This window comes from Rhodovulum sp. FJ3, from assembly GCF_032918305.1.
In the GTDB taxonomy this organism is placed as follows: domain Bacteria; phylum Pseudomonadota; class Alphaproteobacteria; order Rhodobacterales; family Rhodobacteraceae; genus SAT37.
Map to the genome: position 1 here is coordinate 1 of NZ_JAWJUU010000010.1, position 56,193 is coordinate 56,193.

Genomic DNA, 56,193 nt, shown 5'->3' on the forward strand with positions numbered 1-56,193 from the left:
CCCTGTGGCGCGCCCTATGGTATCGAAATGTACTACCTCAACGTCATGGCGGGGCCGCGCAGAAACTGGCGGTTCGTGCCAGCACCAGAGCTCGAACACCTATTGTAAAGGGGGCGCGTTAGCCCGCAAAGTTCCACGTTTGCAAAACCCGCATAGCGTTGGCGCGGTTGATTTGATCCGTCGTGGTGTTCGGGTTTTGAAAATCGAACCCGAATGCCTCAACCAAGTGACAGGTGCGGCAGCCGATTTCGGTGCTGCTGTAGTACACATCGGCCGAGCCGCATTCGGGACACAGGGCGGTGACATCGTCGTTGAACATAGCGACCTCGTGGGTTTCCTATGTTGCGATATAGGGCGAGCAGGGGCGGTGCCCACTAGCCCTTGCTTTCGACCCGAACCACGACGCGGACGGTTTGACCGGACGGGGTGGGCTTGAACGGACCCGCGCGGCGCACCTGATCGACGGCGACTTGATCGATCCCGCTGTGCCCTGATCCCTTGACGATCTTGACCGCGTTGATCTGGCCCGAAGGAGCGATCGCCAGTCCGACCAAGGCCGTGCCCCGCGCCCCCGCCGACCGTTTCGGGGTTCTTGCGATCCGGCGCAGGACATAGGTCTGGTATGACTTGATCGCGCCGTCCCCGGCTTGTGTCGCGTTGGACGCGGTGTCGGCCTTCTTTGTGACCTCGGCCTTGGTCGCGGTCTTGGTCCCGTCCTGTTGACCCTTGGTCTGGTTCACTTCGCCATTGCCTGCCGATTGTGGCTTCGGCGCGGGCGGTTTGGGCGGTGTTGGGGTCGCATCTATTGCGGTCAGGGTTTTCAGGGGAACCGTTTTAGGCGGGGTGATTTCGGGGTGCAATGCAGGGGATTCAGACGGGGATGACGCGGCCGTTGCAGTGGTGGCAGGGGTGAGCGTTTGCGCGGGACGCTGTGCCGTGATCGGCTGAACGGGCGCGGACGGGGTAATCGGTGCCGGTTCGACGGGTTGCGTCATGTCCACGGGCGGGGTGTTGGTGCCCGCGACCAGATCGGCAAACCCCATGCCCAACGCGACCTCGCCCGCGACCGAACCGCCATCCATGGCGGGCGGCGTGGGTTCTGACATCAACCCCATCGCCCCCATATGCAGGCCTAGTGAGACGCCCGTCGCGATGAAAAACCCTCTCATGGCAGGGCCCTTTCGGTAATCAGAACCACATCCTTAACGCCGCCGGACCGCAGCGCCCGCGCGGTGTCCAGAACGGCAATTGCCGGTGCTGCGCGGTCGGGCAACAGGCGTCCGATGTCGGGGGGCAGGGTGTCCAAGGTGACCTCATTCCCTTGCCACACCAATCGGCCATCAGCATGCAAAACCAACGCATCGGCGGGCGGCACGATCTCGGGGTCGTCCGTGCGCACAAGGGACAGGTCCCCAATCGGACGGGTCAATTGCGCGGCGGCCAGAAAAAACACCAGCATCAGAAACACGATGTTGATCAGGGGCAGGGTGGGTTCACCGCGTGTACGCTTTGGCATGTGTCACTCCAACACGGTCAGGGTGGCGTCGGGCAGGGCGCGTAGGATCACCACGGCGTCGACCAGACCTTGGGCTAACGCGGTGTCGTCCACCGACAGCAACACCCGCACCGGCCCATCGGGGCGCAACGCAGCAAGGGTCGTTTCGTCGGTGATTTCCCGCCCGTTCACCGACAGGCCGGTTCCGGTCAAACGCGCAAACAGAACAGGTTGATCCGACGCGCCACCCGCGCCGGATGCGGCACTGTTCAACGGGATTTCGCCAAAACGCGAAAAGGTAGAGGACAGCATAAAGAACAGCAGCAGCAAAAAGATCACGTCGATCAGAGACGTCATCGACAGCCGCCCGCGCGCCTTACGCATGTTGGACCACCGTCGCGGGATGGGCGGTTCGCTCGGCCATCAGATCGGGGGCCAGAATGTCCTCAAGCGCGTCTTTCAGGGCGATCTCATGCGCCTCAAGGCGCGCGTCGAACCAGTTCAACGCCAAGGACGCAGGCATCGCTACGATCAGACCTGCTGCCGTGGTGACGAGCGCGACCCAAATACCACCGGCCAGAACCGTGGGATCGGCGGCGCCACCGGCCTCTTGCAGCGTGCGAAAGGCGTCGATCATGCCCAGAACCGTGCCGAACAGACCCAGCAACGGTGCGGTCTGCGCGATCACGTCCAACAGACGCAAACCCGCCCCGATCCGTGCCAAACTCGCCTGCAAACGGGCGTTTAGGCGGTCACGGATGTCACCGTTCGTGGCCCCGCGTGCCGCCGCACGTTGCGCGGCAATCAGGACGTCTTGTCCAAACCCACGGGTGATGGTCGGGCCGATACCATGGGTCACGAACACGGCGCCCTTCCACAGGATACAGGCCAACCCGATGATCGACGCACCCATCAAAATCGCAACGACAGGCCCGCCCAGATCGACCAGACCCATGAGAGAGTTCAGAGCGTTCGCGATCATTGGCTGACCTCCACGGTGTCTAGGCGTGAGGCAAAGATGGGCGCCTCAACACAGTCGCCACCACCGGCGACCTGACAGGCGTGCAGACCGTTGATCAACACCATCCCCAGATCGTCGCAGGCCATGTCGGGCACGTCGAACTGACGTACGCGCAGGCCACCCTCAGGGGTCGCGCCGAAATCAAACAGGGTGAACAACCGCACCGCACCTTCACGGTCAAACAGGACGGTTTCGCTTACCAGCTGATCAAGGCCCCCTTGGGCGGTAAAGGTCAGGCGGCACGCCGCGCCCTCTTGGGACGTGGTGTTCAGAGTTATGGTTGCGGGCGGTTCGGCCTTGGCGCTTTCGGCGACAAATCCGCCGATAATCAGGGTCGAGAGCAACAGGGTACGGTGGGCAAAACTCATATCATGCTCCTACATGGGTGCGGTTTGCGATGGCTTGGGGCAGGATCCACTTCCCGCCAAAGGGCGGCGGCGTGTTCGTGCGCAGGGCACAGCCGTAACAGGCCGACAGATCGCCGTCGGTCAGAACCTCATCCGGCCGCCCCGTGGCGCGCACGTGACCGGCGTTCAACAGGGTGATGCGGTCGGCAAACATCGCGGTCAGGTTCAGGTCATGCATGACGGCCACGACGCCGCCACCGGCCTCGGCATAGTCGCGGGCAAGCTGCATCACGATCAGTTGGTGCCCGATATCAAGGGCCGAAACCGGCTCATCCAGAAACAGCCAGCGCGGCGCGCCGTTCAAAACGGGCTCCCATATCTGGACCAGAACGCGGGCCAATTGGACGCGTTGCCGTTCGCCACCGGACAGGTCTTGGACAAACCGGCCCTCAAACCCTGCCAGACCGACACGGGTCAATGCCTTTTGCGGCAGGTTAGGGTCGAATCCAGCGCGCGAGGGCATCCCCGCATGCAGGCCCAGCCGGACCAGCTCCAGAACCGTGAACGGAAAGGCGACATTGCCAGATTGGGGCAGAACCGCGCGCCGTTGCGCCAGTTCGGCAGGGTTCAGATCGGTGATGTCGGTGCCGTTGATCAGGGTTTGGCCCGTCGCGGTCAAATCACCGGTCATCGCCCGCAACAGGGTGGTCTTTCCAGACCCGTTCGGTCCGACGATCGCATGCAGTTCCCCCGCATTTGCGGTGAAACAGACACTGTTTAATACCGGACGCTTGCCAAAGCTGACGGAAATATCGGTGGCAGAAAGCATCGCAATTACCCCTCAAGCATGGTGCGGTTTTTCAGAAGGATCCACAGGAAGAACGGCCCGCCGATCATGGCGGTGACGATCCCGATGGGCAGTTCGGCGGGGGCGACGACGGTGCGGCTAACCATATCGGCCAATAACAGGACAATCGCCCCAAGCAACGCGCAGTTCGGCAACAACGACCGGTGCTCGGGGCCCTGCACAAGGCGCAACAGATGCGGCACCACGATGCCGACAAACCCGATCCCGCCCGTGATCGCCACGGCGGCCCCGACCGAGGCGGCAACGGACATGATCGACAGACGCTTCATCCGTTGGACGTTGATGCCCATGTGGGCCGCGACCGCTTCGCCAAGGGCGAGGGCATCCAAACCGCGGGACAAAAACGGTGCACAGAACAGGGCGATGGCGATGACCGGCCCCGCGGTGATCAGTTTCGCCCATGTGGCCCCCGCGACCGATCCCATGCCCCAAAACGTCAGGTCGCGCAGTTGATCGTCGGTGGACCAATAGACAATCAACCCCGTCACCGCGCCCGTGATCGCGGCAAGGGCAATGCCCGCCAGCAACATAGTTGCGACCGTTGTGCGTCCACGCCGTGTGGCGACTTGGTACAGGATCAGGGTCGTGGCCCATCCTCCGATGAAGGCCGCGCCGACGATCAGGTACGGCCCCGCGAATTCGCGAATGGCAAGTGGCAGGAACCCCCCCAATACGATCGCGGCCACCGCGCCAAAGCCCGCGCCCGCACTGACCCCGACCAGACCGGGATCGGCGAGAGGGTTGCGAAACAGACCCTGCAACACCGCGCCTGACACGGCCAAGGCCGCCCCAACCAAGGCGCCGGTCGCCACGCGCGGCATGCGGATGTCCCAGACGATGGTCATGTCCCGCGCGCTGACATCACCCACGCCAAGACCGGCCAACAGCGCGCCGATCACGTCGGTGTCGCCCGCCGCCCCCCACCCAAGCGCCAGCAGCATCGCCACAATCAACACCCCGATCAGGCCCACGCGGATGGCGCGGGCCTTGTTCCGGCGATCGCCGGCTATGGGGGTGAAATCAGGCTCGGACAGTACGGTCATGATCAGTGCTCGTGCGGAGTGACGTTGGCGATGGCGTCGGCCAATTCATGGGCGAACGCCGCCGTACGCGGCCCGAACCCAAGCGCCGCCCCGTCAATTGTCACGAACGCCCCGTTTTGCGCAGCGGGGGTTTGGGACATCGCGGGCAGGGCAAAGATTTCCTCGGCCCGTGCTTCGTGGTCCTCTTGGCCGGTCATCATCAGGACGACGTCAGGCGCGGCGGCGATCAGGGCCTCGTCGTTCAGAATGCGATAGCCCGAAAATTCCGATGCCATTACGTTTTGCGCACCGGCCAGCGTGATGATCCCGTCCGCGCCGGTGCCCGCACCGGCGACGTTCAGACGGCCCGCTTGGTTTGACAGGACGAACAGAACCCGCGCGGGGTGCTCGGGCGCTTGGGGCAGGGTGTCGAACGCGGCGGTCAGGTCACCGGCCAGTGTTTCGGCGCGATCCGGCACGCCCAAGGCAGCACCAATTTGGCGCACGGTGGCGATGACGCCTTGGGGGGTGAAATCATCCGTGACCTCGATAATCGGGATCGATGCAGCGCGCAGTTGATCCATCGCCTCAGGCGGACCGGCGGTGCCACGGGTCAGGATCAAATCGGGGCTGACGGAGAGAACACCCTCGGCCGATAGGCGACGCATATAACCCACATCGGGCAGGGATAGAGCCGCATTAGGATAGGTCGATGTGGTGTCACGGGCGACCACGCGATCCCCCTGACCAAGGGCGAAAACGGTTTCTGTCACGGGGCCACCGACCGATACGATGGCCGTGGCGTCGGGATAGGTCTGGGCCGTCGCCGTAACGGGCAGGATTAGGGAGAGGGCAAAGGCGAGGCGGTTCATGCGGTCACCTCGGCGTTCGGCAGGGCGGCCAGAATGCCGTGCCATTGGGCCAGATCATCACCTTCGCCGTCACGTTCGCCAAAGCATTGGAAGATCAGGCCACCATCGGCCGAGAACGCCTCAATCGATACGGCGGGGCCGCGTTTGGTGGGTTTTTCGACCACATAGACCTCGGCCACGTGGTCATCGCGCAGGTGCAGGTTGAACCGCGGATCCAGCACGTTCAGCCACGGCCCCATGACCTTGATGTTCTCCATCTCGCCCCAATGGATCTGGATGTTGGCGCGGTTGCCGACGAACAGGATGACTTTTTGCTTGGCTTCGGACACGGCGGTAAAGAACGACAACAGGCAGGTCGGTTCGACACGGCGCACCCATTTCGTATCGGCGACAAGGCGATACGCCCCAAGGCGGTTCATGCCCAACTTGGACGTCAGGCGGTTGAACTGGTGCGTGTCGGTCATGCGCGCCCATTCATCCAGCAGGATGTCACGCTTGTCCGGGTTGCCTTTGGCGCCCTCAACCGGTGCACGCGGTTCGGTGGTCAGGTCGCCGGATTGATCCGCGTGTTTCAGTTCGGTGATCAGTGGCTCCCATGCAGCGATGTTGGACGTGTCGCGCAGGTGGATTTTCTGGATCGCGTCACCGGCGGCATCAAAGAATTGCAGGCTGCGGCGCAGGCCCTTGGGCGTGTCTTTTTCCACGGCAAAGGCAAAGGTCCAGTATTTCGGGAAAATCCGCGTGTCGATTTCACGGCCCAGAACCATCGACGCATGCGGGCCCGAGCGATAGTCAAGGAAGGTGCCCACCCGTTCATGCACACAGGACACGTTGCGGGTCAGGGCCATCACCTCACCCAAGGCGGTCATCAGGGGCATCGCGCGGTCGGGATGCGCATCGATCCGCGTCACGCCGTTGCCGATGTCGGCGGCCAGCAGTTCGGCCTCGGAAATGCCAAGGCTCTCGGCCAGATCTCGGTCACGTTTGTCGGTGTTCTGTGCTTTGGCGGCTTGGATGTCAGCACGGCTCAGGGGTTTATTCATCGTCTCTATCCTTGCGTAAAACGGGGGAGGGTGGCCCGATCAGGCCGCCCGAGGGATCAGAACACTTTGCTGATCGAGAGTTTCAGGTTCCGGCCCGGCGCATTGCGGGTCGACAGGTACGGGCGATAGGTTTCGTCCGTCAGGTTTTCGACCGCCGCGCGGAATTCCACGCCTTTGGCCCAACCGCTGTCGGGGGTGTAGGACGCCGACAGGTCATAGGTTGTGAACGACGCGCTGGGTGCCGTTGCGCCCGACGTGCCCGAGGTCCGGTTCTGGGCAAAGCCGTGGGTGGTTTCGAGGCTGATATCCAGCTGATCACCCATGAACCGTTTGCCGAGGGTCAGCTGCACGCTATCGGCGGGGGCCCAGTTGAAATCGGCGGAGGTGTCGTTGATCGTCCCGCGGATCACGGCGGCGTTGAAGTCCGCGTAGAACGCCGGATGCGCGTAGGACAGTTCGAATTCGACGCCATCCAGATCGACCTGATCGACGCCGCTATAGGTGGTGCCGTCCCAGATGTTGGTGGTGAACGCGGTTACCTTGGTTTTGAGGGCATCCGCGTCGGCAAACACGTCGAACGCATCAAAGCTGAGGCCGGCCTCATAGGTCACGCCTTTTTCCGACTGAACGATAAAGCCGGGGTTGGTCAGATCGTCGAGGATCGGCAGGTTCTCGTTATAGGCAACCGACCCGAACACGGCCCAATTGTCGTTAAACGCATAACGCGCGGACAGGGCGCCAACGACCGCGTCATCTTTGAACGTGGTCCCATCGGCGATGCCGACAGAGGTGTTACCTTGGGACGTCAGGGTCTGGGTTTCATAGCGCAGTTGCGGCGTCAGGGTTAGCGCGCCGTATTGAATACGGTCGGTGATATAGGCGGCCACGTATTCATCCGTCCCACCGGGCGCAGAGGTCGAGTTCTCGCCGGTGTCCGAGATGCTGGTCCGGGTGCGACGTCCGATTTCCACGCCGGTGGTCACAAGGTGGTTCAGGGCACCGGTGTCAAACACGCTCTCGTTTTCCAGAGAGAACGACAGGCGCTCGGTGCGGTGATCGGCGTTGAAGATGTCCGAACTTGTGTCCAGCGAGGTCAGATAGATCGCCTCATCCGAATAGGTCAGTTTGCCGGTGATGTTGATCAGGGCGTTGTCGATCGGATTGTAATTCGCCGACACAAAGGCCGTGGTGTCCTTGGTGTAACGGTCAACGAGGGGCCAAAACACTTCGGACGAATAGGCGTCATAGGACACGTCCTGTTCGTCGTTCTCGGTATAGGACACCGATGCGGTGACGCTAAGCTCTTCGCTAAACCGGTAGGTGCCTTTCAACAGGGTCGAGGGCAGCGCAAAGGCGGTATCGGCTTGAACAGCGCCGGACCCGTCGGTGCGGTCACCCACGTCGCGATAGCCCGCAAAGGCGATGAAATCGAATTTCTCGGTCGGGCGGAAGGCAAGGATCGTCGTGGTCAGGACCCCGTCGCCGTTGCTCTCGTAACCGAATTTTTGGCGCAGGGCGAATGTATCGTCGCCCTCAAGGAAATCGGCGGCGTCTTTGGTCTGGGCCTCAATCGTGCCGCCGATCGCGCCCGACGAATAGCGAAAGCTCTCGGCGGGGCCGCGGGTCACGCTGACCTCTTTGAACAGCTCGGGTTCCATGGTCAGCAGACCGCCCGCGCGATAGATTTCCTCTTGGCCTTTTTGGACGCCGTCGATCACCACGGCGACCTTGCCGTCCGCGCCATAGGTGCCCGCTTGGGACCCCAGACCACGGATGTTGACGGCCGACCCTTGGGGCGTGGATCCGTTCACAAGTGTGACGCCCGGAATGGTGTCCAGAACCTCGGCCAGGGTCGAGGCCTGACGTTGTTCCAGTTCTTCGGCCGAAATGATGGTTTCCGGTGTCGCCGTGTCGGTTTGGACGCCGCGGCGGCTTTCGCCAATCAGGATCGTGCCGATGAATTCCCCAAATTCATTGGTCTCGACCGGTGCGGTGTCGGTGGATGTGGATTGTGCCAACGCCGGAAGCGTCGCCAGCGGGTAGGCGGCCAGTGCGGTCGCAAGCGCCCGAATGCTTGTGAGTGCGGTCATGTTGTCCCCTTGAAGAAGTCTTGCCTTGGCTGGCTTCCAAAGGGGGAGCTTGCGATCTTGGGGCTGCCTCTAACAAAAGGTGATTATTTTAGTCAAGTATATTCGAGCAGTGAAAACACCCAACCGTGCGTTTTCACCGCAGGGTTGAAAATAAGGGCGATTAAGGGGTCCGTGGGTCCGGTTAAGTGACGGTTTGCCAATAGTCGGGGTCGTCATAGGTCGTGGGATCGTCCACGCCCGCGATGGCAAAGGCCTCGCGCCGCTCAACACAGGTGCCGCAGCGCCCGCAATGGTTTTCGCCGCCCTTATAGCAGGACCACGTCTCCCCAAAGGGCACGTTATGGCGCGCGCCGATGGTGACGATGTCGGCCTTGGGGATGTCGACAAAGGGCGTGAACAGAGACACATTTGCGTACCCGTCCAGCGCGTGGTTCTGCATCACCTCAAACGCGCGGGTGAATTCGGGGCGGCAGTCGGGATAGATGAAATGATCACCGCCGTGCACCGCTGTTGCGACCGCGTTGTCCCCATGTGCCGCCGCGATTCCATAGGCCACGGTCAACATGATCGCATTGCGGTTTGGCACCACGGTGATGCGCATGGTCTCTTCGGCGTAATGGCCGTCGGGCACGTCGACGTCATCCTGTGTCAGGGCCGAGCCGGTCAGAACCGCCCCAATCCCGCGCATGTCGATCACATCATGGGGCACGCCCAAACGGGTGGCGGCGCGCGCCGCGAACTCCAATTCCTTGGCGTGGCGTTGCCCGTAATCAAAGGACACCAACCGCGTCAAATCCCGCGTGTCCGCCACCACATGGGCAAGCGTCACGGAATCCAATCCCCCCGAACAGACCACAACCGTTTTCATCGCGCGCGTCCTTTTGCCGATACCCGCCCCTTATACGCGCGAAAATCCGCGGGCCAAGGGGGTGGGTGCGGGGTGTTTCACACCCTCGTTACCACTTGTGTGGTGTCGTGTGTTGTATCGTAGACGCCCACGTCAAACCTTAGGTCAAACACCGCGAGGATCCTGATGAACGCCCCAACCACGCCGCACTCCGTGACCGAGGCCGATCTGCCTATTGCCGACCTGTTCCGCCAGACCCGCGCGCGAACGGATCACTTGATTGCCCCCCTGTCCGCCGAAGACATGATGTTGCAATCCATGACAGATGCCAGCCCCGCGAAATGGCACATCGCCCATACCACGTGGTTTTTCGAACAGTTTATCTTGCGCGAATACGTGCCCAGATACACCTCGCCCGATGACCGGTTTTCGACCCTATTCAATTCATACTACGTGCAGGCGGGTCCGCGGCATGCGCGCGATAAACGCGGTCTGATCTCGCACCCGCCGCTGGCCGACGTCCAAAGCTATCGCGCGGTAATCGAGGACGCGATCCTGACCCTGCTGGATCGCACCGACGATCCGGCGGTGGCCGATCTGGTCGAACTGGGCTGTCATCATGAGATGCAGCATCAGGAATTGCTGGTGACGGATTTGCTCCATGCGCTGTCCCACAACATCTTGCTGCCCGCCTATAACCGCGACAGCCCGCTGCCCGATGCGCCCGCGATGGCCGACGGGTTTACGCGCCACAGCGGCGGGGTGGTCGAGATCGGCCATGATGGTAACGGGTTCGCCTATGATTGCGAGGGCCCGCGCCACAAGATTTACCTGAACGATTATGCCCTGTCCGATCGTCTTGTGACCAATGGAGACTGGATCGAATTCATGCAGGACGGCGGATACACCAACCCCGTTCTGTGGCTGATGGACGGGTTTGCGCGCGCCACGCGCGAGGCGTGGGATGCGCCCCTCTATTGGTGGCAACAGGATGATCAGTGGTGGACCTTTACCCTGCGCGGTGCGCGGCCTGTGGACCTGAACGCGCCCGTCACCCATGTCAGCTATTATGAGGCGGACGCCTTTGCGCGCTGGGCCGGTGCGCGCCTGCCGACCGAGGGCGAATGGGAACACGCCGCCGCCGGAACGCCGATTGACGGCAATTTTCTGGAAAGCGGCGCGTTGGAGCCCCGTGGCGCGCGGAGTTTGTGGGGGGATGTCTGGCAATGGACCGTTAGTGGGTTCCTGCCCTATCCGGGGTTCCGCCCGCCCGAAGGCGCGATTGGCGAATACAACGGCAAATTTATGGTGAACCAGCACGTGTTGCGCGGTGGGTCCTGTGCCACGCCGAAACAGCAGATGCGCGCCAGTTACCGCACATTTTTTTACCCGCATCAGCGTTGGCAAATGTTGGGCCTGCGCTTGGCAAAGGATATTTGATATGGATGGCGCCACTCTGCCGAACTGTGATTTTCTGTCCGAAGCATTGGCCGGTTTGGGGACCGCGCCCAAGTCGATGTCGCCCAAATGGTTCTACGACGAACAGGGCAGCCACCTGTTCGAACAGATCACCAAACTGCCGGAGTACTACCCGACGCGCACCGAAACCGCGATCCTGCGCGATCAGATCGACACGCTGGCGGGGTACGTCCCCGAGGGCGCGGCGTTGATCGAGCTGGGCAGCGGGGCAAGCGTCAAGACACGCCTGTTGTTAGACGGGATTGGGGGGATTTCGACCTATCGTCCGCTCGACATCTCGGCGCAGTTTCTACAGGACACGGCAGAGGCGCTGCAGACCGATTATCCGGACATCGAGATGCGCCCGATGGTGGCTGATTTCATGACCGACATCGCGCCCGCGCCGACCTTGTCCGACCGCCCGAACGTGGTGTTTTTCCCCGGCTCGACCATCGGGAATCTGACGCCGGATCAGGCGATCACGCTGCTGTCGCGGGTGCGCGACTGGCCCGGGGTGACGGCGTTTATTCTGGGCGCGGATCTGGTCAAACCGGCGGATGTTCTGGTGCCTGCCTATGATGATGCAGCGGGCGTGACGGGGGCATTTAACCTGAACATGCTGGCGCGTATGAACCGCGAACTGAACGCCGATTTTGACCTTGGCGCGTTTGAACATGTCGCCCTTTGGAACATGGGCTGTAGCCGGATCGAAATGCACCTGCGCAGCACGTGCGATCAGACCGTCACCATCGGCGGGCGGGCGATCACATTCAAGGCGGGTGAAACCATCCACACGGAAAATAGCCGCAAGTTCACCCCCCTTACCCTGCGCGATATGGCGCGACAGGCGGGGTGGCGCATTGCGGAACTGGTAACCGACCCCGACAATCTGTTTGCCGAGGCCGTTCTGATCCCCGCAAAATAGCGGACTATTCCTCGACGAAGTCTGCGACAGGGAATGTGATCTGAACACAATGGGTTGTGCCGTCGCTTTCGGTGGCGCAATCGCCTTCGACCTGAGTTGCGAACGCATGGACAAGCTTTTGGCCAAGGCCGCTGCCCCGCAGTTCGGGATCGGGTTCAGCATTCGGATCGACCGTGTTGAACACCTCGATCACGGCCTCGCCTTGACCGGTCGCCTTGAGGGTCACGCGCAATTCGGCACCTTTCGACATGCCCTTGTTGCCCATGTATTTCAGGGCATTGGTGACCAGTTCAGAAACCGCCAAACTGATCGGGACGGCCTGATCGGGATAGAGGATCACAGGATCCAGATCTTGGGTCAGTTTAAGCCGCTTGCGATCGGGCACCATCGAGCCAACGATTTGCTGGATCAATGCGCCAAGCAATTCGTCCGCGCGCACGCGTTCCTCGGTGCTGGTCTCATAGAGTTTCTGGTGCACCCGCGCGATGCTCATGACGCGGCCTTGGACCTCGGACAGGGCTTGGCGTTGTTCGGGGGTGCGGGCCTTGCGCATCTTCATGTTGATGATGGACGAGATCAGCTGCAGGTTATTTTTGACGCGGTGGTGCACCTCTTTGAGCAACACGTTCTTTTCGTGCAGCGAGTTATGCAACTCGGCCTCGTCATGCAGAATGCTTTCCGCCATGCGTTGCCACGTTTCATCAATCTCGGCGATTTCGCGGGGGATGGCCTTGGGGTTGGGCGGGCCGAGAATACGGCGCGTGCGCACAAACATCAGCATCCGCGCCCGCAGGTTCCGCGTCGGTTTGATCACCAATTGCTGCACGGCGACAAAGGCCACGACCAGACCGGCGAACCACATGGCGGCGGGGAACAGGATGGAGGACGAGACCTCTTGGACCTGCGAGGTGAAATTCTCGTCCCGATAGGGCCAACTGCCCAAGGCATAGACCGATCCATCGATGATCGGCACGCTGGCAAAGACGCGGCGATCCCCCATGTTATTCGTGCCGATGAACGTTGTTTTCCCGATCCGCGCCAGGGACTTAAGCTCGGCATTCACGGGTAGGACGTCACTGCCGTCGCCTTCGGATTCCTCGACCTCAACACCGGTCAGAATTTCACCGGCCGCGTTAAAGGTGACAAGGTCCACGGGGCGTTGGGGGTCGAATGTGCTGCGCGGGGTGAAAAGGCGGCTGTGGTACATCGACACCGATGCAAAGCCTTGGAAAACGTCGTTCACAACCACCGGAACCGACACGGCCACGACCGATGTGCCACTAATCGGGGCGGCGGCGACCAGATCGACGCGGGGCTCGGCCTTTTCCAACATCGCCAGATAGACCGCGTTGTCCGACACGTCCCGACCACTGCCACCACTGGCACAGCGCACGGTGCCGGTTTCATCGACAAAGCCGATAAAGGAAAACACCGAGGACGCCGCCAAAAACGTTTGTAGGGCGATCTCGCATTGTTCGGTGTCCGACAGGATCACCTCATGCAGGGCGGCAACCGCTTGGGCCGCGCCAAATGCGCTGCGGATATAGGCAGCTTCGCGGTCGGCGGCCTCAACCGTCAGGGCCAGCAAACTGGCCTCTTCGCGTTCGCGCGTTTCCTCGATCAGGACATAGGTCTGGGCCACCGACAGTACGCCGATCGGCAAGAGGGCAACCGCGAGGAGTGCGGCGATCTTAAACGTCAGCGATTGGCTGGCGTGTCTTAGGCGGTCAATCAAATGGCGGTCTTTCGTGGCATCATGCTGCTGGCGACAACGGCGGCGGTGGGCGCGTCCGTCATTTCCAACGCTTCGTCCTGATCAATATCCATCAGTTCAATCAATTTTGCACGCGCGCGGTTCACACGGCTTTTCATCGTCCCCGTGGCGACCCCACAGGTTTCGGCGGCCTCTTCATAGGTCATCCCCGAGGCGCCGACCAGAACCAGCGCCTCGCGCTGTTCATCGTTGAGTTTGGCAAAGGCTTTTTCGAAATCCGCCATTTGCAGGCGGCCGTCGTGTGCAGGTTTTTCCGACAGGCTATTGGCCATCACCCCGTCCACATCCGCGACCTCGCGTTTGCTTTTGCGGCGGGCAGAATAGAACGTGTTGCGCAGAATGGTGAACAGCCACGCCCGCAGGTTCGTGCCCTGCTTGTAGCTGCCGAAATTTTTCCACGCCTTGATAATCGTGTCTTGGACCAGATCATCGGCGGACGAGCTATTGCGCGTCAAACTGACGGCAAAGGCGCGTAAACTGGGCAGATGTTCCAGAATTTCGTCACGAGGATCGGCCGTAGCAGTGTTACTGCTCATGCTGGGCTTCCTGTTCTTTCAGCTGGTTAAGCAATTGTGTGAACCGGTCAGGGATTTCCTTTTCGGTTTCTTTCTGGAAAACTCTGCGCAAGTTTTCGTCGATTTGCTGTTCCAAGAGGGATTTGTCTTTCCTTGCCATGGTAGGGCCATACACTCCGGGGTCGAATTTTTTACGTGATCACGGGAACCAAACGCGCCACGATGCGTTTGGTTCCCAGAAAAAATGCATAGAGGTCAATAAATGTCGCCAGATACCGACACCGCCTTCCTTTCTGTCAAAGTTGCTGAACTGCTGCCATACCTGCGCCGCTATGCTCGGGCACTGACCGGTAACCAGACAACCGGTGACAATTACGCCGCCGCGACACTAGAGGCGATGCTGACGGACCGGTCGGTTTTCGATCAGGGATTTTCGCATAAGGTCGCCCTGTTCCGCGCGTTCCATTCGATCTGGAGCAGCGCCGGCGCACCGGTGGCCGAGGCCGACGATATGCTGGCCGCGCGGGCCCAGTCGCACATGGCCCGCCTGACGCCGAATACGCGTGAGGCCCTGTTGCTGCACACGATCGAAAGCATGCCGATCACCGACGTCGCCAATGTCATGGCGATTGATGAGGATGAGGCGCAGACGCTGATCGAGACCGCCCGCCGCGAAATGGAAGACAGCATCACCGGTCGTGTTCTGATCATCGAGGATGAGGCGATTATCGCCATGGACCTGCAGGATATCGTGGCCGACATGGGCCATTCGATCACGGGTGTCGGCCGCACAGCCGATGGCGCGGTCAAGCTGGCCCAATCCGAACGCCCCGACCTGATCCTGTCGGATATCCAACTGGCCGACGGATCGTCGGGCATTGATGCGGTGAACGATATTCTAAAAGATGCGGGCGATATTCCGGTGATCTTTATCACCGCCTTCCCCGAACGTCTGTTGACCGGCGAACGTCCCGAACCGGCGTTTGTCATCACCAAGCCTTACACCGAGGCGCAGGTGACGTCGGCCGTCAGTCAGGCGATGTTCTTTAGCAGTACGGAAACCCTGCTCGGGTAATTAAATGCGGCGGGTCCGGCTCCTCTTCCGGGCCCGCCGAGCCAGGCTATCGAGCGCCCAGCAAATCGTCAGCAAAGTAGAACGCACTCGTGCGATCTGTGAAATATGCCGATTTTACGCCGCCAGGTAGGGGATGATCCCCGCGGACGCACCAGCTGTCTTTTGCTGCGATGATGTGGATTGGAGAGGTCTTTGTCGTCGGTTGTTTCGCAATGGGCTGAACGCGCCACGTGGTGTCGGACACACGCACAAGTTCAGAGTTGTCGCCGTAGACTAAACACATATTTTTGCCATATATTTTTGCGGTACAGGGTCGATTGTCAGTTAATCGATCTACCTTGACTTTAATGTGTCATACCCAGTTTCACGTAGGTCAAACCAGTACAAAAGTCGCAGTTTTTGGCATGGTTGCGCAACCAATCGTCCTTTTGCATAAAAATGAACCGCGTACAGGTTTCACAACCGCTGCGGGCATATATGCTTAAGTATGTATTCTTAAACTTGCGATATTTCTCAGCCTGCACTTTCAGACAGTTTTTGGGATTTGGACCGAATCGTTCACATTGAACATCGTTTTCCATTCACACGGCGATGTGATGGGTGTTGGCCTATCTATAAATAAGCGACCGGTCTATTAATGGATGGGTAAGGAGATTCCCATGGCCCGACCCAAGAACGAAGCCGCCTATGCACAAAGCCGGACCAAGCTGTTGGAAACCGGTCAGCACCTGTTCCGCACCAAAAGCTATGCCGACACAGGTATCGCCGAGGTTCTCAGCACCGCCAACGTGCCCAAGGGGTCGTTCTATCACTACTTCCCCACCAAAGAGGATTTCGGCATCGCCGTGGCCCAACATTACCACGAAGACCAAATGGCCACTGCGCGGCGGATGTTGGGGGATACGGACTATGTCCCGCTTGAACGGCTGCGGCGCTTTTTCGACAAGGCCGCGTCGGAGATGGCGGGGTTCGGGTATGCCCAAGGGTGTCTGATGTGCAACCTGACCACTGAATTGGCCGATGAACGCCCCGCCTTTCAGGCCGAGTTGGACCGCCAATGGCGGGAACTGGTCGGGGAATTGGCCATCTGCCTTACAGATGCTGATCTGAATGCGATCGGCCTTGGCCATCTGACCGCACAGGACGCGGCGGATTGGCTGATGAATTGTTGGAGCGGCGCCCTCACACGGATGAAGGCCACCCGCGATCGTACCCCGTTAGATCTGTTTCTAAACACCGTCTTTAAACACAGGACTTAATCCCAAATGACCAAAACTATTCTTATCACCGGTGCCAGCCGTGGCATCGGGTGGCTCACTGCGCGCGTTTTGACCGAGGCAGGCCACACCGTTTACGCCGGTATGCGTGACCTGACAGGCCGCAACGCCCAGCCCGCCCGCGACCTGATGGAGGCCACCGCCGCCGCCCCCGGTCAATTGCGCCCCATCTCCCTCGACGTGACGGATGAGGCCCAGATCGCCAGCGCCGTCGCCGAGATTGAGGCCGCCGGTCCCTTGGATGTGCTGATCAACAATGCCGGTGTCATGCCCGTCGGTTTGACCGAGGCCTTTACCGTCGATCAGGCCAAAGACCTGTTTGACGTGAACGTCTATGGCATCATGCGCATGACCCGCGCCGTTTTGCCCGCGATGCGCGCCCGCAAGTCCGGCCAGATCATCAGCCTAAGTTCCTCTGCCGGTCGGTTCGGCATGCCGTTCTTTGGCCTGTACTGTGCGTCCAAATGGGCGATGGAGGCATGGTGCGAGGCGCTGCACTATGAACTGGAACAGTTCGGTATCGAGAGCCTCTTGGTCGAACCCTCGGGCCATGGCACCGATCTGGTGAACACGGCCCCTGCGCCCAACGATCAGGACCGCGTCGACAGCTATGGCGATATCGCCACCGGTCGCGACCGTCTGTTGGGCATGTTTATCGGCATGTTCGAACAAGGCATGGCCGAAAACGACGCCACCAACGTGGCCACCGCGATCCAAGGTCTGATCGAGGGTCCCGCGCCCCGTCCCGTCCGCACCCAGGTCGGTCAGGACATGGGCGTCACGGCGGTGAATGAGGCCACGGCGCCCATTCAGGCACAACTGATCGACATGTTGCGTCCGATTTACACGGGGGCCATGTGATGTCGAAACTGTTCCTGTTTGCCACGATCCGTATCAAACCCGAGTATTTCGAACAGGCCCGCGCGGCGCTGGACGGGTTGATGCCCCCCACCTTGGCCGAGTCGGGATGCCACCTGTTTTCCGCGTTCCAATCGCAGGATCAGGACAACACCCTGCATCTGTTCGAATGCTTTGACGATATGGATGCGCTGAACGCCCATTACGCGGCGGACTACACCAAAGAGGTCTTCACCGCATATGAGGAATGGCTGGCCGCGCCGGTTGAAGTGACGAAACTGTCGGCGATTTCGCCCACTACCTCGGCCCAGTTCGGCGTCTGATCACAAACGTCTCGGGCCGCCCCGTGCGGCCCGGATCGCCTTACCCAACGTCAAAATTATCCTTAAGAGTGTATTTTATCCCCTTAATTGGGGGTCAATCGAGCTTTGCATCGACGCTATTCTTTTTGGGTGGGTCCACTCCCCCATCGAGGTGTTAAATGGTGCGAAAGAAATATACCTTTCAGCAGGTTTTGCATGCCGTGGTTGTCACGGCTGTTTGCGTGCTCGGCCTTTCCGTGCAGCGGGCAACGGCAGAGCCCTATACGATCGGGATCGTCCCCCAGTTCGACAGTCGCCAGTTGTCGGCGACATGGACCCCGATCATCGACTATCTGGAATCCGAGACGGGGTATGACTTCACCTTTGTCGGATCGCCGCGCATTCCCGAATTCGAGGTCGCGTTCAAAAACGGCGAGTTCGATTTCGCCTACATGAACCCCTATCACGTCCTGCGCGCTGCCGAGGCACAGGGGTATCAACCCTTGGTACGGGACGGCGGGCGCAAGCTCTATGGTGTGTTGGTCGTACAAAAGGACGGGCCGATCCAAGACATGTCGGACCTGAATGGCGGACAGATCGCGTTCCCTGCGCCGAATGCCCTTGGGGCGTCCTTGATGATGCGGGCGTTGTTGGTCCGTGAGCATGGCCTCGATTTTCAGTCGGTGTTCGTGTCGACACATACCTCGGCCTATATGAATGTCGCGCTGGGTCAGGCGGATGCCGCAGGCGGGGTGCAATCGACCCTGAACCAATTGGCCCCCGAGGTGCGTGAGCGTTTGCGCATCATCTATGAAACACCCAAGGTCGAACCCCATCCGGTCGTCGCCCATCCCCGCGTTCCCGACGCGGTGCGTGATGCCGTGCGCGACGCCTTTCTTAAACTCGGCCAGAGCGAAGAGGGTTTGGCCCTCTTGGCGCCCGTTCCCATGAAGATGCCGGTGCCCGCGACGTATAACGACTATTTGCCTCTGTCGGTCATGGGGCTTGAGGTCTTCTATGTGAAATCCGGCCTGTAAGGGGGGGCTATGTGGGGAAACATCCAACAACGCTTTGCCATCCTGATGTTGATGGTCGCCCTGTTGTTCGGGTCCGTTTTCACGTGGGTCTGGGTGCCGCATATCCGCGATATGGTCATCAACATCCAAAAGCGCGAGATCGACAATCAGCTAGAGGTGCTGGGCGACGGGATTTTGCCGTTCCTTCTTCAACGCCAATACGCTGCCGTCTACGAAACCATGCAAAGTGTTCAGGACCGTCACCCCGATTGGCCGGTGCTTGAGGTCTATTTGGCCGATGGGGCGCGTCTCTATCCGCTGACCGAACCCGCTGCGCCGGGGAACGAAAATATCTCGGTGCATGAGGTGACGATCTCTCTGCGCGGTGAGGACCTTGCCCATATCCGCGCGGTGGTCAGTTTGCAGGGCGTGGTGCAATCCCTGTCGCGCCAGACGGATGGGTTGATCATCCTGTTCGGTGTGATCTTTGCGGGCGGAATCCTGTCACAGGCCCTATTGTTGGGGATGTTGGTGCGGCGGCGCGCAAAGCTGTTGTTAAAGGCCGCCAACGAGGTCGCACGCGGCAATTTCCGCGCGGCCCTACCCCCCGAAACAGATGACGAGATCGGCCAGCTATCGGCGGGGTTCTCGGCCATGCGTGACCAGATCGAGGACAAGGAAAAGTCCCTGATCGCTGCACGCGAACGGGCCGAGGCCGCCGCCACCGCCAAGACCCAGTTCCTTGCCACGATGAGCCACGAAATCCGCACGCCCCTGAACGGCGTCATCCCGATGGCGCAACTGTTGGCCGACAGCGATCTGACCCCCGAACAACGTCACTGTGTCGATGTGATCCAGACCTCGGCCAGTGCATTGCAGACGATCATCGAGGATATTCTGGATTTCTCGAAGCTTGAGGCCGGTCGCCTTGTGCTGCGCAATGATGCCTTCAGTCTGGGCGATTTGATGAAAGAGGTCGGGCATATGTTGTCGCCACAGGCTTTTGCACAGGGGTTGCAACTTGCCGTCAAGATCGACCCGAACGTTCCGGACAAGATCGTGGGGGACAAGGCGCGTGTGCGTCAGGTTCTGATCAATCTGGTGGGCAACGCGATCAAGTTCACTGACCGCGGTAGGGTGCGGATGCATGCCCGTCTGGCCGAAGGGGGAGATACGATCGAACTGCGGGTGCTGGACACCGGTATCGGCATTCCCAAAGAAGACCAGAAGGTGATTTTTGATCGCTTTTCACAGGTCGACAGCAGCGACAACCGCCGGTTTCAGGGCACGGGCCTTGGCCTTGCGATCTGTTCGGAGCTGGTCCGGCATATGGGCGGTCAGATCGGCGTCAAAAGCCGTCTGGGCCACGGTAGCATTTTCTGGGTCCACCTGCCCCTTGTGACCATGCCCGAGCTGGTGGCGCCTGTGTCCTTTGAGATTTGCGAAACATGTGATCTGCCGGTCGAGGAGTACCTCGACATTCTGATTGTGGATGACAACGCCCTGAACCTTGACGTGGTCAGTGCGGTTCTGGCCGCGATGGGGCACAAGACAAATACGGTGAACAGTGGCCGAAAGGCCGTGGATATGGTCAAGACGCGCAAATTCGATCTGGTGCTGATGGATTTGCAGATGCCCGATATGAATGGTGTGCAGGCGACCGAGGCGATACGCCGTCTTCCCCCGCCCCGCAATAGCGTGCCCATCGTCGGCCTCAGCGCCAGTACAAGCGAACAGGACAGCGCGGTCGCCCTTGCGGCGGGGATGGATTCGTTCCTGTCCAAACCCCTGTCCCGACCCAAGCTTGAGGCCGTTCTGCGCCGTTTGCATTGCGCGGTGCCTGCGGGTGCATCCGGTCCCGCACCCGAGACATGTCGGGAGGTGTCTGTGAATCAGGCTTGATGCCGATAGTCCCTGCGGCGTACCTTGGGTAAAAAGCAGGACCACACATGCCCCCAACCGCCCCCCGCCGATCCCGCGCCCATCAGATTGCCGAGCAAATCCGCGATGCGATCATCGAGGCGCGTTTTGACTTCGGGGAACCGATTTCCGAGGAAAGCCTCGCCGCCGCGTTTGAGGTCAGCCGCACCCCCGTGCGCGAGGCGCTGGGCCAGCTCCAGATGCAGGAACTGGTTGAGGTGCGCCCGCGCGCCGGAACGTTCGTGTTCACACCGACCATGGCGGACATCACCGCGTTGAATGAATACCGTCTGTTGCTTGAGGTGCAGGCCGCCCATTTGGCCATTGTGCGCAATCAGGTGGCGCTGGCCCGCGATCTGGCCCCGTTGGTGACGCGGTTGCAACGCGCCGTGACCGAGGAAGACACCCCCGCCATTGGACGTCTAGACACACAGGTGCACCGCATCATCGTGGCGCATGCGGACAACGAATACCTGTTGCGAGGCTACGATATGATCCTGCCCCGCGCGGCGTGTCTGCGGGCCCAACTGTCCCGCCGTCTGACCCACGAACCGCATTGGGCGTTTGGAGAATACGAGAACCTTGCCGGATTCGTACGCCGTGGCGAGATCGACAAGCTGGTCGCGACCCTGACCGACAACAGCCAGCGCACCGGAGAATTGTACCGTCAGGTGTTTCTGGATGGGGCCGAACCGGTGGACACCGAAATCAGCCGCCTGCGCGCCCGTCTGACCGGTGCCTAGGCGCTTGATTGCGTCACAAGATCATCACAAGGTCGCTTTCGTTTAGAGTCCGGTCGCACGGGGCACTAGCGCGCTAGGCGTGGTTGTCATACTCCGGCTATGACCAGAGACGTTGCGCAAACTGCCGCACCAAAGGAATAACCGAAATGACGCATTACGCATTGACCGTCACCTGCCCCTCGACCCGCGGTATCGTTGCCGCGATCGCGAATTACCTTGCGGATCAGGGCTGTAACATCACCGACAGCTCGCAGTACGACGACTCGGAAACTGGCAACTTTTTCATGCGTGTTAGTTTTGAGTTCGACGGTTCGCTGGATCTGGACGCGTTGAACGGCGGGTTCGACGGTGTTGCCAAAGAATTCGGCATGGACTTCGCGTTCCACGACCAGTCGGAAAAGATGAAGGTCATCATCATGGTCAGCCGGTTCGGCCACTGCCTGAACGACCTGCTGTACCGCTGGCGCATTGGCGCACTGCCGATCGACATCGTGGCCGTCATCTCGAACCACATGGATTACCAAAAGGTCGTCGTGAACCACGACCTGCCGTTCCATTGCATCAAGGTGACCAAGGAAAACAAACCCGTCGCCGAAGCCCAGATCATGGACATCGTGAACGACACCGGTGCCGAACTGATCGTACTGGCCCGCTACATGCAGGTTCTGTCGGATGAGATGTGCACGAAAATGTCGGGCAAGATCATCAACATCCACCACTCGTTCCTGCCGTCGTTCAAGGGCGCAAACCCCTACAAACAGGCGTATGAGCGTGGCGTGAAACTGATCGGGGCGACGTCGCACTATGTGACCGCCGATCTGGATGAGGGTCCGATCATCGAGCAGGACACCGTGCGCGTGACCCATGCGCAATCGCCGTCGGACTACGTGTCCCTTGGCCGTGACGTCGAGGCACAGGTTCTGGCCCGCGCGATCCACGCCCACATCCACCGCCGCGTGTTCCTCAACGGCAATAAAACCGTTGTCTTCCCCGCCTCGCCGGGCTCCTACGCGTCGGAGAAAATGGGCTAATCACCCGTTGAATTCAGGAATATCGGTCAGCGCCGCGTGGCGCTGATCGGTCTGCACGGCAAATCCCGTCACCGTGTCGTGCACCGTCATCGCATTCATGTTCAGCGCGATGTCATGATCCAGCAGAAACAGCATATGATCTAACGTAATCACCGCGCCGGTGATGCGCCCGTGACCGTCCACCATCAATTCTGCGATAAACCCGACCTGATCATTCGCCGCGTCAAACACCGGCGCACCCATTAGGCGGTCCACGTCGATTTCCGTAAACTGTAGCGCCGCCTCGGGCACGATCGGCCCGTTCAGCGCCGCGGGGGTCGCAATGTCGTCATGGGGTAGGGGCGCGGCGGCCACAGCACCCACAAGGGCCATCGGTGCCAAGAACTTGCCCAAGGTTGCTTGCGTCAAAAACATATCGCCATCCCCTTTCCGTGTTGCAGTTGTGGTGACAACGCGCGAAATGGGGTGCGGGTTCCCGATTTTCGATAAAAGCCAAGTAAAATCAATGTGATCGGCAAAAAAGACCGCGTAGCTGTGCCACGCGGTCAAGGAAGGGTCACCATACCAACAGAAACTCGTTAAAAACGGGAAGAAACCATCTTCAATGGGGGTGGGCGTTGCGCGTCGCGACGCGCGTGCCCTGCGAAAATCCATTCATGAATGCCCCCGTCAGATCGGGGGTGGGTTGCGGGTGCGGTGCGGGCACGGGATGCGCGTCTTCATAGGACTGTGCGCCGATCACATGGGCACGCAACAGGACCAAGGCCCCCGCGCCCACATAGGCGCATCCGATAACGATCGCGGCGAACTGGGCATCCGCCATGGCGACCAGCGTCATCCATGCGGCGGCGGTCAGGAACCCCGCGCCCACGGCGCCAAGGATCCATCCCGCGATGCCCAATCCGACCTGTCGCGCCTTGCGCTCGGCCTTATGTTGCACCCGCTCTAGCATTATTTACGGGCCGTCAGAAAACCCAGAACAAAGCCGAGACCCGTCGCGATACCCACAGCGGCGGCAGGGTTCTCGCGCACCGACTGTTGCGCCTTTTCGGCGGCTTGGCCGGCGGCGACTTGGGCGTCTTGCATGACGGCCTTGCCTTGGGCCTGCAGGTGGTTTGCGGCGTCCGTTGCGGATGCTTTGATCTGATCTTTGCGGGCGGTGCCCATGTCAGCGATCGTATTGCTAAGCGCCGACAGGTCCGACTTGAGCGCGGCGATCTGCGCGTGCAGGTCTTCAGCGTCAGCGGTTTTACCATTCGTCATTGCGCGTGCCATTTTGGCCTCCAGAAATCATTGCGTTGTTGCAGGGACAACGGGGCCACCCCGCCGGTGGTTCCAAAAATTTCCGAAATTTATTTTGGGAACCATTTGGCAACCGGCCCCGTTGGTTTGACATGTTCGCACCCTATGAGGTGCCCCACGAAACCCTTGATGGAGGTTATTATGCTTGGTTGGGCTCTGACGTTTTTGGTCGTCGCCTTGATTGCCGCAGTGTTTGGTTTTGGTGGCGTTGCCGCCGCATCGGCAGGTATCGCAAAGATCTTGTTCTTTGTGTTCTTGATTCTGTTTGTGGTCGCCATGTTGGCGAATGCGCTTAAAGGTAAGCCGCCGGTCTAAGGCGTTATAATACCGGAATAAAAAGGGCGGCCCGCGCGGGCCGCCTTTTTCTTTTCTCGGTATCTAAGGGCACTAGATGCGATCCCACACCGACAAGATATCTGCGCGGAAATCTGTGTATGCACTGTCAAAACTGCTGCGCGCCGCGCGCCAGACATCACGGGTCAGATCGCGGTAATCCATCTCGTAGATCGACGGCTGAATAGGTCCAGATTTTTGAACCAAGCGCGTATCCTCAACCGGATGGGGGGTCAGACGCTCGCCAAAGATCTCGGCATAGGCGCCGCGCATCTTCTGGTGTGCCTCGTCCGCCGGATCAAAGCGGGTCAGCATGAATTTCACCTCGGCAAATTCCTTGGGCAGGGACATCTTGCCGTCGGGCAAGGGCGCGTCAAACCCGTCCTTGAGACCACGCAGCGCCTCGGTCAAACGCCCGATGAACCGCGTGGTCGAATCGAATTCGAAATAATTCGGACCAGACGGCACATAGAGCATATCCGCCGCGAACACCGCGTTCATTGTCTGGTGCCCGATGGCGGGCGGACAGTCACACAGGATCAAGTCGTATGCCTCATCATCCAGCGTATCCAGAAACCGCGACAGGGCGGCGACAAAGCTCCACCTCGGGTTCCAGCGGCGGAACTTGGCAGAGGCGAATTCGCCAAAGGCGGCGTTGGGCGTGTTGGCGACAATGTCGATTGAGGGCCAGCGCGTCGGCTTGATGAAATCGGGCACCCGCAATTCGCCCATCCCCGTGTCGCGGATTTGCGCGGGCAGGGTCGGCACGGGCGTGTCTACATCCGTTTCCAACGCCATACGGTCGGTTTCGCGGATCAGATCGCGCGCCAGAATGCCAAGAGGCGTGTAATCCTCGGTCACCTCGCATTGGCCAAAGGCGCGGGACACCGTCGATTGCGGGTCCATATCCACGACCAGCACACGATACCCGTCCAGCGCAGCCGCCTGTGCCAGATGCAGGGCCACGGTGCTTTTGCCCGCGCCGCCCTCATAGTTGCACATGGCCACGCGCACCGCCCGTTTGCCTGCAGGTCGTGGCGGCATCAGGGATTGGCGGTTCACCTTCATCCGGCGGCGCAGTTCGTTGACCTCGGACAGGGTGAACCAGCGCTGCCGCCCGTCCGGTTCGACCTCACCCCCTGGTAGGTCGGGTTCGGCGGACATACGTCCGCGAAAGGTCGAATGGTTGATTTTGAAGATAAGCTCGGCGACTTCCCAACTGGAAAACCGGCGCAGGGCCTTGCCTTCGGGCGGACAATAGGTGTTCTGCCGGATACAGTTCTGCATCTTTAGCGCGCTGGAATGCAGCTGCGCCAAATCCTTGTGGTCGAACAAAACGGCCCCTCCCCGGACGTTAATTCGGACTTTCATCGAAACTACGTCGAAGCCTGTGTAAAAGCAAAACTAATGCATAGGCCGGTTCACGGGTTGGCATAGGGTAGCGCCCCAGCTTACCCTTGGTAAACGCACAAGAATTGCGCAGGTCGCATAAATTTTGCTCGAAAATGGGCGTTATGACGGTCCCGTGCCTTTACACGCCCCCAGAGCGCAGTAGCACAACAGACGAAACCGCCCATTTCCTACAGTACAGATGAAGAACGCAGAAAAGCCCCTTTCTATTGTTGTGGTCGAACCCGACCAAGAACGCGCGATGTTGATCGTGGACAGCCTAAGCGCGGCCGGCCCGCATGAAATCCACGTCATCGCCGAATTCACCGGACTGGCGCGGGCCGTGACGGCCCATAATCCGGATGTGGTTCTGGTCGATGTCCTGAGCCCCTCGCGCGATATGATCGAAGAACTGTCGCTGGCCTCGGGTCCGATGGAACGTCCCGTCGCCATGTTCGTGGATCAAACGGCGGGCGGGATGACCAAGGCCGCGATTGAGGCGGGCGTGTCGGCCTATGTGGTGGATGGTCTGCGTCCCGACCGGATCAAACCGATTATGGATGCCGCCATCGCGCGGTTCCACATGTTCCAACGTATGCGTACGGAACTGGAGACGACGAAACAGGCGCTTGAAGAACGCAAGGTCATCGACAAGGCCAAGGGCCTGTTGATGAAGGCGCGTGGGATCGACGAAGAGGCCGCTTATGCCCTGTTGCGCAAAACCGCGATGGATCAGGGCAAGCGCATGGCCGATGTCGCACAGGCCCTTGTGACCGCAGCGGGGTTGTTGGGATGAGAGGCACCGTTCTACCCGTAGGCTATATGCCGTTGGTCGACGCGGCGCCCTTGATCGTCGCACAGGAAATGGGGTTCGCCGCCGAAGAGGGCATCGCGCTGGACCTGCAAAAGGCCCCGTCGTGGTCGTCGCTTCGCGATATGCTGGCGTTCGGGCGGGTCGATGCGGCGCATATGCTGTCGCCGGTGCCGGTTGCAATGGCGATGGGTCTGGGCGGTGTTGCGTCCCAGATTTCCGCCCTGTCCGTTCTGTCGGTGAATGGCAATGTGATCGGGGTCAGCAACCGATTGGCCGACAAGATGCGCGCCGCCGGTGCCACGATTGATTTCAAGGACGCCGCCGGAACCGGTCGCGCCTTGATGGAGGCCGCGGGCGCGGGTCTGCGCATCGGGGTGCCCTTCCCGTTCTCGATGCATGCCGAGTTGCTGTATTATTGGCTATCGTCGCTGGGCTATAGCGCGCCGCAGGGGATCGACATCCGCACCGTGCCGCCGCCCTTGATGGCCGAGGCGTTGGGCGCAGGCGAAATCGATGCGTTCTGCGTGGGTGAGCCGTGGGGATCCATCGCCGTGGAAAAAGAGCTGGGCGAACTCATCCTGCCCTGTTCGGCGATCTGGGAATTTGCGCCGGAAAAGGTTCTGGCGGTGCGCAACGACTGGGCCAAGGCCGAGCCGGACCTGACCGCGCGGTTGATCCGTGCGGTGTGGCGTGCGGGCAAATGGCTGGGCGATCCGCAATCGCGGACCACGGCCGCCGAACTGTTGGCGCGGCCTGAATATGTCGATGTCCCCGCCGAGGTGATCGACCGCGCGCTGACCGGTCGTCTGGTGGTGTCCCCCCGTGGCGAGGAACGTCAGGTCGACCGGTTCGTGGAATTCCACGCGGGCGCGGCCAGCTTTCCGTGGCGGTCCCAAGCGGCATGGATCGGTCAGCAACTGGCGGCCCGTATGGGCGTCGACCGCGATCAGGCAATGCAAACCGCCCGCGAGGTGTTCCGCAGCGATCTTTACCGCCGTGCCCTGTCCAATGTGACGGCCGATATCCCTGGTGCGTCGGAAAAGGTCGAGGGTGGAATCGACAACCCACAAGCAGTCGCCTCGCAGGAGGGTAAGCTGTTTCTGGGCCCTGATCAGTTTTTCGATGGCCGTATTTTTGATCCTTACGAAAGTGCGTGATTAATTTTTGTGCATCTTTGTGCATGTGCAGAAAAATCGCATCGGAAATAGCGGTTCAGATATTGAACGGAACCGACCGATTCCGGCAAAAATGAGACACGACATCGCAATGGCGCGTTCGTCGTAACGGATTTTCCCAGAGAATTGGGATTTTGAGCACAGCCGCTCGACCCCCTGCTTCCTCCCGCAGGGCGTCAGCAGCTGTGTTTTTTTTTGTTCGGACGACCGGACGCAGGACAGAGGAAGACGGGAATGAAAAAACTAGTCATGGCACTGGCCGCGACGACCGCCCTGGGTGGGCAGGTAATGGCCGAGCCGCTTGATCTTGAAAAAGATGAGCTGACCTTCGGCTTTATTAAACTGACCGACATGGCACCGCTGGCTGTGGCCTATGAACAGGGCTACTTCCTGGACGAAGGTCTGTTTGTCACGCTGGAAGCCCAAGCGAACTGGAAAGTTCTGCTGGACGGTGTGATCGACGGCAAACTGGACGGCGCGCACATGCTGGCCGGTCAGCCTCTGGCCGCGACCATCGGTTACGGTACCGAAGCGCACATCATCACCCCGTTCTCGATGGACCTGAACGGCAACGGCATCACCGTTTCGAACGAAGTTTGGGACCTGATGAAGCCGAACATCCCGACCAACGCCGATGGTCTGCCGCAGCACCCGATCTCGGCTGAGGCTCTGGCACCCGTCGTTGAGCAGTACAACAACGAAGGCAAGCCCTTTAACATGGGCATGGTTTTCCCTGTTTCGACCCACAACTACGAACTGCGCTACTGGTTGGCTGCAGGTGGTCTGCACCCGGGTTACTACAGCCCCGAGAACGTCAGCGGCCAGATTGGCGCAGACGTGTTCCTGTCGGTGACCCCGCCGCCGCAGATGCCCGCAACCCTCGAAGCTGGCACCATCTATGGTTACTGCGTGGGTGAGCCGTGGAACCAGCAGGCTGTGTTCAAAGGCATCGGCGTTCCGGTCATCACTGACTATGAACTGTGGAAAAACAACCCCGAGAAAGTCTTTGGCATCAACGCCGACTTTGCCGAACAGTACCCCAACACGACCAAAGCTGTGACCAAAGCTCTGATCCGTGCTGCGATGTGGCTGGACGAGAACGACAACGCCAACCGTCCCGAGGCCGTGGAAATCCTGAGCCGTCCGGAATACGTGGGTGCCGACTATGAGGTGATTGCCGCCTCGATGACCGGTACGTTCGAATACGAAAAAGGCGACAAGCGCGAAGTGCCCGACTTTAACGTGTTCTTCCGTTACAACGCGACCTACCCGTTCTACTCGGACGCTATTTGGTACCTGACGCAGATGCGCCGCTGGGGCCAGATCGCCGAGCCCAAGTCGGACGAATGGTACCACGAGACCGCAGCAAGCGTTTACCGTCCTGACATCTACCTCGACGCAGCCAAACTGCTGGTCGAAGAAGGTCTGGCAGACGAAGCTGACTTCCCCTGGGACAGCGACGGCTACAAAGCACCGACCCCTGCTGAAGATATCATCGACGGCATCGCATACGACGGTCGTGCACCCAACGCCTACCTCGAAAGCCTGCCGATCGGCCTGAAAGGCTCGCAGATCGTAGAAGGCACCGAAGTTAAGGGATAACTCCCCAACTGCCGTCCCTGCCCTGTTCCTGATGGGGGCAGGGGCGGTCCTTTCCCCCGAATTTTCAAACACACACCAGACGACGACCGGCCCGGAGACACCACAATGACCGCCATCGACCCCGACAGCCTGAGCGCCGACGCGGCCAAAGAGGCCCGCCGCGCGAAACTATTCACCCGCATCAACAAGGCAGACGCTTGGTTCCAAGTGCTTGGCCTAAGCTGGATGACGCCGGTCCTGAAGGCCGCCGCAGGGGACAACCCGCAGGCACAGGCCAAGGAAATCTGGCGCCTGCTGGGTGTGCCGTTGCTTGCGATTGCCGCGTTCCTGCTGCTGTGGGGCACGCTGGCCCCCAAGGTGCAAACGTCGCTGGGTGCTGTGCCCGGACCTGCGCAGGTCTGGACCGAAGTCGTCAACCTGCATGAAGACGCGCAGGCCAAGGCCGAAAAGCGCGCCGCCTTTGATGCGCAGGTTGCCAAGCTGAACGAGCGTCTGGTCGCGCAGGGCAAAGAGCCCAAACAACGCGCCTATACCGGTGCACCGACCTATTACCAACAGATCTGGACCTCGATCCAAACCGTGTTCTTTGGCTTTATGCTGGCGACGGTTGTTGCGGTGCCGCTGGGCATTCTGGCCGGTCTGTCGCCGACCGCAAACGCCGGTCTGAACCCGCTGATCCAGATTTTCAAACCCGTGTCCCCGCTGGCGTGGTTGCCGATCGTGACGATGATCGTTTCGGCCCTTGCCGCGACCGAAGGCGGGCTGTTCCCCAAAAGCTTTATTATCTCGGCCGTGACCGTGACCCTGTGTTCGCTGTGGCCGACCCTGATCAACACCTCGCTGGGTGTGGCAAGCATCGACAAGGATCTGGTGAACGTTTCCAAGGTTCTGAAAATGAACACTTACAACAAGATCACCAAGCTGGTCTTGCCGTCCGCGCTGCCGCTGATCTTTACCGGTCTGCGTCTGTCGCTGGGTGTGGGCTGGATGGTTCTGATCGCTGCCGAAATGCTGGCACAGAACCCGGGTCTGGGCAAATTCGTCTGGGATGAATTCCAGAACGGCTCGTCCAGCTCGCTGGCCAAGATCATGGTGGCTGTGTTCACGATCGGTATCATCGGCTTCTTGCTGGACCGTGTGATGTACGCCCTGCAGTCGCTGTTCACCTTCTCGAATAACCGGTGATCGGCATGGGTATCCTGACATTCGAAAACGTCCACAAATCCTTTGGCCAAGGCACGAACGCCAACCACGTTCTGAAGGACATCAACCTCGACGTCCAAGAAGGTGAGTTTCTGGTCCTGCTGGGGTTCTCGGGGACGGGTAAAACCACCCTGATCAACCTGATGGCCGGTCTGGAACAGCCCACCAAAGGCAGCGTGACGTTCAAGGGCAAACCGATCGACGGCCCCGGTCCCGAACGCGGCGTGATCTTTCAGAACTACTCGCTGATGCCGTGGCTGACGGTGAACGGCAACGTGGGTCTGGCCGTGGACACGATCTTTCCGAACCTGTCCAAGTCCGAGCGTGAGGAAAAGATCAACCATTACGTCAAAATGGTTGGTCTGGGCCACGCCACCACACGTCGCCCTGCCGAATTGTCCGGCGGTATGCGCCAGCGTGTGAACGTTGCACGCGCATTGGCGATGTCGCCCGAGGTTCTGTTGCTGGACGAACCTCTGTCGGCGCTGGACGCTCTGACCCGCGCGAACCTCGCGGATGAGATCGAACATATCTGGGAAGCGGACAAAAAGACCTGTGTCCTGATCACCAACGACGTGGATGAGGCGATCATCCTTGCCGACCGTATCATCGCGCTGAACCCTGACGGGACGCTGGGCGAAGAGTTCAAGGTCGACATCCCGCGTCCCCGTGACCGCACCGCGATGAACAACGACGATACGTTCAAGGCGCTGCGCCGCGATGTGACCAGCTATCTGATGGATGTGGGGATCGAGGCCAAGTCCGAAGGCACCCGCAGCCTGCCCGACGTGACCCCGATCCACGGTGTACCGGCGGCGGTCAAAGAGGCGCAGGAAGGTCTGATCGAAGAACGCTTCCTCGACTTCTCGCAGCTGCACAAGATCTATCCGACGCCCAAGGGTCCGTTGACCGTGGTCGAAGATTTCGATCTCAAGATCAACCGCGGCGAATTCATCAGTCTGATCGGCCACTCGGGCTGTGGTAAATCCACGGTTCTGACCATGGCCGCCGGTCTGAACGGCATTTCCAAGGGCGCGATCAAACTGGACGGTCGCCACGTTGAGGGTGCTGACCCCGAACGTGCCGTTGTGTTCCAGTCGCCGAACCTGTTCCCGTGGCTGACCGCGCGTGAAAACTGTGCGATCGGTGTGGACAAGGTCTATCCCAAGGCCAGCCAGGCCGAGCGTCAGGACGTCGTCGAATACTATCTGGAGCGTGTGGGTCTGGCCGATGCGATGGACCGCTCGACCGCCGATATGTCCAACGGTATGCGCCAGCGTGTGGGCATCGCCCGTGCGTTTGCCCTGTCGCCCAAACTGTTGCTGCTGGATGAACCGTTCGGGATGCTGGACAGCCTGACCCGTTGGGAACTCCAAGAGGTTCTGATGGAAGTCTGGGATCGCACCAAAGTGACCGCGATCTGTGTGACCCACGACGTGGACGAAGCGATCCTGTTGGCCGACCGCGTGGTCATGATGACCAACGGTCCGCAGGCCACCATCGGCAAAATCACCGACGTTAAACTGCCGCGCCCGCGGACCCGCAAGGCGCTGCTCGAACATCCTGATTACTATTCCTATCGCCAAGAAGTGCTCGATTTCCTTGAGGAATACGAACACGGCGCAAAACCCAAGCCAAAAACGGCAGCAAAAGCCATAGCAGCGGAGTAAGAGTAATGGACGACAAGGCAATCACACTGATCCAAGAGAGTTTCGCAAAAGTAGTCCCGATCAAGGACGCAGCCGCCGAGATTTTCTATGCGGACCTTTTTGAAACGGCCCCGCAGGTCAAACCGTATTTCGCAAACGCCGACATGAAGAACCAAGGCTCCAAGCTGATGGCGACGCTGGGCGTGGTTGTGAACGGTTTGCGCGATCTGGATAAGATTGTCCCTGTCGCCCAAGAGCTTGCCATCAAGCACATCGATTACGGCGTAAAGCCCGAGGATTACGATGCCGTTGGCGCGTCGCTGATCCGCACGCTGGAAAAAGGTCTGGGCGATGATTTCACGCCCGAAACCAAAGACGCGTGGCTGGGCGCATACACGACCCTGTCGGGTGTGATGAAAAACGCCGCCTACCCCTCGGCCGCCGCGATTGAAACGGCCAAGGCAGCAACCAAGAAACCCTTCTGGAAATTCTGGGCATGACACAGAAACTGATCATCATCGGTGCCGGGATGGCATCGGGACGCATGTTGGAAACCCTGTATGAGGCAGGCGCGGACTGGGACGTAACCCTGTTCAACGCCGAACCTCGCGGGACCTATAACCGCATCATGCTGTCGCCGGTTTTGTCGGGCGAAAAGACGTTCGAAGAAATCGTGACGCATGACGCGCAATGGTACGAGGATCACGGCGTGACCTGTCGCTTTGGCGAAAAGGTCGTTGCCGTGGACAAGGCGGCCAAGACCGTCACCGCCGAAAACGGCGATGTCCTCAGCTATGACAAGCTGGTCTTTGCCACCGGTTCCAACCCGTTCATCATCCCGCTGCCCGGTCATGATCTGGACGGTGTGATCGCCTATCGCGATCTTGAAGACACCGAGGCGATGATGGCGCTTGGCGACAAAGAAAACGCCAGTGCCGTTGTCATCGGCGGCGGTCTGCTGGGCCTTGAGGCCGCGGCAGGTCTGCACGCCCGTGGTGTCGACGTCACCGTTGTCCACCTGATGGGCCACCTGATGGAACGTCAGCTGGACGAAGCAGCGGGCTATCTGCTGCGCAAGGAGCTGGTCGGGCGCGGGATCAAGGTCCTGTGTTCCTCCAACTCCAAGGAAATTCTGGGCGAGAACGGCAAGGTTCGCGCGCTGCTGCTGGAAAACGGTACGGAACTGCCTTGTGACCTGTTGGTCATGGCGGTGGGCATTCGTCCGAACACGGCGCTTGGGGCCGAGGCCGGTTTGGCCGTTGGGCGCGGTATCCATGTGGATGACCACATGGTCACCTCGGATGCCGACATTCTGGCGATTGGCGAATGCGTTGAACACAACGGCGCGGTCTTTGGCCTTGTTGCGCCTCTGTACGACCAAGCCAAAGTTGCTGCCGCCACCCTGATGGGCCAAGAGGCGACCTTTGTTCAAAAGGACGTTTCGACCAAGCTCAAGGTCACAGGCTGTGATCTGTTCAGCGCGGGTGACTTCGCCGAAGGTGAGGACCGCGAGGACATCGTGTTCCGCGACCCCGCGCGTGGTGTCTACAAACGACTGGTTCTGCAAAACAATCGCATCATCGGTGCGGTGATGTATGGCGATACTGCCGACGGGAACTGGTTCTTTGGCAAGATCAAGGACGGCGAAGACGTGTCCGAGATGCGCGACACGTTGATCTTTGGTCCGGCGTTCCAAGGGGGTGCCGCTGCGGACCCTTTGGCAGCCGTTGCAGCCTTACCGGATGATGCAGAAATCTGCGGGTGCAACGGCGTATGCAAAGGTACGATCGTAAACGCGATCAATGACGGGGCAACCGATCTGGACGCCGTTCGCGCGGTGACCAAGGCATCGAATTCCTGTGGCACCTGTACCGGTCTGGTCGAGCAGGTTCTTGCGGTGACGCTGGGCGATGATTTCGTCCTGCCGACCGCGAAATCCATCTGTGGCTGCACCGAACTGACCCATGAGGACGTGCGCCGCCTGATCAAGAGCCAAGAGCTCAAGAGCCAAGAGGCGGTTTGGCAGGAACTGGGCTGGACCTCGCGCAACGGCTGTCACGTGTGCCGTCCGGCGATCAACTATTACCTGCTGGCCGATTGGCCGCTGGAATATCAGGACGACCCGCAATCGCGTTTCGTGAACGAACGCAACCACGCCAACATCCAAAAGGACGGCACCTATTCCGTCGTGCCGCGGATGTGGGGCGGGATCACCACCCCGGATGAGCTGCGCGCGATTGCAGACGCCGCCGAGAAATACAACGTCCCGACCGTCAAGGTCACGGGCGGTCAGCGGATCGACCTTTTGGGCGTCAAAAAAGAAGATCTGCCCGCGATGTGGTACGACCTGAACAAGGCGGGCATGGTGTCCGGCCACGCCTATTCCAAGGGTCTGCGCACCGTCAAAACCTGTGTCGGGTCGGACCATTGCCGGTTCGGGACGCAGGATTCCACCGGTCTGGGCATCAAGCTTGAAAAGCTGCTCTGGGGCTCGTGGACGCCGCATAAGGTGAAACTGGGCGTATCGGGCTGTCCGCGCAACTGTGCCGAGGCGACCTGTAAGGACGTCGGCATCATCTGTGTGGACTCGGGCTATGAAGTGTCGGTCGCAGGCGCGGCTGGCATGGACGTCAAAGAGACCGAACTGTTGGCCAAGGTCACGACCGAGCAAGAGGCCATCGACGTCACCACCGCCTATATCCAGCTTTATCGCGAGAACGCGAAATATCTGGACCGTGGCTATAAATACGTCGCCAAGGTGGGCCTCGACTGGGTCAAGGAACAGGTTGTGGACGATCTGGAAAACCGCGCGGCGCTGGTCGAACGGTTCGAGATTTCCCAATCCGTCTATCGCACCGATCCGTGGGCCGAGCACGCCCGCGAAAAGGCAGACACCTATCAACCGCTTGCAGATCTCACCATGGAGGCCGCGGAATGAGCTGGATCGATATCGGTCATATTGATGACATCCCCCTGCGCGGTGCGCGGATCGTGAAAACGGCTGTTGGCTGTGTCGCGGTGTTCCGCACCGCCGAGGAAGAGGTGTTCGCCGCCTCAAACAGCTGCCCCCACAAGGGCGGCCCCCTGTCCGAGGGTATCGTGCACGGGAAATCCGTGACCTGCCCCTTGCACAATTGGGTCTTCAGCCTTGAGACGGGCGAGGCACAGGGTGCCGATGAGGGCCGGATCGCAACCTATCCCATCCGTCTGGACGCTGGTCGTCTGTTGCTGGATGGCGAAGCTGTCGGCAAACGGAGCGCCGCATGAAAGACCTGTCAGCCGCCCCTTCGATCAAATCGACCTGCCCCTATTGTGGCGTAGGTTGTGGCGTCATCCTAAGCGATGATGGACAGGGCGGCCTGACGGTCAAAGGCGATCCCGACCACCCCGCGAACCAGGGTCGCCTGTGTTCCAAGGGCACGGCGCTGGGCGATACGCTGTCCCTGTCGGGGCGGTTGTTGCGCCCGCAGGTCGGTGGCGCGGATACCACGTGGGACCGCGCGCTGGACCTTGTTGCGGACCGGTTTGCCAAAACGATCAAGGAACACGGACCCGATAGCGTCGCGTTCTATGTCTCGGGTCAGTTGCTGACCGAGGACTATTACGTCGCGAACAAGCTGATCAAAGGGTTCATGGGTACGGCCAACATCGACACGAACTCGCGTCTGTGTATGGCCTCGACCGTGGCGGGGCACAAACGGGCCTTCGGTACCGACACCGTGCCCGGCATATATGATGACCTTGAACAGACGGATTTGTTGATCCTGACCGGCTCGAACCTTGCGTGGTGCCATCCGGTTCTGTTCCAACGCGTTGTGGCCGCGCGCAAGGCCAACCCGAATATGCGCGTCGTCACCATCGACCCGCGCCGCACAGCCACGGCCGAGATTTCGGACCTGCATCTGGGTCTGGAACCGGGCAGCGACGTGGCGCTGTTCAACTATCTGCTGGGTCAGATTTCGCGCGCCGGTGCCGTGGATCGTGAGTTCGTTCAGAACCATGTTCAGGGTTTTGATGACGCGGTTGCTTCGGCCCTTGCCAGTGACCCGACCCAAACCGGCCTCTCCGAACAGGATCTGGCCACCTTTGCCGAATGGTTCATCGGCACGGAAAAGGTCGTCACCGTCTTTAGCCAAGGCGTGAACCAATCGTCGTCCGGTTCGGACAAGGTCAATTCGATCCTGAACTGTCACCTTGCCACCGGTCGCATTGGCCGCCCCGGCATGGGCCCGTTCAGCGTCACCGGCCAACCCAACGCCATGGGCGGACGCGAGGTTGGAGGTCTGGCGAACATGCTGGCCTGTCACCTCGATCTGGAAAATGAGGCGCATCGGAACACTGTTCAGAATTTCTGGGGATCGCCCCATATGCCGGCGCAGGCGGGCCTCAAGGCCGTTGATATGTTCAACGCCGTGGCCGATGGCCGGATCAAGGCCCTGTGGATCATGTGCACCAACCCCGCCGTGTCGATGCCCGATGCGGGCCGTGTGGCGGATGCGATTGCCAAATGCGACTTCACCGTGGTTTCGGATATGTTTGGCGACACGGATACGGCCAAGCTTGCCAATGTGGTTCTGCCCGCGACGGGTTGGGCGGAAAAAGACGGGACGGTCACGAACTCGGACCGCACCATCAGCCGTCAGCGCGGCGTCCTGACCCCGCCGGGCATGGCGCGCCACGATTGGGATATCATGTCCGATGTCGGTCGCCGTATGGGTTGGACGACGGAGTTCGATTTCACCTGTCCCGCCGATGTGTTCCGCGAATATGCGATGCTGTCGGGTCTGGCGGCGCGTCATGGCCGCGATTTCGACATCTCGGGCCTGCAAGGGATCAGTAACGCCGAGTACGACGATCTGATGCCGACCCGTTGGCCCATCACCAAGCCGGGTGAAAGCGCCGGTCGCATGTTCGCCGACGGTCAGTTCTTTACCCCGAACGGTCGGGCGAGGATGCTGGCCCTGACGCCGCGTGCCCCTGCGGCGCGGGTGACGCCCGCCTATCCGTTCCGTCTAAACACCGGACGGGTGCGCGACCAATGGCACACCATGACCCGCACCGCGCGGGCGCACCGGTTGAACCAACACATCCCTGAACCGTTCTGCGAAATCCATCCCGATGACGCGGCGGCACAGGGTCTGCGCCCTTCGGATCTGGTCCGTTTGACCAGTCCCCATGGCGAATCCATCGTGCGGGTGATGATCACCGACAAGGCGCGCAAGGGCTCGGTCTTTGCGCCGATGCACTGGACCGGTCAATACGCGCCTAGCGGCCGGATTGATGAATTGGTCGCGCCGGTGGTCGATCCCGTATCGGGCCAACCCGAGAGCAAGGCCTCGATCGTGCGCGTCGAACAGTTCCAACCGGCGTGGTACGGGTTTGCGGTGGCCGCGACCGATTTCACCCCCGATTGCGCCTATTGGGCCAAGGCCCCGATCGCCAAGGGCATGCGCGCCGAACTGGCGGGTGAACAGATGCCCGAGACATGGGAAGAATACGCGCGTCAGCTGTTTGGCGATAACGACTCCCAAATCATCAGCATGACCGACCCCGCCCGTGGTGCCGCGCGCATTGCCCTGATGCGGGACGGTGTTGTGGTGGCCGCGTTGTTCGCGGGTCCCGAACCGGTCGCCCTGTCGCGTGGTCACCTGTCTGCGCATATCGCCGATGCGGGTGCGGAATTGTTGTCCGGCTGGCCCGGTGCGGATCAACCCGATCCGGGTGCGACGGTTTGCGCGTGCTTTAGCGTCGGGATCAACACGATCACGGGGGCCATCGCGTCCCAGTGCCTGAGCACGGTTGAGGAAATCGGCGCGGCCTTGCAAGCGGGGACCAGCTGTGGTTCCTGTCGGCCTGAACTGCAATCGATCCTAGACAATTTCCGCATACCAGAGGCCGCTGAATGACCCTTGCCCCTTATGTCAGAATTCTTGGCCGTGGCCCCGGACGCAGCAGGAACCTGACATTAGACGAGGCGCAAGAGGCGATGGCCCTGATCCTGAACGGCACCGCCGAACCCGAAGCGGTCGGCGCGCTGTTGATGCTGATGCGGTTTCGCGGCGAAACACCGGATGAGATCGCGGGCTTTGTCCGTGCGGTGACGGATACCTTGCCCGAATGGACCGGCGCGCGTCCCGATCTGGACTGGCCCAGCTATGCCGCCGGTCGCACGCGCGGGTTGCCGTGGTTCCTGTTGTCGGCGCGGGTTGTGGCACGGGCCGGTGTGCGGGTTTTGCTGCACGGCTGGAACAGCCACCAATCGGACGGCGCGTCGGTGCGCGATGCCCTGCCCCTTGTGGGGATCACGTCGATCACCGATTGGCGCGAGGCCAGTGCGACGCTGGACCGGGACGGGATCGCCTATGCCCCGCTTGAGGTTATATCGTCCCGCGTTCTGGACATCTTGCGTCTGCGCGATGTTCTGGGCCTGCGGTCCTGTGTGAATACGGTGTGCCGCGTGATGAACCCTGCCGGTGCCGCCCATGCGGTGCAGGGCGTGTTCCATCCCCCCTATCTGACCCTGCAGGCCGAGGCGGGCGCCGTTCTGGGCCTGCGCCATCTGTCGGTCATCAAAGGGGGCGGGGGCGAGTTCGAACGCAACCCCGCCAAGATCGGTCAGGTGCATGGTTTGCGTGATGGCGAACCGTGGCAGGACACCCTGCCCGAGTTGCGCGATGAAACCCGCCGTTTGGCCGAAACCGAAACCCCGCGCGATCCGGCCTATCTGGGCGCGGTGTGGGACGGGACGCATGACGACCCGTTCGCGGTGGATATCGTGTTGGGGACGGCGGCGCTTGCCCTTGAAACGGCTGGGGTCGCCCAGGCCGGTGCCGGTTATGACCTTGCCCAACAGATCTGGCGGGACCGACACTAATCGGCCCCGCCAATCGGGTAGGTGTGGTTGGCCCGTTGATTGCAAGCCTGTCTGTGTAGTGAACCCGTGTGTGCGGGTTGGTGCCCTTTGGTGTGTGGCCATCGGGCGTGTGAGTGGCGGCGGTCTGGCCGTAAGTGTGCGTGTTGTCCCCATGGGATGCGATACACTCGCCCATCCGATTCGATGGGACGTGATAAATCGCACCTCATGGACAGCAAAACGCCACAACAGGGGCGCGTTTTAGCGTCCGGACTTCAAATTTCCGTTAAAAATCAGGTGCAAAAAGCACGGTCGTATAGCCGAAGGGAGTAGGTGCGAAACTACTACTTTCGTCGTGCGCACCCCCAAAGCGATACATTTATCCAAAAGAGTTATAAACCCCTCCCTCTGCAATAATGCGTGAAAACGCCCCCCGCCCCACATTGGTTTCAGGGCGGACAAACCCGTGTGTGTGAGGGTCCCGCTCGTTGGTCTGGTTAGTGAGTACAACGGGTTATTGGTGTGGAAACGGTCACGTTAAATGTTGCGAGCATTGCGACCGAACGGTCGTATGCAGAGTTCAATGGTACTGGCGACACTGTGGTTGTCGACGAGGGTATGTTCGGCGCCATCAGTGTCGGCCGTTCCGATTTTGACGAGTTTATTACCGACTTTGAGTACGTCGGTGCAAATCATATTCGCTGGCCCGGCGGCACGTTTGCCGAAGAGGGCGGGTACGATCCCGAAACCGGCGAATTTCATACCCACGCTGAGCCCGGCGATGAGCCGGGGTACAGTCTGGATTATCCCGATCTGATCCATCCTGACCTCGCTGCCCAAGGGGCGGCGGGTCTCAGCGATGTGCTGGCTTATGGCGTCGAAAACGGGGTCTCTGTGTCGGTGATCCTGCCGACCGACCCCTATGTAGATGATCCCGCAGCCGCCTATGATGCGACAATGCAGTTCCTTGAGGATCTGTATGTGAACGGCACCTATGGCGAGGTTCCCGCCGATGTCACGCTGGACATCGGGAACGAGCGTTACGAGGATCCGGCCAATAACTATGGTCCGGTGGCCAAGGACATGCTGCATGCTGTAGCCGATTTCCGCGACGCAAACCCCGAAGTCGATTTCGATATCGGCCTGCAGAGCATGCAGACCGGTGCAGACAGCCGCGCGCTTGTCTCGGTTTTTACCGATCCTGACCTGCCTGCGGATGAACAGAACCTGCTGGCCGAGGTGGACGTGATCCGTCACCACGCGCTGCAGCAGAACCTTGACGACAGCAACGCCCACGGGTCGTGGGACCTCGAAACCATTCGCTATTACCGGATTGATCCGTTGGTCGATGCGGTTGTGGACGCGGGCGGTGTCGAGCCCGAGATCGATTTCTCGGCGTGGTCGGTCAACAGTGAGGACGCACAGGACGGCGGCGCCGGTCTGTCGGCGGCAAGCAACATGCTGTCGAGCTTTACCAGCATGCTGGAACTGGGCGCGGATCAGGCGTCGGTCTGGGGTCTGAACGTGGGCACGGGTAACGATACGGTTCTGACCTATGACGGTGAGGACGGCGCGCGGGAAACCACCGCCGCGGCCGAGACCTATCGCCTGATGTCCGAGAGCATCGTCGGCATGAACATGGTTGAGGACGAGGCGCTGGATAACAACCGCGCCGATCCCTACCAGATGTACGCCTTTGTCGACGAAGACTCGGCTGTGATCTTTGCAAGCGCGAATGAGTTCGAAGGCGACAGCTATGAGCTGACCATTGATCTGGACGGGTTTGGTGACATTGCACTGGTTGAGGCCGTGTATGTCCGCACCGAAGACGGTACCCCCGAGGGCGCGGTCGTTGATCCCGAAAGCACCTATGAGGTTCTGCCGGTCGGCGAGGGCAACACGATCACCATCACCTTTGGCCAGCCCTATGAGGTTGTTCGCCTGATCGTGCATGAAGATGTGCCCGTTGATGACGGTGGTGACGACACCCCGATCGACGATGATCCGGGCGATGTTATCGTACCGGTGGTCGATGAAAACCTGATCGGCACCAGCAGCGCGAATGACCTGACCGGTGGCGCGGGCAACGACACTCTGGACGGTCGTGGTGGCAACGACACCCTGACCGGCCTTGATGGCGACGATAATCTTATCGGTGGCGGCGGCGCGGACGTTCTGGACGGCGGCAATGGTATCGACGACATCCGCGGTGGCGGTGGCAACGACGATATTATCGGCGGCGCAGGCGACGACAGCATCCGCGCAGGTTCGGGTCGCGACTCGATCGACGGTGGCGAGGGCAACGATTGGATCTCGGCCAGCTCGGGCAACGACTATGTCGATGGCGGTGCCGGTGACGACCTTCTGAAGGGTGGCAAGGACGATGACACCATTCTGGGTGGCGAAGGTGATGACACGATCCGTGGCGAGAACGGCGATGACCTGCTGATCGGCGGCACGGGCACGGACGAATTCACCGGCGGTGACGGTGCCGATACCTTCCGTCTGGATACGCTGACCGAAGATGCGGGTGACGTGATCACCGACTTTGATCCGCTGAACGACGTGATCGAACTGGACGGGTTTGACGGTGAATCCGTGGACATTATCATGACCGACACCGACAGCGGTCTGCAAATCGTGGCGGGCGAGGCACATGTCCTGTTGCAGGGCATCACCTCGGACGACCTGACCACAGACAGCTTTGTCTGGGGTGGTGAAACAACCGCAGCCGTCGAAGACAGCGGGACCAGCTTCCTCAAGTCGCTGTTCCTTGATTACACCGCCGACGACGTAGACGTCCCCGAAGAGGACGACGCAACGGACAACGGCGATCTCTTCGACTTCTTCGCCTGAGACCTGTCGAGCAGTTAGGCGCGCGTAGGGAAACACCCTGCGCGCGTCGACTTGTGTCTAAGGCTGGCGCAAACATCCGGTTGGACCGTTTGCTTGGGCGGCGAATGCTGATATTCGGGCAACAGACAACGCCCGAGGACCCCGTGCCCCAATCCACACCCCCTTTGATTGAGGTTTCCGACCTGCGCTATGCGCCGCAGGGGCGGGTGATCTTTGACGGGCTGAGCGTGTCATTGGACGCGCGGCGCATCGGCATCATCGGGCGCAACGGGTCTGGCAAAACCACGCTGGCGCGGATGCTGGGCGGGTTGATCGAACCGGATCAGGGCCGCGTGCGCGTGTCGGGGATCGATGTGGCGGGCGACCGGCGCACGGTTCTCAAACGCATCGGAATCCTATTTCAGAACCCCGATCACCAGATCATTTTCCCCACCGTGGATGAGGAAATCGGGTTCGGCCTGCGCCAATTGGGCCATCCGAAATCCGCCATTCCGGACATGGTGAACGATGTTCTGGCGCGGTTTGACAAGACCCATTGGCAAGGCCGGATCATCGCCGAACTGTCCCAAGGTCAACGGCATCTTGTCTGTCTGATGGCCGTTCTGGCGATGGGGCCGGATGTATTGATTCTGGACGAACCTTTTGCGGGGCTCGACATCCCGACACGGATGCAGCTGACCCGCTATCTGAACCTGAGCGATGCCTCGATCATTCATGTGACCCATGATCCCGCGGATTTGGGGGGGTATGACACCGTGTTCTGGCTGGACGGCGGGGCGGTGCGGGCGACGGGCACGCCAGATCAGGTGTTGCCGGTGTTCGTGGACGCGATGACGAAACTGGGGACGGGCGATGATATCTCTGACCTCACCGGTTGAAACCCGCGCCCATGGCTGGCCTGCCGGGGCCAAACTGGCCGCGCTGTGCGTCAGTACGGTGTTGCTGTTCCTGTCCGATGACCTGTGGGTGCAGGGCGGCGCGTTCATTGCGGTGATGGCGGGGTATCTGGCGCTTGGCGGGATGGATTTCCTGCGCGCGGGTTTGCGATCGCTGAAAATCCTGACGATGTTTTTGGTGATCATCGCGGTCTGGCACGCGGTGACGGGGACGTGGGTGGACGGCGCGGTTGTTGCGCTGCGCCTGTTGGCCGCCGTCAGTCTGGCCAATCTGGTGACGATGACCACGCGCCTGACCGATATGACCGATGTTGTGGCGAAACTAACGAAACCGTTAGCGATAATAGGCCTGAACCCCCGTCTGTTAGAGCTTGCGATTGCGCTGGTGATCCGGTTTACACCTGTGCTGATCGAAAAGGGCACGGCCCTGAACATGGCGTGGCGGGCACGGTCGCACCGGCGACCGGGATGGCGGGTGATCCTGCCGTTTGTGGTGCTGGCCATTGATGAATCCGATCACGTTGCCGAGGCCCTGCGGGCACGGGGCGGCGTGATCCCGCAGAACACGGACTAAGGACATCCTATGGAACGCAATTTGACGATGATCGCCCTGTTTGCCGCGCTGATTGCTGCGCTGGGCCTTGTGCCGAAATTCACGCTGGCCTTTGGCGTGCCGATCACCGCGCAGAGCCTTGGTGTGATGCTGTGCGGCACCGTTCTGGGCGCGAAACGCGGGTTTCTGGCGGTGGCGCTGTTCATTCTGCTGGTCGCGATGGGCCTGCCCCTGTTGTCAGGTGGGCGTGGCGGTATCGCGCTGTTCTCTTCGCCGTCGGGCGGGTTCCTGATCGGGTTTCCCTTTGCGGCATTCGTGACCGGTCTGGTCATGGAAAAATGGCGCGGCGCGTCGGTTGGCGTGACCGCCGGTGTGGCGTCGATTATCGGCGGCATCATCGTTCTCTACGCATTCGGCACGGTTGGCCTGTCGATCGCATTGGACAAAGGGTTGGTTGAGGCCGCGTTGCTGAACACCGCCTTTGTGATCGGTGACGTGATCAAGGCCGTGATCGCCGGTGCCCTGACCGGTGCGTTGGCGCAGGCGCGTCCCGCCGCGCTCTTGTCCCGCGCATGAGCACGGCGTCCGACCTAGAGGAACTGCTCTTCGGGCGGCGCTCGGTTCGGGCGTATCTGGACCGGCCCGTGCCGCGTCAGATAATTGAACGTCTGGCGCGCGCGGCGCGCTCTGCCCCCAGCGGGGCGAACCTGCAGCCGGGGTCACTACACATCCTGACGGGCGCGGCGTTAACCGCCCTGTCGGACAACATCACCGCCGTCGCCGCGTCCGGCGCGCCGATGGCCGATGAATATACCTATTTCCCGAAACCCATGCCGACCCACCTAAAAACGCGCCAGCGTGAGGCGGGTTATGCCCTTTATTCCGCACTGGGGATCGACCGGCGCGATCTTGAGGGGCGGCGCGACCAGTTCCTGCGCAATTACCGGTTTTTCGATGCGCCGGTCGGGATCGTGGTGACGATTGACCGCGACATGGGGGCGGGCTGTTTCATGGATCTGGGGATGTTTTTGATGGCATTCCTGATGGCGGCCCATGACGCGGGCCTTGGGGCGACGGGGATTGGCGCGCTGGCCAATTACGGGCCCGAGGTCGCCGCGCATCTGGACCTGCCTGTCGATCAGATGGTCGTTTGCGGGATTGCGGTGGGCTATGCCGATCCCGATCACCCCGCGAATACCGTGCGGACCACCCGCGAACCGTTGGACGTGTTCACGCGATTTTACGGGTTCGATTAGACCTGCGCGCGCAGGATCATCGCACTGCCCAAACCGCCCGCCGCCGCAATAGCCGCAAGGCCTGTCGCCCCGTCCCCCGCGTGGATCAGGTCGGAAAAGAGGCGCGTCGCCAGTATCGCGCCGGATGCCCCAATCGGATGCCCCCGCGCCAAAGCCCCGCCGCCGGTGTTCACCCGATCCATGGGCAGGTCCGCGCCACGGACACAGGCGATGGCTTGGGCAGCATAGGCCTCCATCATTTCGATGTGGGTCAGATCATCGGGCGTCAGACCGGTCTGTGCCATCACCCGCTCCATGGCAGGCAGGGGCGATAGGGTCGGCGTTTCCGGTGCCGCCCCAACCGTCGCCGTGCCCAGCATGATCAGATGCGGTGCATCGGGACGGGTGGCGGACAGGGTGACAAATGCCGCACCATCGGCGGCAACGGCGGTCGTCGCCGTGGTGATGTCACCGGCCAGAACCGGCGCGCGGGCGGCCAGTTTCGGCGTCAGATCGCGGGTGAACGCATCGCGGGTTAGGCCCGCCAGCGGTACGATTTCGGGATGTGTCGCGACGCGGGCGTGCGCGTGGCTGCGGATGGCGAAATCATCCTGTTCGGCGCGGGTGATGCCGGAATCGCGCGCCATATCGGCGGCGGCGGTGGTCATGTCGGGATCTCGGTCGGGCCACGGGGCAAAGGGCGGCTGATCATAGGCCTCAGGCTCGCGCCCATCGGTAAAGGTCCGCAGGCGCAGGGGGCGGCGGCTGTAACTTTCTACCCCGCCCGCGATCACGATATCCGCCTGACCGGCCGCGATCATCGCATGGCCAAGGGTAATGGCGTCCAGACCACCGACGCATTGCCGGTCAACACTCAGACCCGCCACGGATAGGGGCAGACCGGCGGCCAATGCCGCGACGCGCGCGGGGTTTCCGCCCCCGCCGATGGCATTTGCGGCGATGACCTCATCCACCTGATCGACGCGCAGGCCCGCCCGTTCCACCGCTGCGCGGATCACCGGCGCGGCAAGCTCGTGCAGGTCCAGCGCGGCAAATGCGCCGCCGCGTGGGGCGATGGGGCTGCGTGCGGCGGCGGTGATATAGACGGGACGCAGGGTCATACGTCCCCTCGTGCCATGGCGGTCAGGGTCTGTAAATCCGCTTTACCCGCAGGCAATCGGGGCAGGGCGTCGATCACATGGATGCGTGCGGGGACAAAGGCAGGGGGCAGGGCGTCGCGCAACGCGTCGCGCACCACGTCGGGATCACCTGCGCCCTCAACCCACGCGATCAGGCGATGAGCCCGCAGCCGGTCGGGCACCGCGACAACGGCGGCGTCGGTGACACCCGAGATGGAGCGCAGGGCACCCTCGACCCGCTCGGGAAAGACATTCACATCGCCAACCGTCACCATCCGCGCGGCCCGCCCCGCAAGGTACAGGAAACCATCCGCATCCAGATGGCCCATTTCGCCGATGCTGACCCCCATGGGGCCGTGTTGCGTTTGGCCGTCCCCGCCACTGTCATAGCCATCGAACAGATAAGGCCCATCGACCCAGATCGCGCCGATCTGACCAGTGGGCAGTGGGGTATGTCCGTCCGCAATGGTGATCCGCACCGCCGGATAGGCGCGCCCGACCGAACCGGTAGGCGTATCGGGCGTGGAAAGGGTGACAAAGCTGGTCTCGGCCGCGCCAAAGAATTCATGCACCTGTGCCTCGGGCGCAATGGCGGCCAGCGCGCCGCGCTCCCCTCCGGTCAGGATGCCGCCCCCCGTCACCACATGGCGCAGGTCCGGCAGGGGCGGGGCCATCGCCGCGATCAGGCGCAAAAACGTCGGCGTGGCATAGAGGACGGATGCGCCGTTCAGGGCGCTGAGACGGTCGCGCGACATCCGGTCCCCCAACATCACCGCCACACCGCCAAGCGCCAGCGTTTCGCACAGAGCATAGGTCGTCAACGAATGCGCCATACCACCCGCAATCACCACCCGCGTGCCCGCGCCGATCTGAAACAGGCGGGCGTTTTGCGCGAAACTGGCGGTCCAACTGGCATGGGTCCGGCGGATGATCTTTGGCGCGCCGGTGCTGCCCGATGTTTGGGTCAGGATGGTGCGCGCGTCCTGATCAATGACCATCCCGCCGGTGATTTCAAACCGTCCGGAATCCGCGCGCATCGCGTCCAGAATGGCCGCCGCCCCGATGTCCGCAACGTCCTGAACCACGGCGCCATTGGCGGCGCGCAGGCGGGTCGGAAGGGGGGCGGGCTTTACGGTGTTCATGGCGGTGTTGTGCCCGAATGATCGGCCCATGCCAAAGGTTTTTGGAACCTTATCGCCGCTGTCCGCGTTGTCCTTTCAACAGCCCCTGTTGGGGCGCACGCAATTTAAAGGGACACGTTATGGAAATGAATCTGTTTCAACTAAGCGGCTTTGGCGGTCTGATTGTACTGGCTCTGGCCATTTACGCACTGGTGTCGATTTTTGGGTCGAACGCGTCGAACGGGACCAAGGCCCTGTGGGCGCTGGTGGTGATCCTGCTGCCGCTCATCGGCTTTATCGCGTGGCTGATTGCCGGTCCGCGCAGCGCCGCGTCGCAGGTATAAAAAAAACGGCTCCACACAGTCGCCGAAAGGTGCCCTCCCGTTAGGCGACTGATGAAAACCCGACAGGTTTCTGTCGGGTTTTTGTTTGTTCGGTCGGGGTGTGGCGGTTTGTGGGGTTGCCTAGCCGTTAAAAACCGCGTCTTTTCTTTCCTGACAGGAAATTTTTCGCCCCCGTTGGGCAATAGGTGCTGTGTTTTATGACCGCCAAGACGGACACGCCGAATGGCAAGCTGACCCAAGATCCCCATGCACTCCGCGAACCGCGCGAAAAGAACCTAGAGGTCGCAATTGGCCGTCAGGTGCGTGAATTGCGCAAGCGTCAGCGGATGACCGGATCAGATCTTGCAAACGAAACGGGTCTGTCCGTGGGGATGCTGTCCAAGATCGAGAACGGTGTGATTTCGCCGTCCCTGAACACGTTGCAGGTTCTGGCCGACGGGTTGCGGGTTCCGTTGATTCAGCTGTTTTCGGGCTATGAAGAAACGCGCGGGGCCATGCACGTCAAGGCCGGTGAGGGCGTTGAGGTCGACCGCGCGGGCACGCGGGCGGGGCATCAATATCACCTGCTGGGCCATATCGGGTCGAACAATTCGGGCGTGGTGGTTGAACCCTATATGATCGTCCTGACCGATAGCAGCGACCGCTTTCCCACGTTTCAGCATGAAGGCCTAGAGTTCCTGTATGTGTTGGAGGGGCGTGTCGGATATCGCCACGGCGACACGATCTATGACCTCGAACCCGGCGATAGCCTGTTTTTCGATTCGGATGCGCCCCACGGTCCCGAGGATTTGCGCGAATTACCTGTGCGCTATCTGTCGATCATCACCTATCCGCAACAGCGCTAGGGCGGTTTTGCCCGATTTTTGGGCAGTGTTCCCGATAGGACAGAAATATTCCTGATAGGAAATAAAATATATTGCAGGGCAAGTTCGCCTCCCGCTAGTCAAAGGCAGGCGCCAAGCGCGCCGGATTGATTACGGAGGCACGAATATGTGCGGCATCGTTGGCCTGTTCCTGAAAAAGGACGACATGCGCCCGCAACTGGGCACCTTGCTGAGCGATATGCTGATCACCATGACCGATCGCGGACCCGATAGTGCGGGCGTGGCGATCTACGGGGCGGAAACCCCGGGTCAGGTAAAGATCACGATCCAATCGGACACGCCCGATGTGGCCTATGACGGGTTGATCGCGGCGATGGCGACCGAAATCGGTGTGACCCCCGATCTGCGCCGTGTGGATACCCATGCGGTCCTGACTGTGGCCGAGGCGGATGAGACCGCCGCGCGCGATTGGCTGATGGCGCGTGGACTGCGGATCATGGGGGCCGGTCACGCCATGGAAATCTACAAAGAGGTGGGCCTGCCCGCCGATGTGACCGAACGGTTCGGGTTGCGCGCGATGGGCGGCAGCCACGGCATCGGACACACCCGCATGGCCACTGAATCCGCCGTCACGACCGATGGCGCGCACCCGTTTTCGACCGCCGACGATCAATGTCTGGTCCATAACGGATCCCTGTCCAACCACAACCAGATGCGGCGCAAGCTTGCCCGTCAGGGCGTGCACACCACATCGGAAAACGACACCGAGGTGGGGGCCGCTTATATCTCGGCGCGGATTGCGGGGGGCGATAGCCTTGGCGAGGCGCTTGAGGGCACGTTGCGCGATCTGGACGGTTTTTTCACCTTTGTCACCGGCACCCGCAACGGGTTCGGCGTGGTCCGCGATCCCATCGCCTGCAAACCCGCCGTTATGGCCGAAACCGACGATTATGTCGCCTTTGCCAGCGAATACCGCGCCTTTGCCGACCTGCCGGGGATTGAGGGCGCGCGCGTCTGGGAACCCGAACCGGCCACCGTCTATTTCTGGGAGCGCTAAGTCATGAGCACAATCGATATGGCCCAAACGCCCCTGCGGCAGGTCAATGAAACATTGCAGGCACAGGCGCTTGCCGGTGCGAATGCGGATTACACGCTGGACAATCCGCGCGGCGCCCACGCGGTTGCGGTGGGTCTGAACGGGCCGCTGTCGGTGCGGGTGAACGGGTCCACGGGGTATTACTGTGGCGGCATGAACAAAGAGGCCACCATCACCGTTACCGGTTCCGCCGGTCCGGGTGTGGCCGAAAACATGATGTCGGGCACCGTCGTGATCGAGGGTGACGCCAGCCAGTACGCCGGTGCCACAGGGCATGGCGGTTTGTTGGTGATCAAGGGCAATGCCTCATCCCGCTGTGGCATCTCGATGAAGGGCATCGACATCGTCGTTCATGGCAACATCGGCCATATGAGCGCGTTCATGGCGCAAAAGGGCAATCTGGTCGTGCTGGGCGATGCGGGCGATGCGCTGGGCGATAGCCTGTACGAGGCGCGCCTGTTCGTGCGCGGCTCGGTCAAATCCCTAGGTGCGGATTGCATCGAAAAAGAGATGCGGCCCGAACACCTGACCCTATTGGCCGATCTGTTGGCCAAGGCGGGCGCGGATGCCAAACCCGAAGAGTTCCGCCGCTATGGCTCGGCCCGCAAGCTCTATAACTTTAACATCGACCACGCCGGAGAATACTAGGCCATGGACAAGACACCACCGACCATGCCGCGCCAGTCGTGGACCTTTTCCAACGAGGTGAACGCCGAAATCCGGCGCGCCGCCGCGACCGGTATTTATGACATCCGCGGGGGCGGGGCGAAACGGCGTGTGCCGCATTTCGACGACCTGCTGTTTCTGGGGGCCTCGGTCAGCCGCTATCCCCTTGAGGGTTATCGCGAGACCTGCGGGACCAAGGTGACCCTTGGCACACGGTTCGCCAAGAAACCGATCGAACTGGACATCCCGATCACCATTGCGGGGATGTCGTTCGGGTCGCTCTCTGGTCCGGCCAAAGAGGCCTTGGGCCGTGGCGCGACCTTGGCCGGCACCTCGACCACAACCGGTGATGGCGGCATGACCGAAGAGGAACGCGGCCATTCCGAAAAGCTGGTCTATCAATACCTGCCGTCGCGCTATGGGATGAACCCCGACGATCTGCGCCGCGCCGACGCGATTGAGGTCGTCGTGGGCCAAGGCGCGAAACCCGGTGGCGGGGGGATGTTGCTGGGCCAAAAGATCACCGAACGGGTCGCAGGGATGCGCGATTTGCCGGTCGGGATTGATCAGCGGTCCGCCTGTCGTCACCCCGATTGGACGGGGCCGGATGATCTGGAGATCAAGATCCTTGAGCTGCGCGAAATCACCGGTTGGGAAAAGCCGATCTATGTAAAGGTGGGCGGTTCTCGCCCGTATTACGACACCGCGCTTGCGGTCAAGGCGGGGGCGGATGTGGTCGTCCTTGACGGGATGCAGGGCGGCACGGCGGCGACACAGGATGTGTTCATCGAGCATGTGGGACAGCCGACGCTGGCCTGTATCCGTCCGGCGGTTCAGGCGCTTCAGGATCTGGGGATGCACCGTGAGGTTCAATTGATCGTATCGGGCGGCATTCGCACCGGCGCGGATGTGGCCAAGGCCTTGGCCCTTGGCGCGGATGCGGTGTCGATCGGTACGGCGGCCCTGATTGCGCTGGGCGATAACGATCCGAAATACGAGGCCGAGTATAACGCGATGAACACCACGGCGGGGGCCTATGATGACTGGCATGAGGGACGCGATCCCGCCGGTATCACCACACAGGACCCCGATCTGATGGCGCGTCTTGATCCGGTTGAGGGCGGTCGCCGCCTGCGCAACTACCTGTCGGTGCTGACCCTTGAATGTCAGACGCTGGCGCGGGCCTGTGGGCACAATCACGTCCACAACCTTGAACCCGAGGATCTATGCGCCCTGACGATGGAGGCCGCCGCGATGGCGCAGGTCCCGTTGGCGGGCACCAACTGGTACCCGGGCAAACCGGGGTTTTGAAACACGACTGGGGCGCGCGGGACACCGACGCGCCCTTTGCACATGTAACAGGGAAAAGAGGGGCGGTTTGATGGTTGATCTGGCTGCATTTGCCCAAGAGAAGGGCGTCAAATATTTCATGATCTCGTTCACCGACCTGTTCGGCGGACAGCGGGCGAAGCTGGTGCCCGCCGCGGCGATTTCCGACATGGTGGTCGAAGGCGCGGGCTTTGCGGGCTTTGCCACGTGGTTGGACATGACGCCCGCGCATCCCGATATGTTGGCCGTGCCGGACCCGTCCACGGTGATCCAACTGCCATGGCGGCCCGAGGTCGCGTGGGTCGCCGCCAACTGTGTGATGGAGGGGCAAGAGGTCGCTCAGGCCCCGCGTAATGTTCTGCGCAAGCTGGTCGCGCGGGCGGCGGACAAGGGGCTGCGCGTCAAAACGGGGATCGAGGCCGAGTTCTTTTTGCTGACCCCCGAAGGCGATCAGATTTCCGATCCGGCCGATACGGCGGTCAAACCCTGTTACGATCAACAGGCAGTAATGCGCCGCTATGACGTGATCGCCGAGGTCTGTGATTATATGCTGGATCTGGGCTGGGGCCCCTATCAGAACGACCATGAGGACGCGAATGGCCAGTTCGAAATGAACTGGGAATTCGACGACGCGCTGGTCACGGCGGACAGGCATAGCTTTTTCAAATTCATGGTGAAATCGGTCGCGGAAAAGCACGGGTTGCGCGCGACATTCATGCCCAAACCGATTGAGGGCCTGACCGGCAATGGCTGTCACGCGCATATCTCGGTCTGGAATATGGACGGGACCACCAACGCCTTTGCCACCGACCCCGATCCGGCGGGCGGTCCGACTGCCGAGCTGGGCCTGTCGGAACAGGGTGCGCAGTTCCTTGGCGGCATCATGAAACACGCCGAGGCCTTGGCCGCGATCACCAATCCGACCGTGAATAGCTATAAACGCATCAACGCGCCCCGCACCCTGTCCGGTGCCACATGGGCGCCGAATACCGTGACGTGGACCGGCAACAACCGCACGCATATGGTCCGCGTCCCGGGGCCGGGGCGGTTCGAACTGCGCCTGCCCGATGGGGCGACGAACCCCTATCTGTTGCAATCGGTGATCATCGCCGCCGGTCTGTCGGGTATCGATAGCGCCGCCGACCCCGGTCCGCGCCATGACATCGACATGTACGCCGAGGGTCACACGGTGACAGACGCGCCCAAACTGCCGCTGAACCTGTTGGACGCGATCCGGTGGTTTGATGCGGATGAAGAGTTGAAACAGATGCTGGGCAATGAATTTTCGTCCTCTTACGTCAAGATGAAGATGCAGGAATGGACGGATTACATGACCCATTTCTCGCAGTGGGAGCGCGATAATACACTCGACATCTAGGTGCCAAATTTCTGGCACCCGCGTGGGTGTCAGAGGTTTTGCCAAACGCGCCTCTGGGTGTAATCTGAACGAATGGATCAGGTGAACACAGACCGCGAACCGGCCCCGTTTGCGGGCAAACCCACCGTTGCGGGACGGTTGGCGGATGTTCTCTGCGAACAGATCGTCGCGGGCGATCTGGCGCCGGGTCGGTCGTTGAACCTGGATCAGATGCGTCTGGCCCATGGGGTCAGCGTGTCCAGCATGCGCGAGGCGATGACGCGTCTGGTTGCGCTGGGCCTTGTGCGGCAAGAGGCGCAAAAGGGCTTTGCGGTCGCGCCCATGTCGGCGGCGGACCTGTCCGAGATCACCACCCTTCGTGCGGAATTGTTGCCGCTGGCCCTGCGTCAGTCGATCCGGCAGGGCACACTGGATTGGGAAGCGGCGATCATGGCCGCGCTCTATCGTCTGCAGCGTATTGAACAACGCCCCGTCAGCGCGACCCAGATCGACGATTGGGAAACCGCGCATGACGCGTTTCACGCGGCCCTGCACGGGGCATGCGGGATGCCGCACCTGGATCAGATGCTGCAGCGCCTACAGGTGATGCACGACCGGTATCGCCGGATCCTGTTTCGCGATGCGCCTAGCCAGAGCAATCAGCACGATGAACATACCGCAATTGCACAGGCGGCGGTCGAACGCGAGGCGGATCGAGCGGGGGATTTGTTGCGCACGCATATCATGCGCACCGGCCTTGCGCTTGCGTCGCGGCTGACTTGATCAGCAGGCCATGCGCATGTGATCGTGGGTGATGAACTCGGGGCGGATTTCGATCCCGATGGACAGATCATCCAGACCCTCACGCTGTTCCAGCGCGTTTTGCAGGTTCAGATCATCCACACGGCGGATCACGCCGTTTTCCGTGTGATAGCCGAAAATCTGGTGACGTCCGAAATCCGAAGCACACAGGATATGCAGCGCCTCAATCACGGTTTCGCTCTCGCCCAGACGGCATTGCAGCAACTCGTCCAGCGTCACAAACGGCACACCACGGTTCAGGGCGTCATCAACGAATCGCCCAATGGCCAGAGCAGCACGCCCCGCAGGCTCGCCGCCGCACTGATCCTCAATGCAGGATGTGGTATAGCTATCCATGAAACGCCCCCAAGCGCTATCCAAACGAGTGGTGCATATATACCAAAAGTGACTCGTCTACACCATCGGTGATGTTTCGCGCGGGGCAAAATGCGCGGTTTTTCAACGCGTTTTCATCCCTGCGTTGCGTATAGGCGCACCGTCCATTCGTCGTAGGCGCACGCAAAGGTGACGTTTTTGACATTGATCACCGTCAAGGTGACGCCTAAATTGGGGATATTCTCAGGGCGGGGTGAAATTCCCCACCGGCGGTTACAGCCCGCGAGCGCCCCTTGGCATCAAGGGGGTCAGCAGATCCGGTGAAATTCCGGGGCCGACGGTCATAGTCCGGATGAAAGAGAATTGGCAGATGGCGTGCGCCCGTGGTGGGTGTATTCTGTTTGTTGCGCTCTGGGATCTTGTCATTTGGAAAGGATCAAGAGCGATGACAAAATCCCCTCAGAAGATTGCCTTTATCAAGGCACGTTGGCACTCGGACATCGTTGACCAGGCTCTGGTCGGCTTTAAGGCCCGTTTGGCCGAACTGGGTATCGAAAACGAGGTCGTGGCGATTGACGTGCCCGGCGCGTTTGAAATGCCCCTGCTGGCCCAAAATCTGGGTCAGACCGGTGAATACGCTGTGATTGCGGCGGCGGCACTGGTGGTTGATGGCGGCATCTACCGTCATGATTTCGTGGCTCAGGCGGTTGTGACCGGCCTGATGGAGGCCCAGATGAAAACCGGCACGCCGGTTCTGTCGGTCTCGCTGACCCCGCACCACTTCCAGCCCAGCGAAGAGCACATCACCTTCTACACCGAGCACTTTGTGAAGAAGGGCCGTGAGGCTGCGGATGCGGCTGCTGCGGTGATGGAAATCTATGGCGAGAACGCACCGGCCTTGACCGCCGTTTCGGCCGCCTAAGGTTTCGAACGTTTAAACGAAAACCGCCGCGCCCATCGGGGTCGCGGCGGTTTTTGCGTTTATGGGCTTGGGATCAGAAATCCAGACCCAGATCGGTACAGCCCGCGGAATGGGTCAACGCGCCAGACGAGATATAATCGACGCCCGTCGCCGCGACCTCGGCAATGCGGGGCAGGGTCATGTTGCCCGAGGCCTCTAGCACAAGGCGCCCGTCTGTCATCGCCACTGCTTGGCGCATTTGATCGTTGTTCATGTTGTCCAGCAACACCACATCCGCGCCGCCGGTCGCCAGAACCTGTTCCAGTTGGTCCAGCGTATCGACCTCAATCTCGACACGCATCATGTGGCTGGCGTTGGCCTTGACCGCATCCAGAACCGGCACGATGCCACCGGCGGCGGCGATGTGGTTGTCCTTGATCAGGATGGCGTCAGACAGGCTGAACCGGTGATTGAACCCACCGCCGTGCAGAACCGCCTGTTTCTCGACGATCCGCAGACCGGGGGTGGTTTTGCGGGTACAGGTGATGCGCGCCTTGCTGCCCTTGGTTTCGGCCACGAATTGCGCCGTCAGGGACGCAATCGCCGTCATCCGACCGGCAAAGTTCAGCGCGACACGCTCTGCCGATAGGATCGACGCGGCCGAGCCTTCGATCGTCATCAACACATCGCCCGGCGCACAGGGCTGACCGTCATCAAGGATCGTCTCAACCCGCAGACCCGCGTCCAGCATGTGAAACGCCATGCGCGCGACCTGCATCCCGGACACGATGCCGGCCTCACGCGCATTCAGACGCGCGGTATAGGTTGTGCCCTCGGGGATCACGGTGCGGGTGGTGATATCGCCATAGGTCCCCAAATCCTCGGCCAAGGCGGCGCGGATCATCGGGTCCAGAACCAGATCGGGCAGACGAGCGGTCATGCGGTTTCCTTTGCTGCGTTGGCCCGAATGCTCAGGGCCTTTTCCAATGTCATGCTGGACCGGACGCCGGTGTCGCCGTCGGTTTCGGGGAAATCGGACCGGCAATGCGCGCCGCGGCTTTCCTGCCGGATCAGAGCGCTTGCCGCGATCAATGTCGCGGTGGCGGTCATGTTCAACAGGGCATCGCAATCGGGCTGGGCGGCCTCAATCGCGGCGATGCGAGTCAGGGCGGTTTTCAGGCCGCCCGCGTCGCGCACCACGCCGACGCAATCGGTCATCGTGCGGCGCAACTCGGCCACCAGATCGGCGCGGGGCGGTTCACCTGCGGTGTCAAACGTCAGGTCCAATTCCGGCGCGTCACCGGCCACGTCACGCAATGTGTCCTCAATCGAACTGGCCGCGCGGCGGGCATAAACCAGCGCCTCAAGCAGACCGTTCGACGCAAGGCGGTTCGCGCCGTGCAGGCCGGTCGACGCGGCCTCACCACAGACCCACAAATTGTCCAGCGTCGCGCGCCCCTGATCGTCCACATCAATCCCGCCCATGTGATAATGCGCGGCGGCGGCCACAGGGATCGTGCCCGCGACGGGGTCGATCCCCGAGCGGGCACAGGCCGCCGCAACGGCGGGAAATTCGCTTAGGATGCGTTCACCCAGCACCGCGCGGGTGTCCAGCGCGGGACGCTTGCCCGCCTGTGTCTGGGCATAGATGCCACGCGCCACGATATCGCGCGGCGCCAGTTCGGCGTCGGGATGGATCGCTTGCATGAACCGTTCGCCATCCGCGTTGACCAGAATCGCGCCTTCGCCGCGCAACGCCTCGGTCGCAAGGGGCGCGGGATCCTCGCCGCAATCAATGGCGGTCGGGTGGAATTGCACGAACTCAGCATCGGCGATCACCGCACCGGCGCGGGCGGCCATGCCGATCACCTGACCACGGATGCGCGGCGGGTTGGTCGTCAGGGCAAACAGGCCCCCCGA

59 protein-coding genes and 1 riboswitch (1 of these 60 only partly in view) are annotated in these 56,193 nt (G+C 61.0%); of the genes, 35 read left to right on the forward strand and 24 right to left on the reverse strand.

Translation table 11 applies throughout. The annotated features are described in order from the left end of the window. Positions 1 to 108, forward strand: a 108-nt coding sequence (locus R1W00_RS17235; RefSeq protein ID WP_317263723.1) for a 5-deoxy-glucuronate isomerase, incomplete at its 5' end; no start/stop codon positions are given. Between the two features lie 10 nt (positions 109 to 118). Here R1W00_RS17235 and R1W00_RS17240 read toward each other — a convergent pair. From R1W00_RS17240 to queC, 12 genes are all read right to left on the reverse strand, one after another. Next, positions 119 to 319, reverse strand: coding sequence for a hypothetical protein (locus tag R1W00_RS17240; RefSeq protein WP_317264015.1), 201 nt, complete (start codon positions 317 to 319; stop codon positions 119 to 121). Between the two features lie 55 nt (positions 320 to 374). Beyond that, entirely contained in the window at positions 375 to 1,169 is a 795-nt protein-coding gene (locus tag R1W00_RS17245; RefSeq protein ID WP_317264016.1) for a TonB family protein, read from the reverse strand. Next, the gene (locus R1W00_RS17250; protein WP_317264017.1) at positions 1,166 to 1,516 is read right to left on the reverse strand and encodes an ExbD/TolR family protein; all 351 of its coding nucleotides are present in this window, start codon (positions 1,514 to 1,516) and stop codon (positions 1,166 to 1,168) included. Before R1W00_RS17250 ends, R1W00_RS17245 begins: the two co-directional genes overlap by 4 nt. A 3-nt stretch (positions 1,517 to 1,519) precedes the next feature. Continuing rightward, positions 1,520 to 1,879 (reverse strand): biopolymer transporter ExbD, encoded by a 360-nt coding sequence (locus R1W00_RS17255; protein ID WP_317264018.1) that lies wholly within the window; start codon positions 1,877 to 1,879, stop codon positions 1,520 to 1,522. Then, positions 1,872 to 2,477: a MotA/TolQ/ExbB proton channel family protein gene (locus tag R1W00_RS17260; RefSeq protein WP_317264019.1), complete on the reverse strand. Its 606-nt coding sequence runs from the start codon at positions 2,475 to 2,477 to the stop codon at positions 1,872 to 1,874. Before R1W00_RS17260 ends, R1W00_RS17255 begins: the two co-directional genes overlap by 8 nt. Next, positions 2,474 to 2,884: a hypothetical protein gene (locus tag R1W00_RS17265; protein ID WP_317264020.1), complete on the reverse strand. Its 411-nt coding sequence runs from the start codon at positions 2,882 to 2,884 to the stop codon at positions 2,474 to 2,476. Before R1W00_RS17265 ends, R1W00_RS17260 begins: the two co-directional genes overlap by 4 nt. A 1-nt stretch (position 2,885) precedes the next feature. Next, complete coding sequence (locus tag R1W00_RS17270) at positions 2,886 to 3,692, reverse strand: heme ABC transporter ATP-binding protein (RefSeq protein WP_317264021.1); 807 nt, start codon at positions 3,690 to 3,692, stop codon at positions 2,886 to 2,888. Between the two features lie 5 nt (positions 3,693 to 3,697). After that, positions 3,698 to 4,774, reverse strand: a complete 1,077-nt coding sequence (locus tag R1W00_RS17275; RefSeq protein WP_317264022.1) for an iron ABC transporter permease — start codon at positions 4,772 to 4,774, stop codon at positions 3,698 to 3,700. A gap of 2 nt (positions 4,775 to 4,776) precedes the next feature. Continuing rightward, positions 4,777 to 5,625, reverse strand: coding sequence for a hemin ABC transporter substrate-binding protein (locus R1W00_RS17280; protein ID WP_317264023.1), 849 nt, complete (start codon positions 5,623 to 5,625; stop codon positions 4,777 to 4,779). Further along, positions 5,622 to 6,668: a hemin-degrading factor gene (locus tag R1W00_RS17285; RefSeq protein WP_317264024.1), complete on the reverse strand. Its 1,047-nt coding sequence runs from the start codon at positions 6,666 to 6,668 to the stop codon at positions 5,622 to 5,624. Before R1W00_RS17285 ends, R1W00_RS17280 begins: the two co-directional genes overlap by 4 nt. 56 nt (positions 6,669 to 6,724) lie before the next feature. Then, positions 6,725 to 8,758 (reverse strand): TonB-dependent receptor domain-containing protein, encoded by a 2,034-nt coding sequence (locus tag R1W00_RS17290; protein WP_317264025.1) that lies wholly within the window; start codon positions 8,756 to 8,758, stop codon positions 6,725 to 6,727. Positions 8,759 to 8,939: 181 nt separating this feature from the next. Then, positions 8,940 to 9,626: a 7-cyano-7-deazaguanine synthase QueC gene (queC, locus tag R1W00_RS17295; RefSeq protein WP_317264026.1), complete on the reverse strand. Its 687-nt coding sequence runs from the start codon at positions 9,624 to 9,626 to the stop codon at positions 8,940 to 8,942. A 165-nt stretch (positions 9,627 to 9,791) separates the two neighbouring features. Between queC and egtB the strand changes: the two genes are divergently transcribed. Beyond that, the gene (gene egtB / locus R1W00_RS17300) at positions 9,792 to 11,045 is read left to right on the forward strand and encodes an ergothioneine biosynthesis protein EgtB (RefSeq protein WP_317264027.1); all 1,254 of its coding nucleotides are present in this window, start codon (positions 9,792 to 9,794) and stop codon (positions 11,043 to 11,045) included. A 1-nt stretch (position 11,046) separates the two neighbouring features. Continuing rightward, a complete protein-coding gene (egtD, locus tag R1W00_RS17305; RefSeq protein ID WP_317264028.1) occupies positions 11,047 to 11,988 on the forward strand; it encodes an L-histidine N(alpha)-methyltransferase in 942 nt (313 codons plus the stop codon). Positions 11,989 to 11,992: 4 nt separating this feature from the next. Here egtD and R1W00_RS17310 read toward each other — a convergent pair whose 3' ends face one another. Genes R1W00_RS17310 through R1W00_RS17320 form a run of 3 tightly spaced genes read right to left on the reverse strand, consistent with a single transcriptional unit; the run spans position 11,993 to position 14,437 of the window. Continuing rightward, positions 11,993 to 13,723 (reverse strand): sensor histidine kinase, encoded by a 1,731-nt coding sequence (locus R1W00_RS17310; protein WP_317264029.1) that lies wholly within the window; start codon positions 13,721 to 13,723, stop codon positions 11,993 to 11,995. Continuing rightward, positions 13,720 to 14,298 (reverse strand): RNA polymerase sigma factor, encoded by a 579-nt coding sequence (locus R1W00_RS17315; protein WP_317264030.1) that lies wholly within the window; start codon positions 14,296 to 14,298, stop codon positions 13,720 to 13,722. The genes R1W00_RS17310 and R1W00_RS17315 overlap by 4 nt, the downstream gene beginning before the upstream one ends. Then, entirely contained in the window at positions 14,288 to 14,437 is a 150-nt protein-coding gene (locus tag R1W00_RS17320; RefSeq protein WP_317264031.1) for a NepR family anti-sigma factor, read from the reverse strand. The genes R1W00_RS17315 and R1W00_RS17320 overlap by 11 nt, the downstream gene beginning before the upstream one ends. A gap of 102 nt (positions 14,438 to 14,539) precedes the next feature. On the opposite strand from R1W00_RS17320, the gene R1W00_RS17325 reads away from it, so the two are divergent. From R1W00_RS17325 to purU, 8 genes are all read left to right on the forward strand, one after another. Then, positions 14,540 to 15,352: a response regulator gene (locus tag R1W00_RS17325; RefSeq protein ID WP_317264032.1), complete on the forward strand. Its 813-nt coding sequence runs from the start codon at positions 14,540 to 14,542 to the stop codon at positions 15,350 to 15,352. Positions 15,353 to 16,011: 659 nt separating this feature from the next. Continuing rightward, positions 16,012 to 16,611 (forward strand): TetR/AcrR family transcriptional regulator, encoded by a 600-nt coding sequence (locus R1W00_RS17330; RefSeq protein WP_317264033.1) that lies wholly within the window; start codon positions 16,012 to 16,014, stop codon positions 16,609 to 16,611. Between the two features lie 6 nt (positions 16,612 to 16,617). Continuing rightward, positions 16,618 to 17,490 (forward strand): SDR family oxidoreductase, encoded by an 873-nt coding sequence (locus R1W00_RS17335; protein WP_317264034.1) that lies wholly within the window; start codon positions 16,618 to 16,620, stop codon positions 17,488 to 17,490. Further along, complete coding sequence (locus R1W00_RS17340) at positions 17,490 to 17,810, forward strand: putative quinol monooxygenase (RefSeq protein ID WP_317264035.1); 321 nt, start codon at positions 17,490 to 17,492, stop codon at positions 17,808 to 17,810. The genes R1W00_RS17335 and R1W00_RS17340 overlap by 1 nt, the downstream gene beginning before the upstream one ends. A gap of 158 nt (positions 17,811 to 17,968) precedes the next feature. Next, positions 17,969 to 18,826: a phosphate/phosphite/phosphonate ABC transporter substrate-binding protein gene (locus tag R1W00_RS17345; protein WP_317264036.1), complete on the forward strand. Its 858-nt coding sequence runs from the start codon at positions 17,969 to 17,971 to the stop codon at positions 18,824 to 18,826. Positions 18,827 to 18,835: 9 nt separating this feature from the next. Continuing rightward, positions 18,836 to 20,707, forward strand: coding sequence for an ATP-binding protein (locus tag R1W00_RS17350; RefSeq protein WP_317264037.1), 1,872 nt, complete (start codon positions 18,836 to 18,838; stop codon positions 20,705 to 20,707). Between the two features lie 47 nt (positions 20,708 to 20,754). Continuing rightward, entirely contained in the window at positions 20,755 to 21,468 is a 714-nt protein-coding gene (locus R1W00_RS17355) for a GntR family transcriptional regulator (RefSeq protein WP_317264038.1), read from the forward strand. Between the two features lie 146 nt (positions 21,469 to 21,614). Next, on the forward strand, positions 21,615 to 22,499 hold the full coding sequence (purU, locus tag R1W00_RS17360; protein WP_317264039.1) for a formyltetrahydrofolate deformylase: 885 nt from the start codon (positions 21,615 to 21,617) through the stop codon (positions 22,497 to 22,499). Here the strand turns inward: purU and R1W00_RS17365 are convergent, their stop codons facing one another. The 3 genes from R1W00_RS17365 to R1W00_RS17375 form a co-directional block, all read right to left on the reverse strand. Then, positions 22,500 to 22,913 (reverse strand): PRC-barrel domain-containing protein, encoded by a 414-nt coding sequence (locus R1W00_RS17365; RefSeq protein ID WP_317264040.1) that lies wholly within the window; start codon positions 22,911 to 22,913, stop codon positions 22,500 to 22,502. A 187-nt stretch (positions 22,914 to 23,100) separates the two neighbouring features. Beyond that, complete coding sequence (locus tag R1W00_RS17370) at positions 23,101 to 23,451, reverse strand: hypothetical protein (protein WP_317264041.1); 351 nt, start codon at positions 23,449 to 23,451, stop codon at positions 23,101 to 23,103. Next, a complete protein-coding gene (locus R1W00_RS17375) occupies positions 23,451 to 23,774 on the reverse strand; it encodes a glycine zipper domain-containing protein (protein ID WP_317264042.1) in 324 nt (107 codons plus the stop codon). Before R1W00_RS17375 ends, R1W00_RS17370 begins: the two co-directional genes overlap by 1 nt. Before the next feature lie 168 nt (positions 23,775 to 23,942). Between R1W00_RS17375 and R1W00_RS17380 the strand changes: the two genes are divergently transcribed. Beyond that, positions 23,943 to 24,116: a DUF1328 domain-containing protein gene (locus tag R1W00_RS17380; protein ID WP_317264080.1), complete on the forward strand. Its 174-nt coding sequence runs from the start codon at positions 23,943 to 23,945 to the stop codon at positions 24,114 to 24,116. A 72-nt stretch (positions 24,117 to 24,188) separates the two neighbouring features. Here the strand turns inward: R1W00_RS17380 and R1W00_RS17385 are convergent, their stop codons facing one another. Next, on the reverse strand, positions 24,189 to 25,469 hold the full coding sequence (locus tag R1W00_RS17385; protein ID WP_317264043.1) for an AAA family ATPase: 1,281 nt from the start codon (positions 25,467 to 25,469) through the stop codon (positions 24,189 to 24,191). Positions 25,470 to 25,725: 256 nt separating this feature from the next. Between R1W00_RS17385 and R1W00_RS17390 the strand changes: the two genes are divergently transcribed. From R1W00_RS17390 to R1W00_RS17460, 15 genes are all read left to right on the forward strand, one after another. Further along, a complete protein-coding gene (locus R1W00_RS17390) occupies positions 25,726 to 26,319 on the forward strand; it encodes an ANTAR domain-containing response regulator (protein WP_317264044.1) in 594 nt (197 codons plus the stop codon). Then, positions 26,316 to 27,494, forward strand: coding sequence for a CmpA/NrtA family ABC transporter substrate-binding protein (locus R1W00_RS17395; RefSeq protein ID WP_317264045.1), 1,179 nt, complete (start codon positions 26,316 to 26,318; stop codon positions 27,492 to 27,494). The genes R1W00_RS17390 and R1W00_RS17395 overlap by 4 nt, the downstream gene beginning before the upstream one ends. 252 nt (positions 27,495 to 27,746) lie before the next feature. Continuing rightward, a complete protein-coding gene (locus R1W00_RS17400) occupies positions 27,747 to 29,114 on the forward strand; it encodes a CmpA/NrtA family ABC transporter substrate-binding protein (RefSeq protein ID WP_317264046.1) in 1,368 nt (455 codons plus the stop codon). A gap of 105 nt (positions 29,115 to 29,219) precedes the next feature. After that, positions 29,220 to 30,299, forward strand: coding sequence for an ABC transporter permease (locus R1W00_RS17405; RefSeq protein WP_317264047.1), 1,080 nt, complete (start codon positions 29,220 to 29,222; stop codon positions 30,297 to 30,299). A 5-nt stretch (positions 30,300 to 30,304) separates the two neighbouring features. After that, a complete protein-coding gene (locus tag R1W00_RS17410) occupies positions 30,305 to 31,987 on the forward strand; it encodes an ABC transporter ATP-binding protein (protein WP_317264048.1) in 1,683 nt (560 codons plus the stop codon). A 5-nt stretch (positions 31,988 to 31,992) separates the two neighbouring features. Then, complete coding sequence (locus tag R1W00_RS17415; RefSeq protein WP_317264049.1) at positions 31,993 to 32,466, forward strand: globin family protein; 474 nt, start codon at positions 31,993 to 31,995, stop codon at positions 32,464 to 32,466. Beyond that, on the forward strand, positions 32,463 to 34,904 hold the full coding sequence (nirB, locus tag R1W00_RS17420; protein WP_317264050.1) for a nitrite reductase large subunit NirB: 2,442 nt from the start codon (positions 32,463 to 32,465) through the stop codon (positions 34,902 to 34,904). Before R1W00_RS17415 ends, nirB begins: the two co-directional genes overlap by 4 nt. Beyond that, on the forward strand, positions 34,901 to 35,233 hold the full coding sequence (nirD, locus tag R1W00_RS17425; RefSeq protein ID WP_317264051.1) for a nitrite reductase small subunit NirD: 333 nt from the start codon (positions 34,901 to 34,903) through the stop codon (positions 35,231 to 35,233). The genes nirB and nirD overlap by 4 nt, the downstream gene beginning before the upstream one ends. Next, positions 35,230 to 37,872 (forward strand): molybdopterin-dependent oxidoreductase, encoded by a 2,643-nt coding sequence (locus tag R1W00_RS17430; RefSeq protein WP_317264052.1) that lies wholly within the window; start codon positions 35,230 to 35,232, stop codon positions 37,870 to 37,872. Before nirD ends, R1W00_RS17430 begins: the two co-directional genes overlap by 4 nt. Then, on the forward strand, positions 37,869 to 38,840 hold the full coding sequence (locus R1W00_RS17435; RefSeq protein WP_317264053.1) for a glycosyl transferase family protein: 972 nt from the start codon (positions 37,869 to 37,871) through the stop codon (positions 38,838 to 38,840). The genes R1W00_RS17430 and R1W00_RS17435 overlap by 4 nt, the downstream gene beginning before the upstream one ends. A gap of 597 nt (positions 38,841 to 39,437) precedes the next feature. Continuing rightward, on the forward strand, positions 39,438 to 41,675 hold the full coding sequence (locus R1W00_RS17440; RefSeq protein ID WP_317264054.1) for a calcium-binding protein: 2,238 nt from the start codon (positions 39,438 to 39,440) through the stop codon (positions 41,673 to 41,675). 104 nt (positions 41,676 to 41,779) lie between these two features. Beyond that, positions 41,780 to 42,553, forward strand: a complete 774-nt coding sequence (locus R1W00_RS17445; RefSeq protein ID WP_317264055.1) for an ABC transporter ATP-binding protein — start codon at positions 41,780 to 41,782, stop codon at positions 42,551 to 42,553. Continuing rightward, complete coding sequence (locus R1W00_RS17450) at positions 42,528 to 43,145, forward strand: energy-coupling factor transporter transmembrane component T (RefSeq protein WP_317264056.1); 618 nt, start codon at positions 42,528 to 42,530, stop codon at positions 43,143 to 43,145. The genes R1W00_RS17445 and R1W00_RS17450 overlap by 26 nt, the downstream gene beginning before the upstream one ends. A gap of 9 nt (positions 43,146 to 43,154) precedes the next feature. Beyond that, the gene (locus R1W00_RS17455) at positions 43,155 to 43,700 is read left to right on the forward strand and encodes a biotin transporter BioY (RefSeq protein WP_317264057.1); all 546 of its coding nucleotides are present in this window, start codon (positions 43,155 to 43,157) and stop codon (positions 43,698 to 43,700) included. Next, positions 43,697 to 44,380: a nitroreductase gene (locus R1W00_RS17460; RefSeq protein WP_317264058.1), complete on the forward strand. Its 684-nt coding sequence runs from the start codon at positions 43,697 to 43,699 to the stop codon at positions 44,378 to 44,380. Before R1W00_RS17455 ends, R1W00_RS17460 begins: the two co-directional genes overlap by 4 nt. Here R1W00_RS17460 and R1W00_RS17465 read toward each other — a convergent pair. Further along, positions 44,377 to 45,480 carry a thiolase family protein gene (locus tag R1W00_RS17465; RefSeq protein WP_317264059.1) on the reverse strand — a complete coding sequence of 368 codons (1,104 nt, stop codon included), beginning with the start codon at positions 45,478 to 45,480 and terminating at the stop codon, positions 44,377 to 44,379. The two genes, R1W00_RS17460 and R1W00_RS17465, sit on opposite strands and share 4 nt — an antisense overlap. Then, a complete protein-coding gene (locus R1W00_RS17470; protein WP_317264060.1) occupies positions 45,477 to 46,670 on the reverse strand; it encodes an AMP-binding protein in 1,194 nt (397 codons plus the stop codon). The genes R1W00_RS17465 and R1W00_RS17470 overlap by 4 nt, the downstream gene beginning before the upstream one ends. An 89-nt stretch (positions 46,671 to 46,759) precedes the next feature. Here R1W00_RS17470 and R1W00_RS17475 point away from each other — a divergent pair, with 89 nt between their 5' ends. The 7 genes from R1W00_RS17475 (at position 46,760) to R1W00_RS17505 (ending at position 53,018) form a co-directional block, all read left to right on the forward strand. Continuing rightward, positions 46,760 to 46,963 carry a PLD nuclease N-terminal domain-containing protein gene (locus tag R1W00_RS17475; protein WP_317264061.1) on the forward strand — a complete coding sequence of 68 codons (204 nt, stop codon included), beginning with the start codon at positions 46,760 to 46,762 and terminating at the stop codon, positions 46,961 to 46,963. A 197-nt stretch (positions 46,964 to 47,160) separates the two neighbouring features. Continuing rightward, the gene (locus tag R1W00_RS17480; protein ID WP_317264062.1) at positions 47,161 to 47,808 is read left to right on the forward strand and encodes an XRE family transcriptional regulator; all 648 of its coding nucleotides are present in this window, start codon (positions 47,161 to 47,163) and stop codon (positions 47,806 to 47,808) included. Positions 47,809 to 47,953: 145 nt separating this feature from the next. Further along, the gene (locus R1W00_RS17485) at positions 47,954 to 48,844 is read left to right on the forward strand and encodes a glutamine amidotransferase family protein (protein WP_317264063.1); all 891 of its coding nucleotides are present in this window, start codon (positions 47,954 to 47,956) and stop codon (positions 48,842 to 48,844) included. Positions 48,845 to 48,847: 3 nt separating this feature from the next. Further along, positions 48,848 to 49,531: a GXGXG domain-containing protein gene (locus tag R1W00_RS17490; protein ID WP_317264064.1), complete on the forward strand. Its 684-nt coding sequence runs from the start codon at positions 48,848 to 48,850 to the stop codon at positions 49,529 to 49,531. Between the two features lie 3 nt (positions 49,532 to 49,534). Next, the gene (locus R1W00_RS17495; protein WP_317264065.1) at positions 49,535 to 50,860 is read left to right on the forward strand and encodes an FMN-binding glutamate synthase family protein; all 1,326 of its coding nucleotides are present in this window, start codon (positions 49,535 to 49,537) and stop codon (positions 50,858 to 50,860) included. A gap of 67 nt (positions 50,861 to 50,927) precedes the next feature. Further along, entirely contained in the window at positions 50,928 to 52,256 is a 1,329-nt protein-coding gene (gene glnT, locus R1W00_RS17500) for a type III glutamate--ammonia ligase (RefSeq protein WP_317264066.1), read from the forward strand. An 81-nt stretch (positions 52,257 to 52,337) separates the two neighbouring features. Further along, positions 52,338 to 53,018, forward strand: coding sequence for a GntR family transcriptional regulator (locus R1W00_RS17505; protein WP_317264067.1), 681 nt, complete (start codon positions 52,338 to 52,340; stop codon positions 53,016 to 53,018). Here the strand turns inward: R1W00_RS17505 and R1W00_RS17510 are convergent, their stop codons facing one another. Then, a complete protein-coding gene (locus R1W00_RS17510) occupies positions 53,019 to 53,393 on the reverse strand; it encodes a hypothetical protein (RefSeq protein ID WP_317264068.1) in 375 nt (124 codons plus the stop codon). Between the two features lie 214 nt (positions 53,394 to 53,607). Then, positions 53,608 to 53,740: riboswitch (FMN riboswitch) on the forward strand. 77 nt (positions 53,741 to 53,817) lie between these two features. Here R1W00_RS17510 and R1W00_RS17515 point away from each other — a divergent pair. Beyond that, positions 53,818 to 54,294 (forward strand): 6,7-dimethyl-8-ribityllumazine synthase, encoded by a 477-nt coding sequence (locus R1W00_RS17515; RefSeq protein ID WP_317264069.1) that lies wholly within the window; start codon positions 53,818 to 53,820, stop codon positions 54,292 to 54,294. 73 nt (positions 54,295 to 54,367) lie between these two features. On the opposite strand, the gene nadC is transcribed toward R1W00_RS17515, so the two are convergent. Next, positions 54,368 to 55,213: a carboxylating nicotinate-nucleotide diphosphorylase gene (gene nadC / locus R1W00_RS17520; RefSeq protein ID WP_317264070.1), complete on the reverse strand. Its 846-nt coding sequence runs from the start codon at positions 55,211 to 55,213 to the stop codon at positions 54,368 to 54,370. After that, on the reverse strand, positions 55,210 to 56,193 hold the 3' portion of the coding sequence (locus R1W00_RS17525; RefSeq protein WP_317264071.1) for an L-aspartate oxidase. It continues 588 nt past the right edge of the window; only the last 984 of its 1,572 coding nucleotides appear in the window; the start codon falls outside the window, past its right edge; its stop codon occupies positions 55,210 to 55,212. Before R1W00_RS17525 ends, nadC begins: the two co-directional genes overlap by 4 nt.

Bases quoted from the DNA above. Each gene is read 5' to 3' on its own strand.
- R1W00_RS17430 (WP_317264052.1), top strand. From the start codon at position 35,230: ATGAAAGACCTGTCAGCCGCCCCTTCGATCAAATCGACCTGCCCCTAT.
- R1W00_RS17435 (WP_317264053.1), top strand. From the start codon at position 37,869: ATGACCCTTGCCCCTTATGTCAGAATTCTTGGCCGTGGCCCCGGACGC.
- R1W00_RS17390 (WP_317264044.1), top strand. From the start codon at position 25,726: ATGAAGAACGCAGAAAAGCCCCTTTCTATTGTTGTGGTCGAACCCGAC.
- egtB (WP_317264027.1), top strand. From the start codon at position 9,792: ATGAACGCCCCAACCACGCCGCACTCCGTGACCGAGGCCGATCTGCCT.
- R1W00_RS17445 (WP_317264055.1), top strand. From the start codon at position 41,780: ATGCTGATATTCGGGCAACAGACAACGCCCGAGGACCCCGTGCCCCAA.
- queC (WP_317264026.1), bottom strand. From the start codon at position 9,626: ATGAAAACGGTTGTGGTCTGTTCGGGGGGATTGGATTCCGTGACGCTT.
- R1W00_RS17270 (WP_317264021.1), bottom strand. From the start codon at position 3,692: ATGCTTTCTGCCACCGATATTTCCGTCAGCTTTGGCAAGCGTCCGGTA.
- R1W00_RS17260 (WP_317264019.1), bottom strand. From the start codon at position 2,477: ATGATCGCGAACGCTCTGAACTCTCTCATGGGTCTGGTCGATCTGGGC.
- R1W00_RS17355 (WP_317264038.1), top strand. From the start codon at position 20,755: ATGCCCCCAACCGCCCCCCGCCGATCCCGCGCCCATCAGATTGCCGAG.
- R1W00_RS17365 (WP_317264040.1), bottom strand. From the start codon at position 22,913: ATGTTTTTGACGCAAGCAACCTTGGGCAAGTTCTTGGCACCGATGGCC.
- egtD (WP_317264028.1), top strand. From the start codon at position 11,047: ATGGATGGCGCCACTCTGCCGAACTGTGATTTTCTGTCCGAAGCATTG.
- nirB (WP_317264050.1), top strand. From the start codon at position 32,463: ATGACACAGAAACTGATCATCATCGGTGCCGGGATGGCATCGGGACGC.
- R1W00_RS17320 (WP_317264031.1), bottom strand. From the start codon at position 14,437: ATGGCAAGGAAAGACAAATCCCTCTTGGAACAGCAAATCGACGAAAAC.
- R1W00_RS17345 (WP_317264036.1), top strand. From the start codon at position 17,969: ATGGTGCGAAAGAAATATACCTTTCAGCAGGTTTTGCATGCCGTGGTT.
- R1W00_RS17405 (WP_317264047.1), top strand. From the start codon at position 29,220: ATGACCGCCATCGACCCCGACAGCCTGAGCGCCGACGCGGCCAAAGAG.
- R1W00_RS17265 (WP_317264020.1), bottom strand. From the start codon at position 2,884: ATGAGTTTTGCCCACCGTACCCTGTTGCTCTCGACCCTGATTATCGGC.
- R1W00_RS17415 (WP_317264049.1), top strand. From the start codon at position 31,993: ATGGACGACAAGGCAATCACACTGATCCAAGAGAGTTTCGCAAAAGTA.
- R1W00_RS17480 (WP_317264062.1), top strand. From the start codon at position 47,161: ATGACCGCCAAGACGGACACGCCGAATGGCAAGCTGACCCAAGATCCC.
- R1W00_RS17325 (WP_317264032.1), top strand. From the start codon at position 14,540: ATGTCGCCAGATACCGACACCGCCTTCCTTTCTGTCAAAGTTGCTGAA.
- R1W00_RS17395 (WP_317264045.1), top strand. From the start codon at position 26,316: ATGAGAGGCACCGTTCTACCCGTAGGCTATATGCCGTTGGTCGACGCG.
- R1W00_RS17455 (WP_317264057.1), top strand. From the start codon at position 43,155: ATGGAACGCAATTTGACGATGATCGCCCTGTTTGCCGCGCTGATTGCT.
- R1W00_RS17280 (WP_317264023.1), bottom strand. From the start codon at position 5,625: ATGAACCGCCTCGCCTTTGCCCTCTCCCTAATCCTGCCCGTTACGGCG.
- R1W00_RS17240 (WP_317264015.1), bottom strand. From the start codon at position 319: ATGTTCAACGACGATGTCACCGCCCTGTGTCCCGAATGCGGCTCGGCC.
- R1W00_RS17350 (WP_317264037.1), top strand. From the start codon at position 18,836: ATGTGGGGAAACATCCAACAACGCTTTGCCATCCTGATGTTGATGGTC.
- R1W00_RS17250 (WP_317264017.1), bottom strand. From the start codon at position 1,516: ATGCCAAAGCGTACACGCGGTGAACCCACCCTGCCCCTGATCAACATC.
- R1W00_RS17380 (WP_317264080.1), top strand. From the start codon at position 23,943: ATGCTTGGTTGGGCTCTGACGTTTTTGGTCGTCGCCTTGATTGCCGCA.
- R1W00_RS17440 (WP_317264054.1), top strand. From the start codon at position 39,438: ATGTTCGGCGCCATCAGTGTCGGCCGTTCCGATTTTGACGAGTTTATT.
- R1W00_RS17275 (WP_317264022.1), bottom strand. From the start codon at position 4,774: ATGACCGTACTGTCCGAGCCTGATTTCACCCCCATAGCCGGCGATCGC.
- R1W00_RS17340 (WP_317264035.1), top strand. From the start codon at position 17,490: ATGTCGAAACTGTTCCTGTTTGCCACGATCCGTATCAAACCCGAGTAT.
- R1W00_RS17285 (WP_317264024.1), bottom strand. From the start codon at position 6,668: ATGAATAAACCCCTGAGCCGTGCTGACATCCAAGCCGCCAAAGCACAG.
- R1W00_RS17370 (WP_317264041.1), bottom strand. From the start codon at position 23,451: ATGCTAGAGCGGGTGCAACATAAGGCCGAGCGCAAGGCGCGACAGGTC.
- R1W00_RS17315 (WP_317264030.1), bottom strand. From the start codon at position 14,298: ATGAGCAGTAACACTGCTACGGCCGATCCTCGTGACGAAATTCTGGAA.
- R1W00_RS17485 (WP_317264063.1), top strand. From the start codon at position 47,954: ATGTGCGGCATCGTTGGCCTGTTCCTGAAAAAGGACGACATGCGCCCG.
- R1W00_RS17255 (WP_317264018.1), bottom strand. From the start codon at position 1,879: ATGCGTAAGGCGCGCGGGCGGCTGTCGATGACGTCTCTGATCGACGTG.
- R1W00_RS17515 (WP_317264069.1), top strand. From the start codon at position 53,818: ATGACAAAATCCCCTCAGAAGATTGCCTTTATCAAGGCACGTTGGCAC.
- R1W00_RS17470 (WP_317264060.1), bottom strand. From the start codon at position 46,670: ATGGGCCGATCATTCGGGCACAACACCGCCATGAACACCGTAAAGCCC.
- R1W00_RS17495 (WP_317264065.1), top strand. From the start codon at position 49,535: ATGGACAAGACACCACCGACCATGCCGCGCCAGTCGTGGACCTTTTCC.
- R1W00_RS17400 (WP_317264046.1), top strand. From the start codon at position 27,747: ATGAAAAAACTAGTCATGGCACTGGCCGCGACGACCGCCCTGGGTGGG.
- R1W00_RS17510 (WP_317264068.1), bottom strand. From the start codon at position 53,393: ATGGATAGCTATACCACATCCTGCATTGAGGATCAGTGCGGCGGCGAG.
- R1W00_RS17290 (WP_317264025.1), bottom strand. From the start codon at position 8,758: ATGACCGCACTCACAAGCATTCGGGCGCTTGCGACCGCACTGGCCGCC.
- R1W00_RS17245 (WP_317264016.1), bottom strand. From the start codon at position 1,169: ATGAGAGGGTTTTTCATCGCGACGGGCGTCTCACTAGGCCTGCATATG.
- nirD (WP_317264051.1), top strand. From the start codon at position 34,901: ATGAGCTGGATCGATATCGGTCATATTGATGACATCCCCCTGCGCGGT.
- R1W00_RS17375 (WP_317264042.1), bottom strand. From the start codon at position 23,774: ATGGCACGCGCAATGACGAATGGTAAAACCGCTGACGCTGAAGACCTG.
- R1W00_RS17465 (WP_317264059.1), bottom strand. From the start codon at position 45,480: ATGACCCTGCGTCCCGTCTATATCACCGCCGCCGCACGCAGCCCCATC.
- nadC (WP_317264070.1), bottom strand. From the start codon at position 55,213: ATGACCGCTCGTCTGCCCGATCTGGTTCTGGACCCGATGATCCGCGCC.
- purU (WP_317264039.1), top strand. From the start codon at position 21,615: ATGACGCATTACGCATTGACCGTCACCTGCCCCTCGACCCGCGGTATC.
- R1W00_RS17450 (WP_317264056.1), top strand. From the start codon at position 42,528: ATGATATCTCTGACCTCACCGGTTGAAACCCGCGCCCATGGCTGGCCT.
- R1W00_RS17460 (WP_317264058.1), top strand. From the start codon at position 43,697: ATGAGCACGGCGTCCGACCTAGAGGAACTGCTCTTCGGGCGGCGCTCG.
- R1W00_RS17335 (WP_317264034.1), top strand. From the start codon at position 16,618: ATGACCAAAACTATTCTTATCACCGGTGCCAGCCGTGGCATCGGGTGG.
- R1W00_RS17410 (WP_317264048.1), top strand. From the start codon at position 30,305: ATGGGTATCCTGACATTCGAAAACGTCCACAAATCCTTTGGCCAAGGC.
- R1W00_RS17330 (WP_317264033.1), top strand. From the start codon at position 16,012: ATGGCCCGACCCAAGAACGAAGCCGCCTATGCACAAAGCCGGACCAAG.
- R1W00_RS17475 (WP_317264061.1), top strand. From the start codon at position 46,760: ATGGAAATGAATCTGTTTCAACTAAGCGGCTTTGGCGGTCTGATTGTA.
- R1W00_RS17490 (WP_317264064.1), top strand. From the start codon at position 48,848: ATGAGCACAATCGATATGGCCCAAACGCCCCTGCGGCAGGTCAATGAA.